This window comes from Rhodococcus sp. RCBS9, from assembly GCF_029457415.1.
Lineage (GTDB): Bacteria > Actinomycetota > Actinomycetes > Mycobacteriales > Mycobacteriaceae > Rhodococcus_F > Rhodococcus_F qingshengii.
This window is the reverse complement of sequence record NZ_CP120422.1, coordinates 1,601,532-1,657,932: the sequence shown is the minus strand read 5'-3', so window position 1 is coordinate 1,657,932 and position 56,401 is coordinate 1,601,532. Positions and strand designations below refer to the sequence as shown.

Here is a 56,401-nt window from a genome sequence, read left to right as displayed (position 1 = left end):
AGGTGACGGCTGCCCTTGTCGAATTGTCTGTAGACGAGCGCGTGCGGGTCGTGATCGTGCGCGCCGAAGGCCCGGTGTTCTCCGCCGGACACGATCTGACGGAGATGATCGGGAGAACCCTCGAGGACGAGCGGGCGATCTTCGACGGCTGTACCGAGATGATGGAGACCGTACAGCGGATTCCGCAGCCGGTGATTGCCGCAGTACAGGGCCCGGCTATCGCGGCGGGCTGCCAACTGGCCGCGTCGTGTGATCTGGTTGTTGCTGCGTCGAATGCTGTCTTCGGCACGCCGGGCGTCAAGATCGGACTGTTCTGCTCGACGCCCATGGTGGCGCTGAGCAGGGCAGTAGGGCGCAAGCGCTCGATGCAGATGTTGCTCACCGGGCAGACGATCGACGCCGACACCGCTGCGGACTGGGGTCTGGTGAACTTCGTCGTCGCGCCCGAAGACCTGGACCGAGAGGTGCGCGAACTGGCCGCCAAGATCACGACGGCCAGCCCCTTGACGGTGAAGATCGGTAAGCAGGCGTTCTATCGCCAGATCGATCTGCCGCAAGCGCAGGCGTACGAGGCGATGGCGGAAACGATGGCAACCAACGCCGTGACCTGCGACGCTCAGGAAGGTATGCAGGCCTTTGTGGACAAGCGAAAGCCCGAATGGCGCAATAAGTAACGATCGCTCTTCCGGTTTAGTTGGACGTCCTATAACCTGAGGCGCATGAGCCTGGATCCACGCACCAACACTGTCGACGGAGTGCTTCGGCGCTCGGCAGCCAAGTACCCCGACCGTGTAGCCGTCGTATTCGAAGATCGCACTCGCACCTACCGCGAACTCGACGACGCGGTGACGCGGGTCGCCGCATACTTGCTCGGTCTGGGGCTCGAACACGGCGACCGCGTCGCGGCATACGGAACCAACTCCGACGCCTATGCAATCGGATTTCTTGCCTGTGCACGAGCAGGTTTGGTGCATGTTCCGGTCAATTACGCACTGAAGGGGGAGGAACTCCGGTACCTCGTGGCGCAGTCAGGCGCCCGCGCGGTGTTGGTGGATCCGGCATTGGCGCCGACGCTCGACTCGGTACGCTCCGACCTCGATCTCGATCACGTGATCGCACTGCGGGACGCGGAACTGTCCGTGGTCACGATCGGTGAGGCGGGCGAGGTGCCGGTCTTCGAACCGCGTGCGACGTCGACCGATCTGGCGCAACTCCTGTACACCTCTGGCACCACCTCGAAGCCCAAGGGCGCCATGATGTCTCACGGTGCACTGGTTCACGAGTACGTGTCCTCGGTGATCGCGCTCGGCCTCGACAAGAACGACAACCCGCTGATCTGCATGCCGATGTACCACTCCGCGGGCATGCACGTCTTCATGCTGCCGTACCTGTCCGTCGGCGCGACGGTCAGTCTGATGCAGGCGCCGGACATCCCGGAAATCCTGCGCCGCGTCGAAGCCGAAAAGATCGGATCGCTGTTCCTGGCGCCGACCGTGTGGGTACCGCTGGCCAACCATCCGGACCTCGAGACCCGCGATCTGTCTTCGCTGAAGAAGGCGCAGTACGGCGCCTCGATCATGCCGGTCACCGTGCTCAATCGTCTGCGCGAGCGCTACCCGGACATCGGTTTCTACAACTGCTTCGGTCAGTCCGAAATCGGCCCACTGGCAACAGTTCTCCAGCCCAGCGAGCATGCTGATCGCCCGTCTTCCTGTGGTCGCGCGGTGTTCTTCGTCGAAACCCGCGTCGTCGACGCCGACGGAAACGATGTTGCCGACGGTGAGTCCGGCGAGGTTCTCTACCGCTCACCGCAGCTGTGCAACGGCTACTGGGAGAATCCGGAAGCCACCGCCGAGGCCTTCCGTGACGGCTGGTTCCATTCGGGCGATCTGGTCGTGCGGGACGAAGAAGGGTTCATCACGGTCGTCGACCGGATCAAGGACGTCATCAACACCGGCGGCATCCTGGTGGCGTCACGCGAGGTCGAAGATGCGGTCTACACGCACCCCGCCGTGGCAGAAGTTGCCGTGATCGGTACGCCCGACGAGAAGTGGATCGAGGCCGTCACCGCGATCGTCGTGCTCAAGGACGGCAACGACGCGTTGACGCCCGAGGCGTTGATTGCCCACGTCAAGGAGCGAATCGCTCCGTTCAAGGTGCCCAAGCATGTCCGTTTCGTGGCCGAGCTTCCGCGCAACCAGAGCGGCAAGCTACTGAAGCGGGAACTGCGCACCGTCTGAAGCTTGCTATAGGTTCTGCCTTACCTTCGGTTCGTTTTCAGGTCTTTGACTCCGATTGCCTCACGGTATTGACTTCGGGGGACGGCATGGACTTCGGAAACAGCAAGGTGAGTGGTGGGAATGCAGGTCGACGCAGATGACTTCGCAGATATCTTGGCGACTGCGCGGGAGTTCATCCGTAAGGAAGTAGTTCCGCGTGAGCAGGAGATAGCCGACACCGACGCCATTCCTGAGGACATACGCAAGAAGGCCGCAGCTATCGGGCTCTTCGGTTACGCGATCCCTCAGGAATGGGGTGGGCTCGGACTCGATCTCACCCAAGACGTCGAACTGGCAATGGAATTCGGCTACACGTCTCTGGCGCTGCGTTCGATGTTCGGTACCAACAACGGAATTGCCGGACAGGTGCTGGTCGGCTTCGGTACCGACGAGCAGAAGGCTCAGTGGCTCGAGCGCATCGCCTCCGGTGATGTCGTGGCTTCCTTTGCTCTCACCGAACCGGGCGCGGGCTCCAACCCGGCCGGCCTTCGGACCAAGGCAGTGCTGGACGGATCCGACTGGGTGATCGACGGCAACAAGCGGTTCATCACCAATGCTCCACTGGCGCAGCTGTTCGTGGTGTTCGCGCGCACTCGCCCGGCGGATTCCGATGGTCCGGGAATTGCAGTGTTCCTGGTTCCGGCTGACACGCCAGGTGTCACGGTCGGTCCCAAGGACAAGAAGATGGGTCAGGAAGGTGCTTGGACCTCCGAGGTCACCTTCGACAACGTCCGAGTTCCCGAGTCGGCCCTCGTCGGTGGCGACCAGGACACCGGATACCGCGCAGCGATGACGTCTCTCGCGCGCGGACGAGTCCATATCGCGGCGCTCTCGGTGGGAGCAGCACAGCGAGCGCTCGACGAATCTGTCGCGTTCTCCGTGGTCACGGAACAGGGCGGCACCGCGATCGGCGACTTCCAGCTGGTTCAAGCGATGCTGGCAGACCAGCAAGCCGGTGTGATGGCAGGGCGCGCGATGGTGCGCGAGGTGGCCGCGCGGTACGTCAGCGGTGAGGATCGCCGTCTCGGGCCTTCGGCGGCAAAGCTTTTCTGCACCGAGATGGTGGGCAAGGTCGCAGATCTCGCCGTGCAGATCCACGGGGGCAACGGGTACATGCGCGGTGTTCCGGTCGAACGCATCTACCGTGAAGTTCGCCTGTTGCGCCTGTACGAGGGAACCAGCGAGATCCAGCGTCTGATTCTCGGTGGTGGGCTCGTGGCGCAAGCGAAAAAGCAAAACCAGCGCTGACACATTTTCCAGACGAGCTTAACCTCACGAACGGAGTGGACATGGGATTGTTGGACGGCAAGGTTGCGGTAGTGACCGGCGGAGCCCAGGGCATCGGGCTCGAAATTGCGCGCACCTTCATCAAGGAAGGCGCGACCGTCGTTCTCGGCGACATCAACGAAACCGTGGGAACGGCTGCGGTCGCCGAACTCGGTGGAGAGTCGGTCGCCCGTTTCGCTTCCTGCGACGTGCGTGACTCCGGACAGGTCGAGGCCATGCTCGATCTGGCCGAAAGCGCTTTCGGTCCAGTCGATGTCATGGTCAACAACGCCGGCATGACGCGCGACGCCACGATGCGGAAGATGACCGAGCAGGACTTCGACGACGTGATCGCCGTTCACCTCAAGGGCGCCTGGAACGGAACACGCGCTGCCGCCGCCCGCATGCGCGAGCGTGAGACGGGCGCGATCGTGAACATCTCGTCCATCTCCGGCAAGGTGGGCATGCTCGGGCAGACCAACTACTCGGCCGCGAAGGCCGGGATCGTCGGTCTGACGAAGGCCGCGGCAAAAGAGGTCGCGTTCAAGAACGTTCGCGTCAACGCCGTTCAGCCCGGACTGGTCCGCACGGCGATGACCGAGGCGATGCCCGAACGGATCTGGAACGAGAAGCTTGCCGAGATTCCGATGGGGCGCGCAGCCGAGCCTTCGGAAGTTGCTTCGGTTGTGCTGTTCCTCGCGAGCGACCTCTCGAGCTACATGACCGGCACGGTTCTCGAGATCACCGGCGGCCGCCACATCTGATCCGTCCTGTTCGAGTGCAAGAATTCAGAGTGTGAGAATTCTGGGTGTAAAACTTCTGGGGTGACTACTGACATGGGACAGCCGAACTCGGATCTTCCGCTCGACGGAATCACCGTAGTTGCACTCGAACAGGCGGTGGCGGCACCGCTCGCCACCAGACATCTCGCGGACATGGGTGCGCGGGTGATCAAGATAGAACGCGTCGGCGAGGGTGACTTCGCGCGTCACTACGACCATGCGGTTCACGGTCAGGCATCACACTTCGTGTGGCTCAACCGTTCCAAGGAATCGATCGCCGTCGATGTGAAGTCGGAAGCCGGCCGGCAGATCCTTCTCGATCTGGTCGCGCGAGCCGATGTGTTCCTGCAGAACCTGGCTCCCGACGCAGCCGCGAGACTGGGGTTCGGCGCGGAGGAACTGCGCGATAAATACCCACGGCTCATCGTGATCGACATGTCCGGCTACGGCAGTGCCGGCCCGCGGCGCGAGCGCAAGGCCTACGACATGTTGGTCCAAGCCGAGACCGGAATGATCTCCGTGACAGGCACACCGGAGACGGCCACCAAGACCGGCATCCCGGTCTCCGACATCGCAGCAGGAATGTACGCGCTGACTTCGATTCTGAGCGCCCTGTTCCGTAGAGAGCGAACGGGCAAGGGAGCGCTCGTCGAGGTCTCGATGTTCGATTCCACCGTCGAGTGGCTGGGCCATCCGATGTACATGAAAATGTATGCGGACAAGCAGCTTCCACGTGTCGGTCTCGGCCATGCCGCGATCGTTCCCTACGATTCGTATCCCACGGCCGACGGCGAAATCCTGATCGGCGTCCAGAACGATCGTGGATGGCGAGCGCTGATGGTGGACGTGTTCGAGCGAGAGGATCTGGTCGATCATCCGCGTTACCGCACCAACATCGTGCGCGTCGAAAACCGTGGCGAGGTAGACGAATTGGTGGGCTCTCTGACGCGTCTGTACTCGACGACAGATCTGGATCAGCGTCTGGCCGCCGCTGGTGTTCCGGCCGCGGCACTCAACGACATGGCCGGTCTGCTGGAACATCCGCAGCTGGAGAAGCGTGCCAGGTGGCGGTCCGTGGGCACCGAGAACGGTCCGATCGATGCCGTGCTGCCTCCGATGACGTATTCGGATGTCGAAATGCGCATGGGTGACGTTCCAGCACTCGGCCAGCAGACGGATTCTCTGCTGGCCGAGTTGGGACTTACGGGCGACCGGATCGCGGAACTTCGCCGCGACGGATCGATCGGTTAACGCTTCTAGCGTCGCAGGTTCTCGAACACCGCGGCAATCCCTTGTCCGCCACCAATACACATGGTCTCGATCCCGTACCGTGCCTGGCGCCGGTCGAGTTCGCGCAGCAGATTGGCGAGGATCCGCCCACCGGTAGCGCCGACAGGATGTCCGAGCGAGATCCCGGAACCGTTGACGTTGAAGCGCTCCTCGATGTCCTGCGCGCTCAATCCCCAAGCCTTGGCGCACGCGAGAACCTGGGCGGCGAAGGCCTCGTTGACTTCGATGAGGTCGATGTCGTCCAGCGACAGATCGACACGGGAGAGAGCCTTCGCCACGGCAGGCACCGGTCCGATGCCCATCCGGTTCGGCTCCACACCGGCCACACCCCAGCTGACCAGTTTCGCGAACGGCCGCAGGCCCAGCCGTTCGGCGTTGGCCGCAGTGGTGACGATGGCCGCGGCTCCGGCGTCGTTCTGGCCGCAGGCGTTTCCGGCGGTGACTGTTGCTTCAGGGTCGACGCGACCTCGAATGGGGCGCAGTGCAGCAAGATCGGACAGTTGTATCCCTCGGCGCGGATGCTCGTCTTGGGTGACGACTGTCTGCTCACCACGGCGTCCGGGCACCGAAACGGGAATGGTCTCGTCGTCGAAATACCCGCTGTCCTGGGCGTGAACGGCCCGTTCGTGCGATCGCACCGCGTATCGGTCCTGCTCGTCGCGGGTGATCGAGTACTCCCGGCGCAAGTTCTCGGCGGTCTCGATCATGCCGCCTTCCACCGGAAAGTTGACTCCGCCGGAGTTCGTGCGCGGTTTGGCCAATCGGTCGTGGAACTCGACGGAAGGGCGCTTTGTGCCCCAACGCATGTCGGTGGAGTAGAACTCGGTTCCGCTCATGCTCTCGGCGCCGCCGGCGATGACCAGATCACTCATCCCGGTCTGTACCTGCATCGCGGCGTAGATGATCGCCTGCAATCCCGAACCGCAACGGCGATCGAGTTGTATTCCGGGAACGGACACGTCCAGACCGGCGTCGAGTGCCGCGATTCGCCCGATGGCCGCGGCCTCTCCGTTGGCGTAACCCTGACCGAAGATGACGTCGTCGACATCGGCGGACGCAATGCCGGTTCGTTCGACGAGGCCACGCACAACAGTGCCGGCGAGAGTGGTGACGGGAACGTCCTTGAAGACTCCGCCGAATCCGCCCACCGGGGTGCGAACGGGTTCACAGATGACTGCGTCGTGCATGGAATGCGCCTGTCTCGAGGAGAGGTGGGGAATGCGTCGCGTGAACGGGCCGATCGAAGGGCCCGTCGCGACCTGGCCACTCGAATATCCAGCACGCGTGGCGCGGTTGTCAACAGCAGGAACGACCTGTTCGGACATAGTTTCCGCCATACGGTTCGTATGCGAAATCGACTTTGACACATATACCCTTCGGGGATTGAATGGATACAGCGTCTCTGCCGCACACACGTCGCGGCGGGATGAAAGTTCCTGGAGTCGAATCAATTTCGTCGACCGGGAGGGCGCGAAGTACCGACTGACAGGTGGAACAGTGACTCGTTTGGCGCAGACGGCGGGATTGACCGAAACTCAGACCGATATCGTCGGGGCGGTACGCGAGTTCGTCGATCGTGTGGTCATCCCCGCGGCGCAGGAACTCGAACACTCGGATACGTACCCGACCGACATCGTCAAGCAGATGAAGGACATGGGTCTGTTCGGACTGACCATCGACCCCGAGTACGGGGGTATCGGCGAATCATTGCTCACCTACGCGCTGTGCGTCGAAGAATTGGCCCGTGGATGGATGAGCGTGTCCGGTGTCATCAACACGCATTTCATCGTGGCTCACATGATTTCGGCGCACGGGACGCCGGAACAGAAGGCGAAGTACCTGCCGCGTTTGGCTTCCGGGGAACTCACCGGTGCATTTTCCATGTCGGAGCCTGCCCTCGGTTCCGATGTTGCTGCCATATCGACCAGGGCGAAGCGGACGGACTCCGGCGATTACGTGATCACCGGCCAGAAGATGTGGCTGACCAACGGGGGTTCCTCGACCTTGGTGGCAGTCCTGGTCAAGACGGACGAGGGCGCGGAGAAGCCGCACAACAATCTGACGACGATATTGATCGAGAAACCCGCAGGTTTCGGCGAGGTACTCCCGGGCCTGACCATTCCGGGCAAGCTCGAGAAGATGGGGTACAAGGGAATCGACACCACGGAGATGATCTTCGACGGTTTCGAGATCGGAGCCGAGGAGGTTCTCGGTGGCACCCCTGGCTCGGGATTCCGGCACATGATGGACGGCGTCGAGGTCGGCCGGGTCAACGTCGCCGCGCGTGCCTGCGGAATTGCCCAGCGCGCTTTCGAACTGGCTGTCACCTACGCCAAGCAACGCGAGACTTTCGGCAAGCCGATCGCCGAGCATCAGGCCATCGCGTTCCGGATCGCCGAGATGGGCACCAAAGTCGAAGCGGCACATCTGATGATGGTCAACGCTGCCAGGCTCAAGGACTCGGGTGAGCGCAACGATGTCGCCGCGGGTATGGCGAAGTATCTGGCGAGTGAATTCTGCTCGGAGGTCACCCAGGACAGCTTCCGTATCCACGGCGGATACGGCTATTCCAAGGAATACGAGATCGAGCGGTTGATGCGTGAGGCGCCGTTCCTTCTGATCGGTGAAGGCACCAGCGACATCCAGAAGCAGATCATCAGCAAGGGCCTGCTTCGCACGTACAACTGAGCCGAGAAGCGGCACCGCGAATATGCGCGGTGCCGCTTTGTCGTGTCGGGTCAGCGGGTGAAGGCCAGGGTTGTCACCGGTGACCGGTTGCCGTATGCGTCAACGGCTTCGACGCGGGCTTCGTATGCGGTGCCCGCTGCGGCGTCGGGAATCGGAATGTCGAGGCTGTTCGGCCGCGGCATGAAGTAGAAGTCCGAGAGCACCTTCGACGAGACCACCTTCGCTCCGGTGGCTGTGTCCGTGACCTCGACGGCGTAGTGGTGCACCATCTGATCGTCCTTGGCCTGCGCGATCCTCAGTGCGGTCGCACCGTTTTCGCCGGTCGTCACCGAGAGCGGAGTGCTCGAGGTGAACTCCGGCGCGTGCGTGTTCCGTGCGCCCGAGGTGTAGCGGAAGTTGTCCTTGATCTGCTGGTTGGTCGACCCGTCGAGTTCGACCGTCCACCCCGAACCGCTCAGCGTGCCCGCGCTCGAGTACGGCGGCTGCCAGTTGGCTGACCACGCGCCACCGGCGTAGATGTCGTGCTTGTCTGCTGCCATGTTGATTCGGTTGATTTCCGTGCGGTCCTGGTAGACCTCGACGAAGAGCGCTTGGGCAGTGGGTGATTCGAAACGGTTCGCGAGACCGGACTCGGTCACCATCTGGTAGCCGTGATCGATTTCGATGTACGACATCGAGCCGTCGTTGACCGACGTGAAGTCACGCTGATGGATCGACCGGTCGTCGTTGTTGTTCAGATGTGAGTGCCCGGAGAAGAAGATTGCCTGAGGGAAGGCACTCAGGTCTTCGGTCAATCGAGGGTTCGACGCCTGCTGCCCGTCCATGGCTGTGTTGCTTGCCGGCCGGTGTCCCTGGACCAGGATCGGCTTGGTCAGGTTCCCGGACTCCGCGGTGATTTCGGTCAGGCGGGACTTCAGCCAATCGCGTTGCGCTGAATCATTGTTGTAGGTTTCGGTGTTGACCGTGAAGAGATGGACACCATTGACGTCGGATTCGTAGTATCCGCCACCGGAATCCGGGAACCACTCCGCCGGGTAACCGGCTCTGATCGCCGCGAGACTTGCATCGTGATTGCCGTTGGAGATCAGGAGTTGTGTGTCGTTCATGCCCTTCCGGGCGAGGTTTGCCTGGAAGATTTCTGCGACGATCTTGTGGTCGGGCCCCTTGCCGTCTCCGTTGTCGTTGATCATGTCCCCGTTGGAGAGGATAGCGTCGGGTTTCGGGAAGATGGAACCGATTGTGTCGAAGAAGCTTTCGTACTTCTTGTCGTTGTTCGCGTGATCGCCGACGTGGACGTCGGACATCACGACGACCTGAGCCAGCGGCTTTTCCGACGTCTTGATCAGGTAGCCGAACGAGACGGCCGCGCTCGCGTGATCGCCTCGGAAAGCTGCGACAGTGACGTTGGTGTCCTGCGCGATGTGCAGCGGACGTCCCGGCGTGGCAGCTTGGCTGTCGGTGGTGGGTGTCGTTCCGTCCACGGTGTAGCGGACGGTGGCGCCGCGCTCGGCGGTGAAGGTCAGGTCGACGGGGTGCTCGTACCGTCCGCCGGGGACGCTGACGCCGGGCGCTGCGGGCGGCGTGTTGTTCTCGCCCGAAGAGCTGCCCCATTCGAAGGACGAACTGCCCCAGCCGGGTTCGGCGTGGGATTCGGCGGGGGCGATGCCGGGAACGGCGAGAGCCGCTGTCACGGCTGCTATCGCGATGGTCGTACGTCTCACGAGGATTCCTTGTCTTCGACGCGGTGGTTCAGACCTATCCGTAATTGGTCTGGACCAATTACGGTAGGTGGCGCCGGGTAGAAGAAGGTGTGTCCTGAATGTCCGATTAATGAAGCGTGTGTGAACACCCTGCAGTGCTTGGTACCGGTATACCCGGCTGCGTTTATGGCAAAGTCGATGGAGTGGACCTACGTCAGATCGAGTACTTCCTTGCCGTTGCCGGTGGTGAGTCCTTGTCGACGGCTGCGCAGAATCTGTCGGTCACCAAGCCGTCGCTGTCGCAGGGTATTCGTGGCCTCGAGCGTGAACTCGGAGTCGAACTGTTTCACCGCGTCGGTCGCGGTTTGGTGCTGACGGCAGCAGGTCGGGCGTTGGTAGGGCCGGCGAGGCAGATGACTCGCAGCAGCGCGGCCGCGTTCGACGTCGCGATCGGTACGGCCGACGAGCCTCGTGGCCGGCTCGACATCTGCTCCGCGGCACATGGTCTCGAAGGTCCGATCGCACGCATCGTGGCAGACTTTCGTGAGCGGTGGCCTGCTGTGACCGTTCGGGTCGGTGAGTTGCCGCAGGGTGCAACGTCTGAGCAGGTGTTGGCAGACGGCGCGTGCGAGGTGGTCTTCAGTTACTGGCCACCCGACATGTCGGCGCTGTCCACGAAAGTGTTGGGGGTGAACGAGTACTGGCTGGCAGTGCCGTCGGGGGTTCATCCTGACGTCTGGCCGAATGGTGTGAAACCCGCTGCGGGAGAGCCGGTGTCATTGACGGCATTGCCCGATCTCCCCGTGGTGGGTGTGCTCAAACACTCGCGGGCTCGCCTTGCCATCGAGTCGTCTCTGCAGGCCGCCGGGGCCCGGACTCGGATGTCGACGGAGTTGGCGCAGCGGGAGACCGTCGGCGCGTTCGTCTTTGCTGGTTTGGGCATGGCATTCATGGAGCGTTCGTTGGCCGAGAGGTCGGTCGCGTCCGGCGCGGAGATATTTCCGGTGGAGCCGGCGATCTCACTGAATTACGGCGTCGAGTTCGATCCGGAGACGCTCTCGCCGTTGGGCAGGCTGTTCGTGGAGGGCTTGTGACGTGGGGAGATGTTCTCGATGTACGCAGACCCGGCCGGTGAGAGCGGGCCGTCGCGGTAGACCAAGATCGTCTGCCGGGTGATCGGTGGGAAAAGCGAGCGAACCTCAGATGCCGGGGAGTCTTGTTCGGCGATCGATCTGGGCAGCAGCGCGGCGCCTACACCTTGCCCGACCATTTCCCGGACAGCAAGGCGATCAGGTACTTCCACGACGACGTCGGTGAGTTCCAGATCGTCGTCGATCGAGTGCCCGCGCCGAACTGCGGATGCCTCGACCACCATCGGCAGGCGCGCGACCACGGTGCGCGGAACCGGATCGGGGAGGTCTGTGGCCAGGCGAATGGGGATCGACAAGACCGTTTCCTGGGTGCTCACGGCAATTTCTCGAAGCCCGTCGGAGACTTCGGCACCCGGGTGGGTCTCGAGAAACCCGAGTTCACACGTACCTGCTCTCACGAGCGCGCGCACGTCCTGTGCGTTGGCGGAGGCGTTCGTGGAGAACCGAATTCCGGGTGCCGTCAGATGGAGGCGTCCGGCGACCTCTGCAACAGGGTCGATGGCGAGATCGGACTGAACCGCTATGGCGAGTTCCCCGGCGCGCAAAGCGGTTACCGCAGCCACCGCGGCCTCGGCCCGAGCAACGTCGGCGAGCAACGTACGGGCAGAATCGGCAACTGCCAGTCCGACCGTGGTGGGAGCCAGACCGCGAGTGGTGCGCTCGAAGAGTGTGGCTCCGAGAGCTCGTTCGAGGTTGCGCACGGCCTGCGAGAGGGACGGTTGCGAGATACGCAGGACGTCCGCGGCGGCAGTGACGCTGCCGTGATCGACGACCGCGACGAGATACTGCGCGCTGCGTATGTCCATGCCGGGTGCCTGCATCTGACGAATTCTCCCAGATGACGGAGCCTTGGCGGCGGTGACTTGCTGCGACCTGCGGACATAGGTCTGAGCTATGGCTCTGTGCGCCTTCTCGTCTTTGTGGCGCAGGCCATAGCGATGGTCGACTGTTCCAGTACCACCGACCGCGGTTCGTGCTCGGTGAGTACCTGGAACACAGGAGCGTGATGTGAGCGAGCTTCACCTACCCAACCGGATACGCCACTCGGCGTCGACACGGCCGTCCGATCCGGCAATCACGTGCGGCGACCGAACGTTGACTTGGGCTGAGCTGGATGGCGAGACCAGCACCTTGGCGAGTGCGCTGGCAGAAGTGACCACAACGGGTGCTCGTGTCGGTGCGCTACTGCGTATGGGGCTCGAAGGTGCGGAAACCTTCATCGCATGTGCGAAGGCAGGCGCTGTGTTCATACCGTTGAACTGGCGGCTCAACCCACTCGAACTCGTCGACATCGCCGAGGACGCGGAGCTCGACGTCTTGATCGTCGATGACGAGTTCGCCGCGGGGGCGGCGGCGATGTCCGCAGCGTTGCCGGACATCGAGGTCATAACCGTGGGAGCTGCAGGGGGCCTGTCGGATTCGCGAACCTGGGCGGAGTTCGTGGCATCAGGGACCGGTGTCGACCCCGGACACGGGCACGATCCGGACGCAGCAGTTCTGCAGCTGTACACGTCCGGGACAACCGGCCGGCCCAAGGGCGTCGTGGCCACGCACCGGAATCTGTACAACGAGCCCGAGGGGTTCGATGTCTACGAATTCGGTTCGAATGCAGTCGCACTCGATGCACTTCCCCTCTTTCACATCGCCGGTGCCGGCTGGATGAGTACATGCTTGTCGGCCGGAGTGCCTTTGGTGCTGCTCGGAGACATGGCGCCTGCTCGGGTCGCTGATGCCATCGCGACCCACCGCGTCACCCACGCATTTCTGGTGCCTGCAGTCATTCAGACGCTGGTAGATCTGCCGACTCTCGACAGTTTCGATCTGACCAGCCTGGAGGTGGTCGCCTATGGGGCGTCACCGATCACTCCGGCGCTCCTCGCCCACGCGATGACTGTCTTGAACTGCAAATTCGTTCAGCGATACGGGATGACCGAGACGACGGGTTCGGTATCCGTCCTTCGTGCTTACGACCATCATGTGAGCGGGCCGCGTTCGGAGTTGCTTCGCTCTGCGGGCAAGCCGATGATCGGCGTCGAGATCTCGATTCGAGACGTCACCACTGGTGAGGAATTGCCGCCCAATAATTCCGGTGAGATCGTCGCGCGCAGTAGAAACAACACTCGCGGATACTGGCGACGTGACCGTGAGACCGCCGAATTGTTCACCCTCGACGGTTTCCTCCGAACGGGGGACGCCGGCCATCTGGACGACGAGGGGTATCTGTTCGTCACCGATCGACTCAAGGACATGATCATCACCGGCGGAGAGAACGTCTATCCGATCGAGGTGGAATCCATTCTGGCCGAGCACCCCTCGGTCGCCGAGGTCGCGGTGGTCGGGGTTCCCGACAAGCGCTGGGGTGAATCCGTGACCGCAGTGGTCAAACTGGTCGACGGTGCCGACGTGCCGAGCGTCGACGAGTTGATCGCTTTCAGCACAGCGAAGTTGGCGTCGTACAAGAAACCTCGCCAGATCCATTTCGTGGACTCCCTACCTCGCAACGCGAGCGGAAAACTGCTCAAGTCGAGCCTGCGGACCATGCTGAACGCGAGCGGAGAAGCATCATGATCGTGACCGAAGACGTCGGTGTCGCACAACGTGAGGCATGGGCGAACAAAGTCCTTCCACCGGTCGAACAGGTGCGGGACGGATTGTGGTCGATCCCTGTTCCTATGCCGGACAACCCTTTGCGCTACGTACTCGTCTACGCACTCGCGCTCGACGACGGACTTGCCCTCATCGACGTCGGTTGGGATCACGAACAGTCCTGGCAGGCTCTCGTCGACGGCATAGCATCGATCGGATACCACGTTTCCGAAGTGCGCTATGCGGCAATCACGCACCTGCATCCCGATCACTTCGGCCTGGCGCCGCGTCTTCGGCAGGTCAGCGGCGCGACACTTGCGATGCACGTGGCCGACGCGACGCTCCTCGGGTACCACGGGCCCGAACAGACCCGCGACGACATCAGTGGCTGGAACCTGCAGTTGTCCGAACTCGGCGCACCGGCCGAAGTGCTCGACGCGTCTCGGGTCGACCTGGTGCGGTTCGCTGAGCACGAAACCATCGACATTGTTCTGGGAGAAGGGGATTCACTCGACCTACCCGGTTGGAATCTCCGCGCCCAATGGACACCGGGGCACACTCCCGGACATCTCTGTTTCGTGGAAGAGGACAGAGGCTTGTTGTTCAGCGGCGATCACATGCTGCCGAGGATCAGCCCGAACATCTCCACGATTCCCGGTGAACTCGAGAACCCACTTCATCGTTATCTTCTCTCGCTCGAGGCGACGACAACACTGGGCGAGTGCGAAGTGCTTCCGGCACATGAATATCGATTCCGTGGGATCGCCGATCGTGCACGTCAATTGATGGGGCATCACGAGGAGCGATTGGCGGAGATCGTGGCTGCGGTGCAGGATGAGCCTGAATCCACGGCCTGGGAACTCTCACGCACGATCTCCTGGTCTCGCCCGTTCGAACAGATGTCGCCGCGACTACTTCGCTTGGCAGTCCGCGAAACCCATGCTCATCTTGTTGTTTTGGCCAAGCGGGAGATCGTGACACCGTCCGGCGGCACACCCGTGCGCTGGAGCATTCGCGCGCAGTGACCTTTCAAGAATCTCATCACGGAAGTAGGAACCGAACATGAGCGTCGTGCTCACCGACTTCGCCGACGGCGTTGCCGTCATCACCCTCAATCGTCCCGAGGCCAAGAACGCGGTCAATCTCGAACTTGCCGAAGCCTTGGCTGCGGCCATCGACGAGTTCGAGGAACGGGCCGATCTCACCATCGGCATTCTGACCGGATCTGGTGGAACCTTCTGCGCCGGTATGGATCTGAAGGGATTTGCGCGCGGAGAGCGGCCATCGCTACCGGGTCGTGGTTTTGCCGGTCTGACCGAGGCACCGCCGTCGAAGCCGCTGATCGCAGCCGTCGAAGGTTGGGCACTCGCCGGCGGTTGCGAACTGGCCTTGGCGGCCGACTTGATCGTGGCGTCCACGGACGCGAAATTCGGCCTGCCCGAAGTGAAGCGGGGACTTGCCGCGGCCGCCGGCGGACTCCTACGTCTGCCGAAAATTCTTCCGTATCAGTTGGCCATGGAAATCGCGATCACGGGGGATCCACTCAGTGCCACCGTGGCGCATCATCACGGCTTGGTCAATCGGCTCGCCGAACCGGGACACGCGCTGACCGTCGCACGCGAGCTTGCGGCCCGAGTAGCGGCTAACGGTCCACTGGCTGTTCGCGCGACCAAGCAGGTACTGGCAATGTCCGCCAAGTACACCGATCCGGATGCCTTTGTCGCGCAACGCGAATTCATCGATCCGGTCTTCACCTCTCGTGATGCCAAGGAGGGCGCCACGGCATTTGCCGAGAAGCGCTCTCCCGTGTGGAGTGGTTCATGAGTGCCGAGACGATCGAGCGTGCGGCCGTAAGCATCGAACGAGACGGTGCTGTCGCGACGATTGTTCTCTGTCGGCCGCACCGCCGCAACGCTCTCGATCTCGACGCCTGGATCGCTCTACGTGAAGCAGTCCTCGAACTTCAAGAGGACGCGCAGATTCGCTCGGTGATCCTGACCGGCGCGGATGGGACCTTCTGCGCGGGCTCCGATCTGGACAAGCGTGGCTCGTCGCACCCGCTCGATCGCATGCGTGTCATCAACGCAACGGCAATCGCACTGAGTGAGTTTCCCAAACCTCTGGTGGCGAAGGTCGACGGGTTTGCCGTCGGAGCCGGATGGAACATGGCGTTGCTCTGCGACTTCGTCGTGGCGGCCAAGGGTGCGAAGTTCAGCCAGATCTTTGCCAAACGGGGGCTGTCTGTCGACTTCGGTGGTTCGTGGATCCTGCCGAGACTGGTCGGCCTCCAACAAGCCAAGCGACTGGTGATGCTTGCCGAGACGATCGACGCACAGGAAGCCTACGAGCTCGGGTTGGTGACTTATCTGGTCGAACCGGCCGAGCTGGACGAACACACGTCAACACTGGCGCAGCGGCTCGCCGCCGGCCCGCCGGCCGCACTGAGTCAGTCTGCCGCCATGCTCGAACGTCACACCTCCCTCTCGTTGCGGGAGGCCTTGGACAACGAGGCGAGGGCGCAAGCGGTCAATTTTGCGACGGATGCCACCGACGCGGTTCGTGCCTTCGTGGAAAAGCGGGAGCCGATCTTCACCGGAGAGTGGGCCGTACCAGGGGCAACTCGGGTGGAGTGAGCGACGGATCGCTGGTCGTATGATGGATGAGTGGATCTGCACTTCGTCACCTACTTCGTCGCTGTTGTCGACCACGGTGGGATAACGAAGGCCGCTCAGGCTCTCTACATTTCGCAGCCCTCGCTGTCACAGGCAATTCGTACGCTCGAGCGTCGACTCGGCGCCACGCTGTTCGACCGGACGGGCAGGCGGTTGGTTCTTACCGACGCGGGCCGCACGTTCGATCTCGCGGCCAGGAGAATCCTTGCCGACGTCGAGCGCGCGAAGGCGAAAGTGACCGCCGTTCGCGAACTCGAGTTCGGTCGTGTCGACGTCGTCTCGTACTCGGCGTTCTCGATCGATCCGATGGTCGAGTTGGTCCGGCGATTCCGGGCCAACTTCCCGAAGATCGTCGTGCGTGTTCTCGACACGTACGGCCCGGCCGGGGTCGACAATGCGTTGCGGCGAGGGTCGGCCGAGGTCGGCGTCACCGATCTGAGTATCGGGTACGAAGGTTTGGTCACGGCTCCGATTGCCACTCAGGAGTTGGTGCTCGCCACCCATGCGTCGTTGTCCGGCCGACTTGCAACGCCGTTGGCGGATCCGGTTCCGCGAGCGCTCTTGCACAGTTTGCCGCTTGTGGTCGATCTCGGTGATCAATCGAATCAGTTCCGGGGCTTGCTCAGCGAAGGCGCCGAGAACGTAGTCGTGGACTGTGTCCACCCTGTGACCACGTGGGAACTCGTGCGTCGAGGAATCGGCGCCACTGTAGTGCCGAGAAGGGTTGCACAACAGCAGATGACAGACGTCTGCGCCTTCTCCTTCGATCCGCCGCTGACACGCGACGTCGGTATCGTCTATCGCTCGGGCGAGCAATCCCCGGCGGCCGCTGCATTCATCGCGACGGCTGCGGAAATGGCCACCTCCGCCGTTCCGTCCACGGAAGAGGAGTGAACTGTGGAGTTCCGGCAGATGGAGTACTTCCTCGCAGTGGTCGAGAACAAGGGGATCAACGGCGCCGCAGCGGCTCTCGGCGTTGCTCAGCCGACCGTGTCACAAGCGTTGCGCGGGCTCGAACGTGAACTGGGAGTGAGGCTGTTCCACCGCATCGGGCGCGGCATGGTGCTCAGTGCTGCCGGTCGCAGTCTGGTCGGCCCGAGTCGACAGGTTTTGCGAGACGTAGCTGCGGCGGCTGAACAGTTGACGGCATCCGATGGCGCCATCGTCGGTCGCCTCGACATCATGGCTTTCCCTGCACTGACCTCGGGGACGATCGTCGATCTGATTGCGGAGTTCTGTCGACGGTATCCGCAAGCGCGAGTCAGATTCTCGGAACTCGAGCGTGAGGACAATCTGGAAAGTCTCATCCGGGACGGCCACTGCGAATTCGCGGTGGCTCATCTGCCGCTCGAGGCGGGCGAAGGGCTCGAAATCGTCGAATTGGGGGAGCAGGAATACCGCCTGGTCTACCCGGCTGGAACGGAACTACCCGAGGGGCCGGTACGCCTTTCGGAAATGCCGGACATTCCCATGGTATTCGTTCCTCGCGGGGCAGCGATGGGTGACGCGATCGAAGATTCGATCCGAAAGGCCGGTACCAGAACGGAACTCGCGGTGGTGACCGAGCAACGGGAGTCGCGGCTCCCGATGGTCATCGCCGGACTCGGCGGCTCGTTGGTCGAGCGCTCGGTGGCGAAATCGATGCCTGGTCAGGTGGTGGAACGGGCCTGCGAGCCGAGATTCCTGCGTGCGTACGGTCTCGCCTTCGACCCCTCGACGTTGTCGCCGGTGGGACAGGTATTCGTGAACCTGATCCACGAGTACCTGTCCGACGAACGCCGGTCACAGCACTAGAGTCGGCAGATACGTTCTCGCGCGGCAGAGTACTCGGCGGCGAGACGCTCTACTACTGCATGCGTCGGAAGGACTGCATCGATCGCTCCGATGCCCTGTCCGGCGCCCCAGATGTCACGCCAGGCCTTGGTATCGGTGTCGTTGGTCGCGAAACTCATTGCGGATGGATCGGATTCGGCCAGGTTGTCGGGGTCCAAGCCGGCGGCAACGATGCTGCCCCGCAGGTAGTTTCCGTGTACTCCGGTGAACAGGTTGGAATAGACGATGTCGGAGGCCCCTGAACCCACGATCATCTCCTTGTACGCAGGATCCGCGTTAGCCTCTTCGGTTGCGATGAAAGCTGATCCGACGTATGCCAAATCGGCCCCGGCCGCGAGCGCAGCGAGAATCGAATCACCATGAGCGATGGCACCTGACAACAGCAGTGGACCGGCGAACCACTCACGAATCTCCCGAATCAGGGCAAACGGCGACTGCCTACCGGCATGACCACCGGCCCCGGCAGCTACCGCGATCAGTCCGTCGGCGCCCTTCTCGATCGCCTTGCGTGCAAAGCGATTGTCGATGACGTCATGGAGAACGATTCCGCCGTATGCGTGGACTGCGTCGTTGATGTCGGTGCGAGCGCCGAGGGACGTGATGACGATCGGAACCTCGAACTCGGCGATGGTCGCCAGATCCTCTTCCAGGCGGTTGTTGGACCGGTGGACGATGAGGTTGACGGCAAATGGCGCCGACGGATTCTCCGGGTGCTCACGATCATGTTCCTCACGAGCCACGGTGATCAGTTTGAGCCAATCCCGAAGTGCTGACTGCGGACGAGCATTCAGTGCCGGGAAGGACCCGATGATGCCAGAGGTGCACTGCGCGATGACGAGGTCAGGGGTCGAGATGATGAACATCGGTGAAGCGAGAACCGGGACACGCAGTTGCGACGTCAGGTCTGCGAAGGTTGTCACCTGGAACCGCCTTTCTGATCGACGGATTCGAGAAGTCTCGAGCGGAGGTCGGTCTTGAGGACCTTACCGGCAGCCGATGTCGGAAGGAGTTCTACCTCGACGACTTCGCGAATCTTCTTGTACGGCAGCACCTGCTCGGCGACGAACGCCTTGATCTGCTCGGCGTCGAACTCGGCGCCCGGAATCATCACGACGAAGGCTACGGGCTCCTGGCCGTTGCTCCCCACTTCGCGGCCGACAACCGCGGCAGTCGAGATCGCCGGGTGCGAGACCAGAATCTCTTCGAGTTCACGCGGATAGACGTTGTACCCCTTGTAGATGAGCATGTCCTTGGCCCGGTCACAGATGAAGAGGTATCCGTCCGAGTCCAGGTACGCGATGTCTCCCGTATCCAACCAGCCGTCGACGAACTGTTCTGCGGTGGTTTCCGGGTGTCCGAGATAGCCGTCGGTGACCTGAGGTCCACGCACCCAGAGTTCGCCGCGTTCGTTCTCGCCTAGAACGGTCTTCCGGTCGAGCTGATCGCGAATCTGGATTTCGGTGTCGAAGATCGGGAGGCCGACGCTGCTCTGCCGATATTCCGAGCCGTTGATCAGCGGAGCGGCCGTGACCACACAGGTGGCCTCGGTCAGCCCGTACCCTTCGACGACGAGCGCTTTGGGAAATGCCCGGCGGAGTGCGGCGAGCGTGACACTGTCGATCGGGGCGGCACCCGAAGACACGACGCACACGCTGTCGGTGTTGCGCACCGTAGCGTCGGGATGAACCGACAGTGCGTGCCACATGGCGGGAGACCCGGTGAGATAGGTGGCCTCGTGCTTTTCGATCAGCTCGAGCATCCGGCCGGGTTCGAACCGACCGGCGAACACCTGGGTGAGACCGGAAATCAACAGGAACGACGTGTTGAGCAACGAATGTGCGTGGAAGAGAGGGGAGACCACGATGGTCGCCCCGGTCCCGGGCGTCGGACCGAGCACGTCGAGGCCGTCGATGCGTCGAGGCGTGACGAGACCGTCAGGACCTGCTTCCAACTCGTGACCGGTTCTCCACCCACACATCTGCGTGATGTTGCCGACGACGTTGCGGTGAAGAACACGAACACCTTTGGAGACTCCGGTGGTTCCGCCGGTGAACGCGATGTGTGCGATGTCGTCGCTACGAACCGAGGCAGGGGTGAATTCGGTGGGTAGATCGGCGATGAAGGAGTCGAATGCGACGACCGACTCCGGTGTGTCGAGCGCGCCCTCGGTGTCCTGGACCATCACGATCGTACGCACGGAGGTTCCTGAAGCGGCCGCGAGCAGTACGTGCAGCTGCGAACTCTGAGTCACTGCAGCAACGGCGGACGTCTCTTCGATCTGCTTGCGCAGGCCGAGCTCTGGCTGCAGTGGGTTGACCAATGTGACTGTCGCCCCGGCCTGTAGGCATCCGTAGTAAGCCTGGAGGAACTCGACGCAGTTCCCGAGGTGCATCAACACCACGTCGCCGACGCCCACCCCGGCTTGCCGCAGTGCGCCGGCGAATTGCGCACTGCGCTGACCGAGTTCGCGGAAGGTGCACGTACGCTCGCCGTCCACGACGGCGAGGCGGTCACCGTAGAGCGCCGCCATGCTGGGCGCCCAGTACGCCATGGTGGTATCCGGGTAGTGCATGTTGTGCCGCAGTTGTGGATTGGCGATCACGCTGGTGCCCGTCACCGGGGAGCCATTCGGATAGCGCCGTCGAGTCTGATGGTCTCGCCGTTGAGGTAGCCGTTCTCGAGCATCGAGACGGCGAGCTGGCCGAACTCGTCCGGACGACCCAGTCGTGAGGGATTGGGAACAGAGGCTTCGAGGGCCGTGCGCACGTCTTCGCGTAGGCGCGCCAGGAGGGGAGTGTCCATGATGCCGGGAGCAATGGTGTTGACGCGAATTCCGCGGCTGGCGAGATCGCGGGCAGCGGTGACCGTCATACCGACGATGCCGGCTTTGGACGCTGTGTAGTTGATCTGACCGATCTGACCTTCGAATGCTGCGACCGACGCCGTCATGATGATGGCACCTCGCTCACCGTCCACGGCGTCGAGTTCCGCCATCCGCTCGGCGCCGAGACGGAGTGCGTTGAACGAACCGACAAGATTCAGCTTGACGACGAACTCGAAATCTTCGACCGATCCGGCTTTTCCGTCCTTGTCGAGAATGCGCATACGACGCCCGGCACCCGCGCAGTGGACGACGCCGCGGAGGCCGCCGCGCTCGTGCGCCGCGTCGAGTGCTTCGGCGAATTGTTCGCTGTCGGTGACGTCGGCCGGGGCGAATTGTGCGGCAGCACCGAGATCGGCCGCCACCTGCTTACCGTCGGACGAAGGCAGATCGATCAACGTGACCTGCGCTCCGGCGTCGAGCAGCCGTCGAGCGGTTGCCAGGCCGAGGCCTGAAGCGCCGCCGGTGATCGCGGTGGAAAGTCCCTCGAGTTTCATGGATCAATTCTTCTTTCCTGCTGGATGACGTGTCGGCCCGAAAGCGTTGTCGGGTCAGATCAATTCGAGAATGGTCGCATTGGCCATGCCGCCGGCCTCGCACATCGACTGGAGACCGTAGCGAATTCCGTTGTCGCGCATGTGATGTGCCAGGCGAGTCATCAAGATCGCACCTGATCCGCCGAGTGGGTGGCCGACCGCGATAGCGCCGCCGAGCGGATTCACACGATCGATGGCTGCGCCGGTTTCAGCCTGCCAGGCAAGCGGGACGGGGGCGAATGCCTCGTTGATCTCGAAGGCGCCGATGTCGTCGATGGACAATCCGGAGCGGTCCAATGCCTTTGCGGTGGCGGCAATCGGACCGGTGAGCATGATGACCGGGTCGTCGGCTGCGACCACTGCGGTGTGAATACGAACGAGCGGCTTCCACCCGCGTGCCCGGGCGTACTCGCTGGTCGTGACGAGTGTGGCGCCCGCCCCGTCGGAGATCTGAGAAGAGTTGCCGGCGTGGATGGCACCGTCGGTGTCGAAGGCCGGGGGCAACTTCGCGAGCGACTCCACACTTCCGCCTCGCCGAATCCCTTCGTCCTGGGACAAGCCCGCGATCGGAGTGATCTGCCCGGTGAATGCCCCTTCATCGGTGGCACGGGCCGCGAGTTCGTGTGAGCGGAGGGAGTATTCGTCCAGAGCTGTTCGTGTGAGTGCCCATTTGCGGGCCATCATCTCGGCGCCGGTCCCCTGGCTGAAACCGTCCACCCCGTAGCGTTCGAGTACCGAAGCCGGAAAATGCTCACCGTTCTTGCTGGCGGTACCCATCGGTACTCGTGACATCGATTCGACGCCTCCGGCTACGACCACGTCGTTCTGACCGGAGATGACGGTGGCCGCAGCAAAGGAAACTGCCTGCTGGCTCGATCCGCAGGCCCGGGTCAGCGTGACGCCGGGAACGCTGTCGGGCCAGCCGGCGGCGAGTGCCGCTGTGCGGGCGATGCTTCCGGCCTGCTCGCCGACCTGACTGACGCAACCCCAGATCACGTCGTCGACCGTCGCCGCGTCGAGTCCGGTCCGTTCAGCGAGCGCACGCAGTACATGGGCGGACAACTCGGCCGGATGGATCTCCGAGAGGGCGCGGCCGCGACGGCCGATCGGTGTACGTACTGCGTCGACGATGACGGCATCTCGCATGTATCTCTCCTGCTGTTCGTGCCCGGTTCTGCGACTGTGCGGTCGGGGCGTGTCTCGAGTCGATCACGAGCGGGTCGACCCGGCAATGTCTTTCGGTGAATGGCTTTGTTAGCGAATGGCTATACGTGGAGTACTCAGCCTCGGATGAGCTTGCGATCGCGCTCGGGATTGGCGAAGACGAGGACCAGAACCGCGGCGATCACTCCGATGACGCCGATTGCCTGGAAGGACTGGGCGTAACCGTCGGCCGGGGTTGCAGCGTTGTCCACGATGACTCCCGTTGCGTAAGGAGCAATCAGGCCACCGATCGACATGATGGCGAGGAAGAATCCCATCGTTCCGGCAGTCTGCTGCGGCGGGCACAGCTCCGAGATCGCAGCGTTGATGAGCGGGAAGGTGATTGCCGAGAACCCGTAGCCGATCGAGACCATGGCGACAGCGACGATGGGAGTGGAGATCTGTGGCAGGAACAGGAGAATCGATCCGCAGATCAGAACGCCGACACAGGGAACGATGACGCGAACCGTACGAGAGGTGAAGCCGCGGCCGATCAACTTGTCCGTGACGGAACCGGAGGTGATCATGAGGACGAGACCGACGATCGAGGGCAGCGCGAACATCGAACCGGCCTGCATCGCACTGTATCCGAGGCCGACCTCGAAGTACGACGGCAACCAGGTGAGGACGACGGTGGTCAGCGCGTAGATGGTCGCGATGAGGAAGCAGCAGCTGACGAAGGTGCGGGAGAGCAGGATCTTGCGCCACGGCACGTTGGGCTCGGTGACCGCCTTCGTGGCTGTCCCGGCTGCCTCGGTTGCTTCTGTATCTGCAGTCTTGGTCGCCTTGACGGCCTTGCTCGTGTACGGGCCCTCGGACCAACCGGCCAGCCAGCAACCCATCCACACGAGACCGAGAACGGAGAGCGAGAGAACTGCTGCGCGCCAGCCGTAATGAACGGCGATGAAGGTCAGTACCGGCGCGAGGGCGATCTTTGCGACAGAGGCGGATCCGGCGAGCATTGCGCCGGGAAGGCCGCGCTTGGCCGGCGGGTGCCACGAGTACGCCGCGGTGTGCATCAGCGCCGAACTGGGGCCTTCGGCAAATCCGAGGAGCATGCGCGAGACGATCAACATCGCGAGGCTGGCGCCGAGAACGAGGGGGAGCATGACCACGGACCAGATTGCGGCCAGGATCAACAGCGCCCAACGCAGGGTCAGGTACTTGTTGAGCGGTCCGGCGAGGAATCCACCGATGCAGAACATCAGGAAGAAGAGCGAGCCGACCATGCCGATTTGCGAAGACTTCAGTCCGAGCTCACGAGCGAGGGGCTGAGCGATGATTCCGAGGACTGCCTTGTCCGCGTAGTTGACGATGTAGAGGAAAACGACGAGCCCGGTCATCGTCCACGCACGCTTGCGGGTACCGAAGACGGGAACTGCTGACGAATCTGGCGTTGCTGTTGCTTCGGGCTGGACGTCGTTACGCTGTGGCGCGATGGGGGTCACGTGGCGTCCCTTCGAGACTGGTGGGCGGATGCGATCGTGCTCGAAGCGCGGCCTCGAAGCGATCGATGGTGGTGTGTTTGCCGGCTGACTCATTCAACGTGTTCTGGATCACTTTGAGCAATGTCGCGTCGATGATCGGAACGATAGCGGTTGCCTATGTATCGCAGGTCAGGCCATATTGGTACGCCCTATCGGACGCATAGCCGATGAGTGTTGGATCGAATGCGGAACATTGAGGCAAGGTGAGATCAGGATCACCCTGTCCCCTTGACCGACTGGAGTTCATACATGCAGCGCACCGTGTTCAACGAGGATCACGAGGCATTCCGGGCAACCGTTCGCGATTTCATCGCGAAGGAAGTAACCCCGGTCCACGAGAAGTGGGAAGAGGACGGTCACCCGCCCCGTGACTTCTACCGACGACTCGGAGAGCTGGGCGTACTCGGAATTCAGGTGCCGGAGGAATACGGCGGAGGCGGCGAGAAGTCGCTCAAGTTCAACGTCGTCGTCGCCGAGGAAGTTGCTGCCGCCGGGGCGTCGTTCGGCTCGCAGTCGGTGCATACGAACCTGATCCTGCCCTACCTGCTCGAGTACGCGAACGAAGAACAGAAGAGCCGCTGGTTGCCGGGCTTCGCTTCCGGAGATCTGATGTTCGCGATTGCGATGACCGAACCGGGAACAGGATCGGATCTGGCGAACATCGCGACCACGGCCAAGCTGTCGGAGGACGGTACGCACTACGTGGTCAATGGTTCCAAGACGTTCATCACCGGTGGAGTACTTGCCGACCGCGTCCTGGTGGTGTGCCGTACCGCGCCCAGCACAGCGGAGAACCGGCGCACGGGGTTGTCGATTCTGGTGATCGATACGTCGTCGCCCGGATACTCGGTGGGGCGCAAGATCAACAAGATCGGGCTCAAGACCTCCGACACTGCGGAGCTTTCGTTTGTCGACGTCAAGGTGCCCGTCGAGGACCGACTCGGAGAAGAGGGCGACGGCTTCAGCTATCTGACCCACAACCTGGCTCAGGAGCGGTTGACCATCGCGTTCGGAGCGGCCGCCACTGCCAGTGCAGCGCTTCGCTTTGCCATCGACTACGTCAAGGACCGCAAGGTGTTCGGCAAGCCGGTCGCGGCCTTCCAGAACACCAAATTCGTTCTGGCCGAATGCGCTACCGAGGTTGATGCCATCCAGCTGGTGTCCGACAACGCACTCGAATGTCATGACCGCGGCACTCTGACGATTCCCGACGCAGCGAAGGCGAAACTGTTCTGCACCGAGGCGGCAGGTCGAGTGATCGACAAGTGCCTCCAATTGCACGGCGGGTACGGCTACATCACCGAGTATCCCATCGCGCGTCTTTACGCAGACACGCGTGTCACACGAATCTACGGTGGCACAAGTGAAGTCATGAAGACCATCATCGCGAAGGATCTTGGTCTCTGACGCACTCTCGACATGTTCTCGGCCTCGGAACAAATGTTCCGAGGCCGAAAACATCTTCCGGGTAGGTCAGTTCGCCGGAACCCCGACCACGCCGTCCGCGATCAGCGTCGAGGCGTGATCGGCGTTGGTTCCGAGGATGTCGGCGAGCACCGCGATCGAATCGCCGCCGACCTCGGAGGCGGGTCCGGTACCCAGGTGTGCGCCGTCGAACGAGGCAGGATTGGCGGCAGCCAGGTAGCTTCCGATTCGAGGTTGATCGAGTGCGGAGAACATCGGGTTGTTCTCCAGTTCGCCAGATTTCACCACTTCCTCGAAACTGCGGTACCTCTCGAACAGAACCGACGATGTGTCCAGCGCTGCAGCGATCTCGGCGCCGCTGTGTTCCCGGAACCAATGTGAGAACAGAGCAGTGAGTACCTCTCGATGACGGTAGCGATCCGCTTCGGCGGAGAAGTCGGCTCCGAGTGCAGCTTCGACAGCGTCGACAGCCGCCGTGGTGCCGGTGACCGACGCGAGGTCGCGGAAATGGCGGGTAGTGAGTGCAACGATCATGAACCGTTCGTTGTCGCTGGAGACGAAATCGATTCCGTACGTGCCGTAGACGGCGTTTCCGCCGGACTCGCGACTGCGACCGTTCACTTGTACCTCGGTGAGATAACCGAGGGTTCCCGCGGTGGCCAATGCGACGTCTTCGAGTGGGAGCGTGATCCGAGATCCATGTCCGGTCGAGTCACGTTGGCGCACTGCGGCAGTGATCGACAGGGCGGCGTAGAGCCCGCATGCGACGTCCCAGGCGGGCAGTGCGTGGTTGACAACTCCGGCGTAGTCGGCGGGGCCGGTGATCTGTGGAAATCCCAAGGCGGCGTTGACCGTGTAGTCGACTCCGGGGCTGCCGTCGCGGCGTCCGAGGATCTCGAGGGTGATGACGTCGCTACGCAACTGGGCCAGCGAGTCGTGGCTCATCCACTTACGGCCGCCGGCGTTGGTGACCAGGATTCCGCCGCCAGGTCCCGGCGCCGTGACCAGTCGGCGAATCAGTTCTTGGCCGCGTTCGGCGCGCATGTCCACTGACAGTGACCGTTTGCCTTTGTTGAGTCCGGTCCAGTAGAGGCTCTCGCCCTTGTCTGTGACGGGCCAGCGATTGTAATCGGAGGCACCTCCGATCGGGTCGATCCGGATCACCTCGGCGCCGAGTTGGGAGAGCGTCAGTCCGCACAGCGGCGCGGCGACAAAGCTCGAGACCTCGACGATGCGAAGCCCGGACAGCGGGCCTGGGCTCTGAGTCATATGTGGTCCTCCGTGATAGAAGAGTGTGTGCTCATGCCATCAACACGGTGAAACGCCAGTCGAGAACCGGAGTTTGTGTTGCAGAAGCATTGTGGGAGAACACGAGCGAACGCAGTTGCACTGCGGTTCCGTGTTCGAGGGGCGACGAGTTTTCGACGTGCAGTTCGCTCGTGAGGGTATCGCCCTCGTGAACGGGTCCGGTGTGATCGCACGAGTGCCACCCGAGAACCGTCACCACGTTGGGCAGAGCGCGAGTCGCCTGGGCGAGTGCGATCCCGATGGTGTGGCCGCCGTAGACGAGGCGACCGTGGGCGCCGACGCGATCGTCGTGGTGCGTCGCTGCGATGTTCAAGCTCAGCCGGGCAAGTTCGGGTGCGCTGGAGACGACGTCGCCGCTGCTGTGGAAGACGGAGCCCACCAAATCGGAATCGAAGTGCCTGCCGGGTACCCGCTCTCGATACGTGTCGAGGTCCCAACCGTCAGGTGATACGTACGGAGCCGGTTCGGACGGACCGATCGCCCCGAGGTCGTCGGCGTGGCGAGTTCTCGCCTCGATCGGGTCGGGGCTCAGGGGGAGCATGGCGCAGCGGTAGAAGTCGAGGACCGTGTTGCCGTTCTGATCAGCAGACGTCATCCGTAGCGCGGCAAGTCCGGTGGCGCCGCGTCCCGGCTTGGCCGAGTTCTCGCGTAGACCGACAACCTCGGTGCGCGTGTACAGGGTGTCACCGAGTACCGGGAAACGGTGGAATCGCAGTCCACGGTAGAAGAGGTTCGCCTTGACGTGGTGTGTGACCACGGTTGACTGACCGATGGCGATGTCGGTGACCAGTCCTGGATTCGCCACTGGTGCAGCGGAACCCGTGACGCTCGACGACAGATGTGCGTCGAGAGGCAGGCGCATGCGGTCACCGATGATCGCCTGATGGGAGGCGGCGAGTCCACTGGTCAACGTCACCGCGGGGGCTTCGTCGAAGATCTGACCATGGGTGAGCTCGTCGAAGTACGGGCCTCCCACGTAGTGCTCGCTCATACGGTGACTCCTTCGGCTCGGGCAAGCGTACGACGCGCTGCCACGGCCACAGCTTCGTCGAGCATCTGGCCGTCGAGTTGGGCGGCACCCGAACCCAGGGTTTCGGCTTCTTCGAGTGCGGTCAGTACCCGTCGGGCGTCATTGACGGCGTCGTCCGAAGGAGTGAATGCGGTAGTGGCCGAGTCGATCTGCGCCGGGTGGATGACCCATTTGCCGTCGAACCCGAGAGCGCTGGTCCAGCGCGCGGCGCGGCGGAAAGCGTCGTCGTCGGTGATGCCGAGAAAGGGCCCGTCGATGGCTGCGACGCCGGCTGCGCGGCAGGCGATCAGGATTCTGTCCTGGACGGCAAGCCATTGTTCAGGCAGTGCCGAGCGTGAACGGCCGAGCGCTGCACCGAGATCGGCGTATCCGATGATCGCGGCTTGGAGACGAGGAGTCGCGCGGGCGATGGAGTCGGCATTCTGGACGCCGAGCGGAGTTTCGATCAGGGCTTGCAGGGTGGTGTGGTGCCCACCGGCAGTGAAGAGGATGTGCTCGGCCTCGAGTAGTTCGTCGGCGGACTCGACCTTCGGGACGATCACGCTCGTCAGCGATTCTCCGAGGGCGCCGCAGGCGATCAGGTCGTCGCGGGCCCATGGTGTGGTCAGGCCGTTGATTCGGACCGAGATGGTGCGCGCCCTACCGAACTCGTGCACCAAGGTGCTCACGAGGGTTCGCGCCAGGTCCTTGTTCGCCGAAGTGACGGCATCTTCGAGGTCGAGAATCACCTCGTCTGCGTTCGAGAAGAGTGCTTTGCGTGCCTTGCGCTCGTCTGAACCCGGCGCGACCAGGGACGCGCGACGTCTGGTGGCGCGGTAGTGGTTCTCGTCCATAGTGTGTCGATTACCTCGATCTGGAAATCAAATGTACGGCCAGTTGTGAAGTGGATGAGCTGCCGTGAACGGCGTTGATGTGCAACGAACTGCCTCGATGCTGGCAGTTGCTACGTATCGATGTCAAGGCGCGGTATTGACATTGCGCGAACAATATCGAAATATGGCCGTACAAACTTATTTCAAGTCGAGGCGGATTCATGCTCAAGCTCAACGACGAAGAGACATTCCTGATCGAAACCGTGCGCCGGTTCGTCGACCGAGAGGTCAAGCCCACGGTCCAGGAGGTGGAACACGCGAACGAGTATCCCGAGAAGTGGATCGATCAGATGAAGCAGATCGGGATCTACGGGCTCGCGATTCCCGAGGAGTACGGCGGATCGCCGGTGTCCATGCCCTGTTATGCGCAGGTGACGCAGGAACTGTCACGCGGATGGATGTCCCTGGCGGGGGCGATGGGCGGTCACACGGTGGTCGCGAAACTCATCTCGCTGTTCGGTACCGAAGAGCAGAAGGTGAAGTACCTGCCGCGAATGGCAACCGGCGAGATCCGGGCAACGATGGCCCTCACCGAGCCCGGCGGAGGTTCCGATCTGCAGGCCATGACAACCAACGCCAAGAGCGACGGCACAGATCTGGTCGTCAACGGAGCCAAGACATGGATCACCAATGCCCGCCGATCCGGCGTGATCGCCTTGCTGTGCAAGACCGATCCAAGCGCAAGCCCTCGTCATGCGGGCATCTCGATCGTTCTCGTCGAGCACGGCGAAGGGCTGACCGTCTCCCGCGACCTCCCGAAGCTCGGATACAAGGGCGTCGAGAGTTGTGAACTGTCCTTCGACAATTACCGCATCTCCGAGTCGGCCATTCTGGGCGGTACTCCCGGAAAGGGTTTCGGGCAGATGATGAAGGGGCTCGAGACCGGCCGTATCCAGGTGGCTTGCCGCGCACTGGGCGTCGCCACGGCCGCACTCGAGGATTCACTTGCCTACGCGCAGCAGCGCGAGAGCTTCGGCCAGCCGATCTGGAAGCACCAGTCGATCGGCAATTACCTCGCCGACATGGCAACGAAGCTGACGGCCGCACGGCAGCTGACGTGGCACGCGGCGCAGATGTACGACAGTGGGGAGCGGTGCGACATGGAGGCGGGCATGGCCAAGCTGTACGCCTCCGAGGTGGCGATGGAAATCGCGTTGTCCGCCGTCCGCATCCACGGCGGTTACGGCTACTCGACGGAGTACGACGTCGAGCGGTATTTCCGTGATGCACCACTGATGATCGTCGGGGAGGGAACCAACGAAATTCAGCGCAACGTGATCGTTTCGCAGCTGGTTGCCCGCGGCGGTCTGTGACGGATCGGTGAGCAAGTAGGATCATGTCGCTATGAGCGGTAAGGAAAGAGAGACGGAGCCGGCGTACCAACGCCTCTCTCGTGAGCTTCGTCAGCAGATCTCTGCCGGTACCTACCGCGACGGCATTCAACTGCCCACCGAATCCGAACTGGCGCAGCATCACGGCGTGAGTCGGCAGACGGTCCGCCGAGCCTTTCACGATCTGGTTGCCGAGGGCATCGTGTACCGAGTACCCGGGCGCGGAACGTTCGTGACCGAGAACAGCGGCCGCTATCTCCGTCATCTCGGATCCATCGAAGATCTCATGAACCTTTCGCGGGACACGACGATGGAAGTTGTGTCACCGCTGCAACGGCGCGTGGACATCGAGGCGGCCAGTCGGCTTCGGCTCGACACCGACGTCGTGTACACCGTGGTCTTCCGGCGGATACACGAGGGAGTTCCGTTCGTGCAGACGACGGCGCATCTGCCGGAGGCGATCGCGCGGCAGATCATCGACCTGCCCGCCATGGCGGCCGGTGCGGTGAGCGCCAATACGGTGATCGGCTTGCTGGAACCGCTGATCGACAGTCCGATTGTCGAAGCAGCACAATCGATCACGGTGTCCCCGGCCACGGCGGACGTTGCCAGGGACGTCGATTGCGAAATCGGCCACGCCATGTTGCGGGTGGACCGTTTGTACTCCAACGCGCAGGGCGTTGCCAACGAGTTGTCGGTGAGCTATTTCTTGCCGGAGCAGTACACGTATCGGGTCACGCTGCGCCGCGGCGCACATTGACGCTGCGCCGCGGCGCACATTAGCGCTGCACTTTTCTTTGCTGTTCAACACCTTTCAGGAGAGAACTATGCGAATTTTCAACGGAATCGACGAAGTAGAGACGGCTGTCGGTGAGCACTTGGGCTACAGCGCGTGGTTCCCGGTCACACAGGATCGGATCGACAAGTTCGCCGACGCCACCGAGGATCACCAGTGGATTCACGTGGATCCCGAGCGCGCAGCGCAGGGTCCGTACGGCGGCACCATCGCCCACGGCTATCTGACTCTTTCGTTGTTGCCGGTGCTCGGCGCTGAGGTGATGCGTGTCGACGGAATCTCCATGACCGTGAACTACGGAAGCAACAAGGTGCGATTCCCCGAACCGGTCAAGGTCGGTTCTTCGGTGCGGGCAGGTGCGGAGATTCTTTCCTTCGAGCGCACCGCGAAGGGCGCGACGATAGTCGTGCGGTACACGATCGAAATCGAAGGAGCGGGTAAACCTGCGCTGGTAGCGGATACCGTGCGCCTGTTGGTCTCCTGAATCCTTTTCCATTCTTCCAGAACGAGATTCGAGGTCAGTTGTGAAACGAGCAGCATTGGTCGCGCCGGTCAGAACCGCGGTGGGCCGTTTCGGAGGGGCACTTCGGGACGTGCCTGCGGAAAGTTTGGCTGCCACCGTCGTCAAGGAGACCGTGCGTCGTAGCGGAATCGATCCGTCCCGCATCGACGACGTCGCGATGGGGCAGTCGTATGCCAATTCGGAGGCACCGTGCATCGGAAGGTGGGCGGCGCTCGAGGCCGGGTTGCCGATTTCGGTAGCCGGCTTCCAGACGGATCGCCGATGTGGAACGGGTCTGCAGGCCATCGTTACCGCAGCCATGATGGTCCAGACGGGTGCGGCCGACGTGGTTCTCGCGGGCGGCGTCGAATCGATGAGCGGGATCGAGCACTACACCACCGGGGCGCGGTGGGGCACCAGATCCGGTGGGCTGCAACTGTTCGACCGCCTCGATCGTGGCCGCGAGCGCTCGCAACCCGAGTGGCGATTCGGTCGGATCAGCGGAATGATCGAAACGGCCGAGAACGTCGCGACACGCTGCGGGATCACGCGGGAAGAGTCGGACGCCTTCGCCGTCGACAGTCACCGAAAGGCAACACTGGCAAGAGAATCCGGCCGATTCGATGCCGAAATCGTCGCCGTCGAACAGACGGATAGAAAAGGGAACGTCACACAGTTTCGTGCTGACGAGGGGATCCGTCCGGATACCTCACTCGAAACCCTGGCACGGCTGCGTGCGGTGACCGAGGGAGGCGTCGTGACCGCCGGTAACGCCAGCCAACAGAATGACGCTGCGGCAGCGATGTTGGTGGTCGCCGAGGATCGTCTGGACGAGCTGGGGCTGGAACCCATCGGGTTCCTCGACAGCTGGGCCGCGGCCGGTTGTGAACCGGCGCTGATGGGCCTCGGGCCGGTTGCCGCCGTCTCGAAACTGTTTGCTCGCACCGGGGCAGGCTTTGCCGATTTCGATCTGGTCGAGCTGAACGAGGCGTTTGCGTGCCAGGTTCTCGGCGTCGTGAAGGAATGGGGATTCGAGGACCTCGATCGCCTGAACGTCAACGGTTCCGGCATCTCGCTCGGGCATCCTGTGGGAGCGACGGGCGCGCGTATGGCAACAACCGCGCTTCACGAACTCGGCCGACGCGGCGGCGGAAAAGCGCTGTTGACCATGTGTATCGGCGGTGGCCAGGGTATGGCGGCCGTGGTGGAGTCTGCCTGACGAGGTTCGCTTCTGGGTACACTTGCGGCGGGGGATCGGAAGTTCTACGGAGGCAGTCGGTTGACGAATGCAGGCGCAGCAGACACCAGTGGCGCGCTGAGCGTCGAGGATGTTCGTCGCGCCAGGGCCGCACTCGAGGGGCTCGATGTCACCAGTTGGTCCGGTCGCTTCGAGCTTCTCTCCGACACCAACCGTCTGCGTCTGTTGCTCTGCCTTCATCACGCACCGGGTATCTGCGTCACGGATCTGTCCGTGGCACTGGGGATGAGCGGCACAGCCGTCTCACATGCGCTGCGGCTACTGCGTAGCCAGGGGTGGGTGAGCGCGACCCGCGACGGCCGATCGATGCGATACCAACTGGCGGACGACACCGTTCACCAGCTGCTGCATTCGATCGGCGCCACACATTTTCACGACGAGACACCCACCCCCGGGCACACGCACAGCTGAGCGCTACTCAAGGAGTCGCGAAGAACTTCTCGACGGCCGGCGCAGCGTTCGGGTTTCCGTTGGTGATTCCTGCGCCGACTCCGGCAACCGTGCCGATGACTCCACCGACGATGCAGCCGGCGATGAAGTTCGGGAAGATCGACAGGCAGCCGATTCCGACGCCGAGGTTGGCTCCGATCAGGGTCGACTGCAGACCACCGTTGTTCCAGCCGATATTGACCTCGTTGGCCATCGTGTCGAACGCGGCCTGCTTCGGATCGTTACCGGGGAAGAGCATCAACGCCGCCTGGCTGTTCGACTCTGCGGTCGGTGTCAGTAGGGGTTGGGACGGATCGAAGCCCGCATTCGGGGGCGCTGCGACCGCGGTGCCGGCTCCGGTGCCGACTGCGGCGACGACGAGTACGGACATGGTGAGAGTTCGGGACAGTTTCATGGGGACGGCCAATCTGTCTGTGTGGAACCAGTCGTGAATGGTGGCGGTGCAGTTCGTTAACCAGAACTCCACCGTCTGGATCGATCGTGCGGACCTCCTCGGGCACAACGGGACCCGTCGTCTCCGCGCGACGGGCCGTGTTTGGTGGCTACCCGACTCCGAGTGCCCTGAAACCGCCTAGTCTCATTCGTTTTTCGACAACCGCGCACGCAATTCTTCGACCTCGGCAGTAAGCCGATCTACCTCGGCTTGCAGGGGTTGGCGTGCCAGAGCGAGGGATTCGTCCATGCGCTCCTTGTCGAAGCGTGGCGTGATGTTTCGACTGCAGTTCCAGTCGAACGCTTCGACGTCGATGACGATGGAACGCTGGGCTTTTGCCGTCATGGTGCCGCCGGGGACTTGCAAGAGCTGTTGCAGTAGTGCAGGGTCCTCGTCCGCTTCGATCACCTGCGCGCGCCCGTAGATCTTCAATCTCGTTCGCGTCGGGTAATCGATGACGAACAGCGAGATGCGATTGTTCTCTTCCAGATTGCCGAGCGTCACGAATTGCTGATTGCCGGGGAGATCGGCGAATCCGATTCGATTCGGGCCCAACACATGCAGGAATCCGCGCGGGCCGCCGCGATGTTGGACGTACGGCCAACCGTCGGGCGTCACCGTGGACATGAAGAAGGAATCCACGGATTTCACGAATCCCTGCGCGCGGAAATCGAATTCCATCGGGCCTTCGTCGGGCTGATCGAGTTTCGAACCGTACACGGTGAAACTTCCGGTCGACCGCTGACGCTCCACCGCAGCGGGGGAGAAGGCGATGTGTGCGTATCGGGTCGACATTTTCCAACTCCTGATGCTCAGTGCCAACGGTGGTCGGCAACGGCAGTTCGCGGACCGAACTTGGGTTTGACGGCTTGCCCGCTGACCTGCAGGAGCCTCACGGCGCGGTATCGATGCGGTTGAAGGGGAGCGAGGTACTGCACCATCTCGGCGTCGTCGATCGGTTCACCCAGCAGTGACCACCCGACGACGGCAGCGAGGTGGTAGTCGCCGACCGAGAGTGCATCTGAATCGCCGAATGCACGCTGAGCCACTTCGGCGGCAGTCCAGATCCCGACGCCGGGTACCGCTCGCAACCGTTTGGTCGCCTCGGTTCTGGGGAACGTGGATGCCTGCTCGAGGCGGTCGGCGACGCGAGCGCACTGAACGATCGTCTTGGACCTCGCTGGATCGACGTTCGCGCGATGGAATTCCCATGACGGCATTCGACGCCATTGGTCCGCGGTGAGTGGAACTCGCATTCCGTCGGGCGCAGGGCCGGGTGGGCGCTCCCCGAACTTGGTCAGCAGGCGGCGCCACGCGGCGAATGCGTCGATGCCGTGGACTCGTTGCTCGAGGATCGCGGGAACGAGAGCTTCCATGACGCGGCCGGTGCGGCCGATGCGCAGATGAGGGAAGCGTCGATGAGCTTCGGCGAGCTTGGGATGTTCGGGGGCAAAATCTTCGGCTTCGTCGTCGAGACCGAGCAGCGCTTCGGCGCCGTTCAGGAATTCCGTGGCGCCGGGACCCCAGGCCTGTACCCGGACCGTATGGCGATCCGACTGGGTGATGCGGTAGGTCACAGGACCCGAAAGTTGGCGGGAAACTCGCCAGATCGCTCCGTCGGCTGACCGTCGATGTGCGGGGTCGCCGGGTCCGCGCTGATGCGGGCTGAGCGTCAGCGCGGCATCGAGTGGTCGCTGAGAAGTCACCGTGACTTCGTCGACCGGAGATAGCGGCGTCATCGAGGTCAGCGTATCGCCACCGTCCATCCTCCGTTAAGGCGTGTGTCGGTGGCGCAACGTATTGTCCGAGCCATGATCATCGTGAGCACCGACGGATCCTGTCTGCGAAACCCCGGTGGGGCTATCGGCTGGGCGTGGGTCAATCACGAGGGTCCGAGCATGTCCGGCGGAGAAGCGTCCGGCACCAACCAGATTGCAGAGTTGCGTGCTCTGTTCGAGGCCGTCGTCGCCCATCCCGGTGCTGATCCTCTACTCATCGAATCCGACTCGCAGTACGCCATCAAGTGCGCTTCCGAATGGTTGCCCAGTTGGAAGCGCAAGGGCTGGAAGACCGCGAGCGGCGGGGCGGTCAAGAACCTCGAACTGGTGCAGAGTATCGATCGAGCCATCACCGATCGAGTCGGTCCGGTGCGCTTTCGCTGGGTGCGCGGGCACGTCGGCAACCACTACAACGAAATGGCAGACAAGCTGGCCGGCGAAGCCGCACGCGCCATCGTCTCGGGGGACATCGCATCGGTCCCGCTTGCTGCCCCGGTGAAGAAGGAACCGACCGCCGTGAACTCTCCTTACAAGGAGAAGTCCACGACGGTCGAAGAACCGGCAGATCTGTTCACACTTTTCTGAGCGGTTCAGAATCCGTCGGCAACCTGAACCAGCGCCCGGCCGGTGTACTTGCCTTCGCGTACCTGATCGATCACCGAGACGACGTCGCGGACGGCAACGAGGTTCGTGATCTCCTTCAGATGACGTGGGGCCAAGTCGGAGCCCAGCCGGGTCCACAGCGCGCGACGGGGTTCGATCGGCATCAATACCGAGTCCATGCCCAGCAGTGAGACTCCGCGGAGAATGAACGGCAGCACGGTCGTAGGCAGCGCGGCGCCGCCGGTCAATCCGCTGGCAGCGACAACACCGCCGTAGTTGATCGTGCTCAGAACGTGAGCGAGGGTCTTTCCACCGACGCAGTCGACGGCCGCCGCCCACTGAGATTTTCCGAGCGGGCGAGGCTTGGCGTCGGGATCCTCGGGGAGCCGGCCGATCACCGAAGACGCACCGAGTGACGTCAGAAGGTCTGCCGCGCCGGGCTTACCGCTGGAGGCGACCACGTCGAAGCCTGCGCTTGCCAGAAGGTCGACGCTGACGGTGCCGACGCCGCCGCTCGCGCCAGTCACCAGGACGGGACCGTCGGCTGGCTTCACTCCGCTGGCCAGAATGGCTTGGACGCTCATGGCTGCGGTGAATCCTGCCGTGCCGATCGCGGCAGCGTCGGCGGTGGAAATGCCGTCGAGCTTCACGACCCACTCGGCAGGCAAACGGGCGATCTCGGCGTAGCCGCCGTTGCGGGCGGTCCCGATCTCGTAGCCATGTGCGACGACCTTGTCTCCCGGGGCGAATGCGTCGGACTCGGAGGCAATGACCTCGCCGGCGACGTCGATGCCGGGGACGATCGGGTACTCGCGAACCACCCCGCCTTTCGGCGTGACCGCGAGCGCGTCCTTGTAGTTGACGCTCGAGTACTCGACGCGAATGGTGACCTCACCTGCCGGGAGGAAGGATTCGTCGACGGTTTCGGGGGCGAAGTCGATGGTGCCGTCGCTGTCGCGGGCGACCCAGGCGTTGAAAGTAGTCATGGGTCGAACATAAAGGCCTTCGGCCCTGTGCGCCTTTTTGGTAGTGCGAACTACCCGAAAGGCGCACAGGGGCGGAGCCCCTAGATCAAGCTGCCCTCATGCACCGCTCGATCGAACGCCGGTAGCGGGCCACCGGCGCGCAGGGTAGTTGCCAATGCAGGATCGGCGAGATGGAGACGGCCGATCGCGATCAGATCGAACTCTCCGCTGCCGATGCGCTCCTCGAGCTGTGGGATGTTGTCGACTACAGGTGCGACGCCTTCGATGCGGCTGTCCCGCAGCGACTTTCCGATACCGACGCTGCCGACGGCCATCGTGACGGCGCCGGTCAGCTTCTTCGCCCAACCCGCCAACGAGAGATCGCTGCCTTCGAAGGCCGGCACGTCGAAACGCCTGATGCTGGCGTCGAGAACGTCGACTCCGGCGTCGACCAGCGCGCCCAGGATGACGCCCAACTCTTCGGGGGTTTCCGCGATCTTCGCGGTGAAATCCTGCTGCTTGTGCTGTGAGAAACGGTAGATGATCGGCAGATCCGGTCCGATGGCCGCGCGGATCGCGGCGACGACGGCGGCCGGGAACCTGGTACGACGCTCCAGGTCGCCTCCCCACGCGTCGTCGCGCTGGTTGGTGCCCTCCCAGAAGAAGGAATCGAGGAGGTAGCCGTGACCGCCGTGGATCGCGATGCCGTCGAAGCCGAGTTCGACGGCGTGCTTCGCGCTACGGACGTACGCGTCGATGACGTCCTGGATGTCCTGCTCGGTCATCGCTTCGGTGCTGGCCTGTGCGCGTTCGACGTAGGCAGCGGAGTACGAGGTGACGCCGAGCGGGCCCCACTCGCCTGAGGGGCGCATCGGCTTGAGTGAGGGGTCCATCTGCGTCATCGCGCCCCACAAAGGTCCGACGTGCCAGAGCTGAGGCACGATCTTGCCGCCCGCAGCGTGCACGTCGTCGACTACCTTCCGCCATCCGGCCTGAGCAGCGGGAGTGTGGAGGTTGGGGACGTTGGCGTGGTCGACAGCAGTCTCGTGATCGATCGCGACGCCTTCGGTGACGATCAGTCCGGTGCCGCCCTCAGCTCGTCGGCGGTAGTACTCGGCGACGTCCCGGCCGGGCACGCCCTCGATGGAGTACGTGCGCGTCATCGGCGACATGACTATGCGGTTGGACAATTCGAGCGAACGGATACGGAGCGGTTGGAACAGCGGGTTGGTCACTTCGTCACAGCGCTTTCATGAATCGGAAGAATCCGGGGTCCTGGTCGACACGGAGCCGGGTGAGGGTTCGGTAGCTGATCAGCCACTTGCCGTCTTCTTTGCGGTATTTCTCGTGGTAGTGGCCGTAGCCGTGCAGGTGTAGTTCTTTCTCGCCGTCGTTCCACCACAGCATGTCTTCCATCGCCCAGATACCGGTTGCGGTGGTGGGTGACGTCAGCACGATTTCGGGAGTGTGTGCGTGGTGCGCCGTGGTGAGGGGGATGTCGCCGTCGAGCATGTTCCGAATTGCCGCGGTGAGTTTGTCGATGCCCACTACCTGGTTCGAGGTGTCACCGGTCTTGGGTTGCTTGTCTGTCGGGAGTCCGCCCCACGTCTCGCTGACGACGTCTGCGGTGTGCAGGGTTGGGTAGACGTGCCACTGCTTGGTGTCCATGCAGCGTAGGCGCGCGGCGAACACACGCTTGATTTCCTCGATTGCGAGCAGTTCCTCGACTGCACTGATCGATCCCACTTCGGACTCGGCCTGAGACATTCAACCTCCAACGGTGATCGGCAAGATGGGTTCACATTCGGGTGCTCAGTGCGGGCCGTCAACGACCTGTCCCGGTGAGCGCGACGGCACTCGGTATGGTCGAGCGAACGAAAGGGGTGTCAGACGTGTGTACCGAAGAGGTCCCATCGACCGGACCGGAGGAGATCGCCGAGGTTCGGGCTTTTTGGCGCGAGTTGGGTGTTCCTGGCGTGATCGACGTCCACACCCATTTCATGCCGAAGAGCGTTATGGACAAGGTGTGGGGCTACTTCGATTCGGCGGGACCGATGATCGGTCGACCATGGCCCATCGCCTACCGACTTGCCGAGGAGGAGCGGGTACACCGTCTCCGCGAGTTCGGTGTCCGGGCTTTCACGTCGATGATCTACCCGCACAAGCACGCGATGGCCGAGTGGCTCAATCAGTGGGCCGTCGAATTTGCCGCGCAAACGCCCGATTGCCTGCACACGGCCACGTTCTATCCCGAGGAGTCGGCGGCGTCGTACGTCGGAAAGGCCCTGGATTCGGGCGCGCGAATCTTCAAGTCCCACATCCAGGTCGGAAACTACGACCCGAACGACCCTCTGCTCGACAAGGTCTGGGGTCAGCTCGAGGACTCCGAGACGCCCATCGTGATCCATTGTGGATCGGGACCGGCGCCGGGGGAGTACACGGGACCTGATCGCATTGCTTCGCTGCTCGCACGGTACCCGCGCCTGTCGTTGATCGTCGCCCACATGGGGATGCCCGAGTACAGCGAATTCCTCGATCTGGCAGAGGCTTACGGCAATGTCCGCCTGGATACGACCATGGCGTTCACCGACTTCACGGAAGAGCAGTGTGCCTTCCCGAAGGCGGACGTATCACGGCTCGTCGACATGCAGGACCGGATTCTGTTCGGTAGCGACTTCCCGAACATTCCGTACCCGTATCTCACAGCCTTGCAAGCGGTTACGCGCTTCGATCTCGGAGACGAATGGCTGCGAGCCGTCGTGCACGACAACGCTGCCAAGCTCTTCTCGGTGAGCTGAGCCCACCGAGAAGTATTTCGCTCATCGCAATTTGATGCTGCCGCCGTCGGCCATCAACGTCTGTCCGGTCATGTACTTGGAATCCTCGCTCGCCAGGAACACCACGACGGGAGCGATGTCGGTTTCGGGATCACCGATGCGTCCGAGGGGCACCTTGGCAACCGATGCGGCTGCGCGCTCAGGGAAGGCTTCCTGCCACTTGACGACGCCTTCGGTGGCGGCGAACGGGCAGACCACGTTGACCCGAATGCCTTCCGGCGCCCACTCGTTGGCGACGACGCGCGTCAGGCCTCGCACAGCTTCCTTGGCCGCAGCGTAGGACGTCTGGGTGGGCATTCCGTCCAAACCTGAACCCGATGCGAAGTTGACGACCGAACCCTTGGTCTTCGCGAGTTCGTCGTGGCACGCCTGCATGAGGTGGACAACGGGGTAGAAACCGGTGTTGAAGGACAGGTCGAACATGTCCTGCGTGGTTTCGAGCAACGGAGCCTGACGGGACGCGTGAGCGTTGTTCACCAGGATGTCGAGCTTGCCGAAAGCCTCGAGCGCGGCGTCACGGATCTGCTCGGCCGAACCGGCGGCAGCAAGGTCGACGTTCAGGAACTTGCCGGAGCCGGCCAGTTCTTGTTCGAGGGCCTGGCCCTGCTCGTCGTTGATGTCGACGAACAGGACCTTCGCGCCTTCACGGGCGAAGACTCGGGTGACAGCACGACCGATTCCACCGGCGCCGCCGGTGACGATCGCTACCTTGCCGTTCAACCTCATGAAACGCTCCTCTTCGTAAGTGCTGCTCAAACTGTTGCGGTCTCGTCGACTGCAAGTGCGATCTTTTCGAGGCCGGCGATGCTGTAGGCGGCGTAGGTCTCGTACGGCCCACGGCCGGAGAAGTAAGACGAGAGCTGGCCACCGAGTTCTTCGACGGTGAACGCGGATCCGGCTGCGTCGAAACGGTTCTCGACTTTGGGTGCTTCCATCAACGCCACCATCTTGCCGTAGACGACGAAGACCTGTCCGTTGATCTCGTCGGAATCGGGGGATGCGAGGTAGCTGACGAGGGTCGCGACGCGCTCGGGTGCAAGCGGATCGAGGCCGACGACGCCGGTGTTGTTCTCGCCGAAGGCTTCTGCCGTCATGGCGGTGCGGGCACGGGGGCAGATCGCGTTGGTGCGGACGCCGTAGCGGGAGAGACCTGCTGCGCTCGAGAGCGTCAGCGCGGTGATACCGGCCTTGGCTGCCGAGTAGTTGGGCTGCCCGGCGCTGCCGAAGAGGAAAGCCTCGGAAGAGGTGTTGATGATGCGGCCATAGACCGGTGCGTCGGCTGCCTTGCTGGCTGCGCGCCAGTGGACTGCGGCTGCGTGCGAGGTGGCCGCGTGGCCCTTGAGGTGCACGCGGATGACGTCGTCCCAATCGGATTCGGTCAGGTTGAAGATCATCTTGTCGCGCAGGATGCCTGCATTGTTGACGAGGATGTCGAATGATCCGAAGTTCTTGACGGCCTCTTCGATGATGCGCCCGCCGAGTGACCAGTCGGAGACGTCGCCGGTGATGGCGAGTGCCTGTCCACCTGCGGCCTTGATCTCGTCGACCACGTCGTTGGCCGCTGTACCCATGTCGTTGACGATGACGGCTGCACCGGCAGCCGCGAGTCCGAGTGCTTCGGCGCGACCCAGGCCGGCGCCGGCGCCGGTGACGGCGGCAACTTTGCCTTCCAAGCTCAGTGATTGCGTCATGTCGTGCTCCTTCGATCCGGTCTGGCGGGTAGGTATAGCAAAATTAGTATTCATTCTAATTTGAAGTCGAGAGTTCGGTAGTCGTTCCGAAAAAATCATTCGAGCGAAATCAGAATTAGTTCTAGTTTTGAACAGAAGTTTGGCCGACTGAGGAGGAGTCTCACTCAGCGGGAGCGGTGATCTGGGTCACGAGCGCTGCATGCCACCTTGGGGCGACGCGGCGATCCCACCGCGTACGCGTTTGCGTCACCACCGATCCGCTCAGTTCTCGGCCGCATTCGTCGGCTCCAGGGTCGGATAGTTCCCACCGAAAACGCAGTACGGTCGGCCCCGAATTCACCGGGCCGGACATCAAGGAAGGCACCAGCAGTGTCACTGAATTTGGCAGATCTGTACGAGGGCATCTCGGATCTGATTCCGGACCGCACGGCGCTCGTGTGCGATGGTCGTCGTCGCACCTACGTCGAGCTGGACGAGGGCTCGAATCGCATCGCCCGCCACCTGGCGAGCGTCGGTGTCGGGCCCGGCGATCACGTTGCTCTGCACATGCGCAACAGCATCGAGTTCGTCGAGAGTTTGCTCGGCTGCCTCAAGATTCGTGCGGTCCCGATCAACGTCAACTATCGCTACGTCGACGCCGAACTGACCTATCTGTACAACGATTCGCAGTCGGTGGCACTGATCGTGGACGAGGAGTTCGTTTCCGTCGTGGAGACGGTTCTCCCGGCCGCGCCCGGCATCAAGCACGTCGTTGTCGTCGGCGAGTCAGCCGTCCGCGATATCGAAGGCGTCGACGTCGTTCGATTTGCCGACGCTGCCGCGGAGCAGGCCGCCACTCGTGACTTCGCGCCCCGCAGCAACGACGACCTCTTCGTCATCTACACCGGCGGCACGACAGGGATGCCCAAGGGCGTCATGTGGCGTCATGAAGACTTCTACTTCGCGGCGCTCACCGGCGGAAATCCGTTCGGTCCGCCGCACACGACCGCTGAGGCTCTGTTCGCCGCGGTGCCGAACGTCCCCGCGATGAACATGCTCAGTACCGCACCCCTGATGCACGGTGCGGCGTCGTACTCGCTGTTCACCGGATTCTTCATGGGCGCCAACGCAATTCTCATGGCGCGGTTCGACGCGAAGACGACGCTCCAGCTCGCCGGAAGTGAGAAGGCCGTCTCCATCACCGTCGTCGGAGACGCGATGGCACGTCCGCTCGCAGACGAATTGGCAGCAAACGCAGCAGATTACGACCTCAGCACGGTCGGAATGGTCTCGTCCGGCGGAGCCTTGTTCTCGCTCTCACTGCGGGAGCAGCTCAAGTCGATGCTTCCGAACCTGGTGATCCGCGACGGATTCGGCTCCTCGGAGTCGGGCGTCGACGGCAATCTGGAGATCGGTCAAGACGGCCTGATGCGCATCGCCGCTCGCGACGAGACCCGCGTCGTGGACGAAAGGATGCGGCCGCTGGAGCCGGGATCGCCCGAGACCGGTTACATCGCTCGCAGTGGTCACGTGCCGGTCGGCTACTTCAATGATCCGGTCAAGACCGCGGCTACGTTCCCGGTGATCGACGGGGTGCGGATGTCGGTGCTCGGCGACGTCGGACGCGTGGAAGCCGACGGCTCGATCGTCCTGCTGGGGCGTGGTTCTCAGTGCATCAACACCGGCGGGGAGAAGGTGTATCCGGAAGAGGTCGAGCAGGCGCTCAAGAGTCACCCGGCGGTGCTCGACGCTTTGGTCGCGGGAATTCCGGATGCAAAGTTCGGTGAGCGCGTCGCTGCGGTCATCACGACCCGCGAAGGCTTCGACGTCCCGGACGCTGCCGAGATCGGTGAGCATTGCGCGTCGCAGGTCGCTCGGTACAAAGTGCCGCGCACCGTCATGAATGTTCCGTCGATCAGGCGTTCTCCCAGCGGAAAGGCCGACTATCGCTGGGCCAAGGCCACTCTCGCCGAGCAAGTCTCCTAGTCCGGCCGGAGCCGTCCAGCGCGTTTGTGAGGGACGCGTTGGGTGGCTCCGGTGCTCTAGCCTGTCACCGTCAGAACCAGCAGAGCGACGTTGAGTGCAACGATCAAGCCCGCCGCAATCCACGCCGCGACGGTCGTGAGCGGGGCATTGCGCGCGTCGCCCATGAGTTCGGGGTCCGAGGTCATTCGCACCAGCGGGATGATCGCGAAGGGGATGCACAGGCTCAAGACCACTTGGCTGAGCACGAGCGCCAGCGTCGGGTCAACGCCGAGTCCGAGCACGATCAGTGCCGGGATGAGCGTGACGATCCGGCGTGTGATCACCGGAATCCGAATGGCCAGAAGACCATGCATGATCTCGGCGCCGGCCGCGCATCCCACGGAGGTCGACGCGAGTCCGGAGGCGAGGAGGCCGATCGCGAACACCACGGCTACGCCCGGGCCGAGCGAATTCTCGATCGCGGCATGCGCACCGTCGATGGTGTCGGTGCCGGGTACTCCGCGCAGCGCCGAAGCGGCCAGCAGCAGCATGCCGATGTTCACGCCACCGGCGATGATCAACGCGACAACGACATCCCAACGGGTGACTTTGAGTAATCGCTGCAACCGTGGGCCGGGTTTGATGTGGCCGTGGCGATCACGTGCCAATGCGGAGTGAAGGTAGATCGCGTGCGGCATGACCGTTGCTCCGAGCATGCTGGCGGCGAGCAGTACGGTCTCGGTTCCTTCGAAGCGGGGGACCAGTCCGGCGACGGCCTCGCTGCCGGAGACGTCGGTGAAGGCGAGCCCGGTCAGGAAGCCGATGGTGATGATGGCCAGCAATCCCATGACCACGAACTCGAAAGTGCGCTGTCCGCGCCGACTTTGGATCGTCAGGATGACCATCGACACGCATCCGGTGATCAGTCCGCCGAGGAAGAGCGGGATGTTGAAGAGCAGGTTGAGTGCGATGGCGCCGCCGATGACTTCGGCGACGTCGGTCGCGATCGCCATCATCTCGGCCTGGAGCCAGAACGCGCGGCGGTTGTTCTTACGCAGGCGCTGACCCAGCATTTCGGGCAGGGATCTGCCGGAGACGAGACCGAGTTTCGCGGACAGATACTGCACGAGGACGGCCATCGCGTTGGCGAGTACGAGTACCCAGATGAGGAGGTAGCCGTACTTGGCGCCGGCGGTGAGGTTGGCGGCGACGTTGCCCGGATCGACGTACGCGATTGCCGCGACGAACGCCGGACCGAGCAGGGCGATGGATCTCCCCGTGGGTCGTCGGCGCGGAGTCGTCGGCTCTTGCGTACTGGTGCTCATCGGTCTCCTGGTCACACGTACTCGGACCTGTTGGTTCGAATAAGTGAACTATAGAGTTCGGGGAGCCGAACTTTCAACAGCTGTGCGCGGTTACCGACCGCAGAGGGTCCCTAACCGCGCACAGGCCGGTTAGGCCGTCACGCCGGCAGCCAGGAGAGCGCGAGCCTCGGGTCGGCCGTCGAGGAGGGCGTTGGTACGCAGTTCGACCTTCCACTCGCCGTCCGTCTTGATCAGTTCCCAACGGTTTGCGGTGATGCGGAGGACCTTGAATCCCGTCGGGTTCTCGGGATCTTTGATGACCAACTGCGAATGGCAGGTCGCGACGGCCTTGTTGCCGTCGATGCGGATGTGGGCGGGTGTCATCATGTGGGCCGCGCCGTTCATGATCCAGTTCTGGTGTGAGGCGCTGTGAACCATCGCGCGCAGTTCGCCGCGGCCGTGCATCGCACCGGTATCGACGTCGTAGACGCCGTCCTCGAGCCACAGGTTCGCGACCTCGTCGGCTGATCCGCTGTCGACGGCAGGGCTGTATGTGGTCAGCAGTTCGGTGATCGCGAGCTTGTCCTCGAGCAATTCCACTCGGGCGAGCAGGGATTCGATCAGGGCGGTCGAGTCGGTCATCGGTACGTCCTTTGCATTGAATTGTCGGGGAATCAGGAAGTGGTGAAAGAAAAGCCCTCGGCGAGGGCGATTCGGTGAAGTTCTTCGAGTTGTTCGCAGTAGTGCTCGACGCTTCGAGCGCCGACCGAGCAGCTGGCGATGGTCGCCCCGGCGTCACGGACGCGAGTCAAGGCGCGAAGGGTGGATTCGCGATTGCCGAGAGGATCGAGCGGCGCACCGGCGGGAAGCACCACGTCGAATCCGTCGGGGAGCGTCGTGGCATCGAGCATTTCCTTCAGTTCGGAGAATCGCAGCCCGAACGGCACCCACCCGTCGCCGTGTGTGGTGGCCCGGCGCAGCGATCTCTTGGTCCGGCCGCCGATCCACAGCGGCACCCGTTTCTGGACGGCGTGGGGTTCGACGACAAATCCGGAGTAGTCGTAGAACTCGCCGTGATACTCCGGAGTCGGCGTCGACAGTGATGCCCGAAGTGCGGCCAAGGCATCGTCAGCGCGCGCTCCTCGGTCGGCAAATGGAGCATTTATGAGATCGAATTCTTGTTTCAGAGTCCCCACCCCGAGGCCGAGTATCAGGCGTCCATTGCTGACGCGATCAAGCGTTCCGTAACGCTTGGCGATCTCGAGGGGGTGGTGGTAGCCCAACACCAGCACCTGGGTCGCCAGCAGGATTCGTGATGTACGCGCGGCGAGAAAACCAAGGGTGGCGAGCGGATCCCAGTAGGTTCCGCCGCGCTCGGCGGCAATCTCCTCGGGGACCGCCACGTGTTCACTGCAGGTCAGATGATGGAAACCGAGTCGATCCGCCGTGGCGGCCACTGTGGCGATCTCGCCGATGTCAGCACTTGCCTCCCACTCCGAGCGCGTGCTCGGGTGCTGAATCAGGACCGGTGTGACGATTCCCAGGTGCATCGGGCGTTTATAGCGTCCCCACTCGCCCGGTGGCAGGTGAATTACCGCTGATCGGGATCGAAAAGATCGATTCACTTTCCAGAAACTGTGACCTGGGTTATAGTCGGTAGAATCAATTCCAGTTTTCGGGAGGCGTCCATGACCATTGTTGACATGAACGACACACTGTCCACCGTCCAGACTGCCGGTGGGCAACCCAAGAAGGATCTGCCGCCGTCGATGGTCGAGCGGATGACACTGATTCTCGACGCCTTCGACGGCCGCGCCGCGCGGCTGACGCTGGAAGAGGTCGCGTGCCGTACTCAGTTGCCGCGCTCCACGGTCCACCGCATTCTCGATCAGCTGGTCAAGCTGGACTGGGTCGATCACGCATCGTTCGGCTACTGCCTCGGGCGTCGCGCGCTCGGCCTCGGTGGTGGCGACGGCGGCCACAGCCAGATCCGCGAAGCCGCTGCACCGCTTCTGCACGAACTGCACCTGCAGACCGGCATGGTCGTTCACCTGTCGGTGCTCGACGGACGCGAGAGCGTCTATCTCGACAAGGTCGGCGGACGATTCGCCGCGGCGCTCCCGTCCCGCGTCGGCGGCAGAGTGCTCGCTCATTCGACGGCTGGTGGCAAGGCGATGCTGGCGTGGATCGACCCTGAGCGCGTCGACGCTCTGTTCGGGGCTTCTCTTCCCCGCTGTACCGAGAACACGATCACCGACGTCGCTGTGCTCCACCAGGAACTGAACCGCATCCGTCAGCGTCGGGGACTGGCCTTCGAACGCGGGGAGTCGGCGCGTGGAGTCGCTTGTGTGGCTTCGGCAATTCGCGGACACGAGGGTCCCGTCGGCAGCATCGCGTTGTGTGGTGACATGCGGACCGCTCAGCTCGAGCGAGTTGCTCCGCTGGTCGTCGACGCGGCTCGCGAGGTCTCGCGGACGCTGTACCCCGAACTGGGTGCTCCTCGCCGCGGCCGCAAAACGCCTCCCGTTCCGACCAATACGTTCTCGGCGGAGACGATGGATCGCCTGCTGGCAGCGTCGTCCGACCACTGGATCTGACGTATTTTGATCGACTTGTCTCGCTGATCGGGACGAGTCATAGCAGCTCAGCGGTACTGATGGCACCGTTCGGACCATGACGACTGAACTGAGCTACGAGGGAACTCTGAAGGAACTGCAGACCGATCTCGGTGTGCTCCGGTACCACGAAGCCGGCGACGGCCCGCCGCTCCTGCTGCTGCACGGATCGGGCCCCGGCGTCACCGGTTGGCGTAACTACCGCGGCGTTCTCGCGGACTTCGCGAAGCACTTCCACTGCTACGTTCTCGAGTTTCCCGGATTCGGCGTCAGCGATCCCGGCCCCGACCATCCGATGATGATGGCGCAGGCGTCGGTCGGGATGTTCCTCGACGGCCTCGGCCTCGGCCCGGTCCACATGATCGGTAACTCCATGGGCGGCATCGTCGCCACCAAGGTCGCGATCGACGAGCCGCACCGGGTGAGCAAGCTCGTCACCATCGGCGGCATGGGAAAGAACACCTTCTCGCCAGGCCCCGGTGAAGGCATCAAACTCCTCATGGAGTTCACCGACAACCCCACCCGCGAAGCTCTGGTCCGCTGGTTGCATTCGATGGTCTTCGACCGCGCCGTCGTCACCGAGCAGCTCATCGAAGAGCGTTGGGCCCTGGCCACCGAGCCGACGACGCTCGAGATCGCCCGTCGTATGTACAGCAGCAAGGCCATGGCCGCCATGGGCGCGGCTGCCGCTGCGTCGACCGCCGTGCCGTACTGGGCACAGCTGAACAAGATCAAGGCGCCGACGCTGTTGACCTGGGGACGCGATGACCGCGTCAGCCCCGTGGACATGGCGATTCTGCCGATGCGCGACATCCCCAACGGCGAAGTTCACATCTTCCCCAACTGCGGACACTGGACGATGATCGAAGCTCGCGACGCCTGGGTCGCGTCCGTTCTGGCATTTCTGACGCGTCCAGAAGGCAAGTAAGGCCCGTGCGCCTTTTTGGTAGCCCCCACTACCAAAAAGGCGCACAGGGGTGCTCCCACTCACCGGGAAGCGTTTCTGCACTTCGGTGGGCTACCTGCCACCGTTTCACCAACAGATTTTCATTCTGCCCAGGCACTCGCCGGGTAGCGAAACCAGAAAGCCGGAAAAATCATGGGTCAGGTTCTGGACAACATCTCACAGTTCGCCGACGAGATCCGCGCCGACGGAGTCGAGGGCGACAAGCTGATGCGCTTGACGGACGGCAGCGCGAAGCGCTTGCGCGACTCCGGCGTCATCCGGATGTTCCAGCCGAAGGAGTTCGGTGGCCTCGAGGCGCATCCGCGTGAATTCGCCGAGACGGCAATGGCTATCGGCGCGATGGACGGTGCCACGGGCTGGGTCAGCGGCATCGTCGGTGTTCATCCGTGGGAGCTTGCGTTCTTCGACCGCAAGGCTCAGGAAGAGGTGTGGGGAACCGATCCCGATACGTGGATGGCGTCGCCGTATGCGCCGATGGGCGTGGCGAGGCCGGTCGAGGGTGGGTACATCCTCAACGGTCGTTGGTCGTTCTCCTCCGGTACCGATCATTGTGACTGGATCATGATCGGCGCGATGGTCGGTGACGAGTCCGGCAAGCCGTTGATGCCGCCGAAGCACCTGCACGTACTGCTGCCGCGCTCCGATTACGACATCGACCAGGACAGCTGGAATGTCGTGGGCCTGCGCGGAACCGGGTCGAAGGATCTGATCGTCAAGGACGCATTCCTGCCGACTTACCGCACGATCGACGCCGGAAAGGTGTACGACGGGACGGCGTGGAAGGAAGCGGGCCGTACGGAGACGTTGTACAAGTTCCCGTTCTCGTGCATTTTCCCGTTGGGGATCACCTCGTCGTTGATCGGTATCGCCGAGGGTGCGTTGGCGTGCAACATGGCGGCGCAGCGTGAGCGTGTGACGGTCAGTGGTGTTCCGATCAAGGAAGATCCGTACGTGCTGTTCGCGATCGGTGAGGCGGCGGCCGAGATCGCTGCTTCTCGGGCTGCGATCTTGGAGACGGTGGATCGTTTCTGGGACATGACGGAGAAGGGGCAGGAAGTTTCGTTCGAGCTTCGTGCGATCGGTCGCCGTACGCAGACTGCTGCTGCGTGGCGGGCGGTGCGTGCGGTGGACGAGATCTTTGCTCGTTCCGGTGGTGGGGCTTTGCAGTTGAACACGCCGATGCAGCGGTTCTGGCGTGACGCTCATGCCGGTCTCGCGCACGCGATCCACGTACCTGGCTCCATCTTCCATGCGTCGACGCTCTCGCAGCTCGGTGGCGAACCGCAGGGTATCCACCGCTCGATGATCTAGTCCCACAAATACTTTCGAAGCAAGGACGGTTAGGCATGACTGAAATTCGGGGCCTGGGGTATCTCAGGATCCAAACGCAGGACGTGGCTCGCTGGCGCGAGCTCGTGGTCGACGGACTCGGCCTCGCGGTCGGTAGTGGCCCGGAAGCCGACGGCCTCTACTTGCGCCTGGACGAGCGTCGTGCGCGACTGATCGTCCTGCCCGGTGAGACGGACAAGGCTCTCGCAGTGGGCTGGGAAGTGCGAGATCAGTTCGCGCTCCAGCGTGTTCGTGAAGCAGTGGAGAAGGCCGGAGTCGAGGTCGAGGTTCTTTCCGAGGTCGACGCCAGCTACCGCGATGCCGAGCAGGTCATCGCATTCGGCGATCCCAACGGCAACCGAGTCGAGGTCTTCTTCGGACCGGTACTCGACCACAGCCCGTTGGTCACCCCGCACGGCGGCCGTTTCGTCACCGGCGATCAGGGCCTCGGCCATGTGGTGCTTCCGGTTACGCGTTTCGACGAGGCATACACCTTCTACACCGAGGTGCTCGGATTCCTCCCGCGCGGTTCCATCCGTCTCGGCGGTATCGATGCGCCGCCGCCGGCTCGCCGCGTTCGCTTCATGGGTGTCAACCAGCGCCACCACAGCCTGGCGTTGTGCCCGGCGCCGCCGGTTGACGAGCCCGGTCTCGTGCACCTGATGATGGAAGCCGAGACTCTCGACGCCGTCGGTCAGGCTCTCGATCGTGTTGCCAAGCTCGGCTTCTCGATCTCCTCGACGTTGGGTCGCCACACGAACGACAAGATGGTGTCGTTCTACGTGCGCGCACCGGGTGGATGGGATCTGGAGTTCGGTTGCGAAGGCATGCTTGTTGACGAAGCCTTCTACACCGCTGAGGAAATCACGGCCGACAGCTACTGGGGCCATGACTGGTCCGAGAGTGAACCGCTGGCCGCGTTCACTCCCAAGAGCTAGCTCTTACGCAACGAAAAAGCTCGGTCCCAATGCATATCGGGGCCGAGCTTTTTCGTGCGATAGATCAGGAAGCTGCTGCGGCCAAACCGGTTTCGAGGTCGGCGAGAATGTCGTCGATCCCTTCGATGCCGACCGCAAGGCGGACGAGCCCCGGGGTGACGCCCGAAGCGAACTGCTCCTCGGGGGTGAGCTGCGAGTGCGTCGTCGACGCGGGGTGGATGACGAGTGAGCGAACGTCACCGATGTTGGCGACGTGGCTGTGCAACGTCAGTGCGTTGACGAACTTCTTGCCTGCGTCGACTCCACCGGCGAGCTCGAACGCGACGATGGCGCCGGTTCCCTTGGGCGCCAGCTGCTTTCCGCGCTCGTGCCAGGGCGAGGATTCCAGTCCGGCGTACGCGACCGACGTGACTTCGGCGCGGCCCTCGAGGAATTTCGCGACCTTCTGGGCGTTGGACACGTGGCGCTCGATGCGCAGGCTCAGTGTCTCGATACCCTGCGAGATGAGGAAGGCGTTGAACGGTGCGATGGCCGAGCCGAGGTCGCGCAGAAGCTGAACGCGTGCCTTGAGGGCGTAGGCGGGTGCGCCGAGATCGGCGAAGGTGACGCCGTGGTAGCTGGGGTCGGGGGTCGTGAAGTTGGTGTGGCGTCCCTGGGTCCAGTCGAAGGTGCCACCGTCGACGATGACGCCGGCGATCGCGGTGCCGTGTCCGCCAAGGTATTTGGTGGCGGAGTGGACGACGATGTCGGCGCCGTGCTTCAGCGGCTGAATGAGGTACGGAGTTGCGACCGTGTTGTCCACGATCAGCGGGATGCCGTGCTCATGGGCGACTGCGCTGATGCCGGGGATGTCGAACACGTCGTTCTTGGGGTTGGAGATGGTTTCGCCGTAGAACGCCTTGGTGTTCGGACGGATTGCCTCACGCCAGTGATCGAGGTTGTCCGGGTCCTCGACGAAGTCGACGGTGATACCGAGCTTGGGCAGCGTGTAGTGGAAGAGGTTGTACGTGCCGCCGTACAGGCGAGGGCTTGAGACGATGTGGTCCCCGGCCTCGGCGAGGTTGAGGATCGCGAAGGATTCGGCGGCCTGACCGGACGCAACCAGCAGAGCCGCGACTCCGCCTTCGAGGGCGGCGATGCGCTGCTCGACGGCGTCTTGCGTCGGGTTCATGATGCGGGTGTAGATGTTGCCCGGCTCGGCGAGGCCGAAGAGCGCCGCCGCATGGTCGGTGTTGTCGAAGACGTAGCTGGTGGTCTGGTAGATCGGAAGCGCCCGAGCGTTGGTAGCGCTGTCCGGGCCCTGTCCGGCGTGGACCTGCTTGGTTTCGAACGACCAATCGGCGGTCGGATCGGTATCGACGGGGGTGTTCTCGCTCATGAATTCATACTCCGTGGTGAAGGTGGGTTGGTGCGGGTCAGGCGGTTTCGACGACTGTATGCACTGGGACGGGATTGCGGGTGAGATCGAGTACGGGGCAGTGGGCGTCGACCGTTTCCTGCAGTTCCAGGTAGCGCTCGCGGGGTTCGGGGCCGGTCAGGGTGACGACCACGCGGACCTCGGAGAATCCCGGGCGGACGGCGTCGTCGAAGCCGAAGAATCCACGAACGTCGAGGTCACCTTCTGCCCTGGCCGAGATGTCGTCGAGAGCGATACCGAGTTTGTCCGCCCAGACGCGGTAGGTGACCACCTGGCAGGAGAGCAGGGAAGCAAGGTAGTACTCGACAGGATTGGCTGCGGTGTTCTCGCCGCCGAGGGCCGGTGGCTCGTCGACCTCGACGCTGTACTTACCGAGAGAAATGGTGCTGGCAACGGCGTCGTGCGCCTGGGCGGAAGCCTTGAAGACGACGTGTGCTTTGCTCGCGTCTTTGTCGATGGCGTCGGCGTTGGCTGCTACGACGGAACTCAGGTGTGAGATGGAGGCGGTGGTCATGACAGAAATGTCCCCTGATCTGGGTGTACATACGAGTATCGACGTGAGCGGCGCTCACGTCGTAGGTCCGATCAGTAGATCGGACACCCGGATGTACAGACATGCGCAAAGTCGACATGGCGCCGCCGCGTCAGCAGCGTGCCCGTCTCGTATGCGCCGATTCCCGTCACAGGAGAGACTGTAACCGGTTCATACCCTTTCCGACCAGACGTATAGGAAATCTGTCTCGGATTGTGGTCTGTCATGCGGGCGGCAGTCCGCTCCATCGGGGTGTCCGACGAGTGGCGAAAGCGTCGAGTCCTTCGGCGATGTCCGGAGAGCGCAACACTGCGTCCTTGGCGTCGTCGGTGACCTTCCATCCGTCGGCGTCGGCGTCGGCGTAGAGAGCCTCGATGGCCTTCAGGCTCAGACTCACGGAGGTGGGGGAGGACTCGCAGATCTCCGCTGCCATCACCAGTGCCTCGTCGAGTGCCTTACCAGGGGCAGTGACTGCATTGACGACGCCGAGGTCCTTTGCCCGTTCGGGATTGAGTGTGCGGCCGGTGATCAAGAGTTCACGGGCGACGTTGATCGGAAGCGCGCGAGGAGCCCGAAAGAGTGCGCCGGACGTCGCAACCAGACCGCGTTTGGTTTCGGGAAGGCCGAATTGCGCTGTGGCAGAGGCGACGATCAGATCGCAGGCCAGTGCGATTTCGAAACCGCCACCAAGCGCGTAGCCCTCGACTGCAGCGATCAGGGGCTTGTTCCGCCGGCGCCGAATGACGCCGTACTCACCGCCGCGAGGCATGCGAAGGTCGGCCCGCTCTCGGATATCGGTTCCGGCGCAAAAGATGTTGGGGGTTCCGGTGATGATGCCGACCCACAGATCAGGGTCGTCGTCGAGAAGATTCAGCGCGGCTTCGATTCCCTCGGCAGTCTCACGGTTGATCGCGTTACGGCGTTCTTCGCGTTCGATCCTGACGATGAGAACGCGGTCATGGCGTTCGGTGGAAACAGTCGACATAATTGGACTGTAGTCCACCTATCGGAGGCGGAGGTGCGTCACCTGACGGGACGGACATTGGACACATTCCGGACTGTGGCGAAGACTGTGTTCTGAGGCGGAGAAGGGCAGGTCGACGTGATTTCCAAACGAGAACAGAACAAGCGCGACACCAACGACAGGTTGCTCTCGGCTGCTCGAATTCTGTTCTCGGCGCAGGGTTTCGCCAGCACGACCGTCGACGACATCGCCGAGCGAGCCGAGGTGTCGCGAGCCACCTTCTTCAATTACTTCCAGGGCAAGGACTCGGTTCTCGAGGCGTTGCACAGTGATCATCTCGATCAGCTTGCGGCACTGGTGGATCAGCTCATGGAATCGCCGATGCCGACTTCTGATCGGATCTCCCGGATTTTTCAGGACTTTGCGCAGCAAGCGATCATGCACCCGCGCTATCTGCGCATGGTGACTGCAGAACTCGAGCGCGACTTCGCCTCCTCCGGAGCGGGGGCGGCCCACGATCATCGGTTCCACGTGGAACTTCTCCGGATCGTCACTGCCGGTATCGAAGCCGGCGAAGTGAGATCGGACTACCCGCCGCTCTTTCTCGCACAGATGATCGGTGGTACGTACGGAGCGTTGGTCCGCTTCTGGCGGCAAGACGCCGATTACGACGTGGTCGGAGAATTCGATCGCGGAGCCAGGTACGTCGCGGAAGGCATCGCTGCTCGCTGATCAGGGAGTGGGCACTACCAGAGGCAGCATCTGCTGGACGCTCTCCGAAAGATAGTTTGCGGCAGTCTGATCGCCGGACAGATGGCGCAGCAGGCTCTGCTGGAACAGGCCGTCGAAGATTGCGTACATCGCCGCCGAGGTGACCGATGCCTCTACGTCGAGAAGCTCGGCGTAGCGAGAAACAATGCGCCAGATCATGTTTTGGAGACTCTCGTCGATCGCGGCGACGTCGGCTCGGAACGACTCCTCGAACATCGACTGCGCGCGCAGGTCGTACCAGAGGCGGTGCATCGTGGGTTCTTCGATCATGGTCTCGGCGAGCAGTGCGCCGAAACCGGTTTTCAGTTCCTCCGGTGTCTTCGCGGTGGCGACGATGCCGTCGTAGCGGGTGACGCAGCGTGCCTTGTAGTGGCGCACGCAGTGGGTGATGAGATCGACCTTGTCGCTGAAGTAATAGTGCAGGACGCCGTGGGAGAACTCCGAATTCTGGGCGATTTCGCGCAGGCTCGTGCGTGCGTAGCCCAATTCGGCCAGGGTTTGCAGTGCGGCCTCGGCGAGTTGATCACGTCGCTCGGAGAATTTGTCGACCTGGCGACGCGACACCTTGTCTGCGTTGGACCGCTTGGCGGAGTCGGACCGCTTCGCGGAGTCGGACTGCTGGCCCGGTGAGCTAGGTGCAGCCTTTTTCCCTGCCTCACTAGGCTTCTCGACTGTCGTGGTCACGATGGCACGTCCTGTTCCCTGCGGTTTCCACAGCGGCACGATCACCGCGTCCGAATCAGTGTAACCCCTGGTCTTTGACGAGCGTGTAACAAAATCTTGACAGTCGTCAAGATTTCTCTTGACACTCGTCCAAAGTTGAATACTCTGTGACTCACACCACTTGGCAGCGTCGCTGTGAACGGTGGCATCGCGAGAGTCGTTTCAGTCATGGAGGCAGTCGAAAATGAGCGTGTTTGATCTCGAGGGACGAAAAGCACTGGTCACAGGTGGTGCCAAGGGGCTCGGAGCCGGAATGGCTGAGGCGTTGGCGAAGGCGGGGGCGTCAGTGATGATCGGCGACGTTCTCGAAGACGAGGGTCGTGCCACCGCAGAGGCTGTTGGTTCGGGCGGAGTCAAAACCGGCTTCGTAAAGCTGGACGTCACCGACGATGCCAACTGGGAAGAGGCAGTCGCCGCCACCGCGGAGACCCTCGGCGGCTTCGACATCCTCGTCAACAACGCAGGCATCGAGATTTCCTCGCTGGTGGTCGACCTCGATCCGAACGACATCCGCCGTATGTGTGAGGTCAACATCCTCGGAACAGCGCTCGGAACCAAACACGGACTGCGCAGCATGCGTCCGGGTGGCGTAGCCGGAACCGGCGGTTCCGTCATCAACATCTCTTCAGTGGCCGCAACCATTCCGTTTCCCGGGATCAGTGGATACTCCGCGACCAAGTCCGCGGTCGATCGCTTCACCAGAGTTGCCGCCGCCGAGTCGGGCAAGCTCGGCTACGGAGTCCGCGTCAACTGCATCTACCCGGGTCTTGTCGCCACGGAGATGGGTCTCGGACTCGCGGCGGACATGGAGAAGCTCGGTCTCTGGCCCAGCGCCGAAGCAGCAGTCGGAGACGTCATCGGCCTCACCCCGCTCGGCCGCCTCGGTGAAGTGAACGACATGGCTGACGCCGTTGTGTTCTTGTCCTCCGACGCCGCGCGATTCATCACCGGAATCGGCCTACCGGTCGACGGTGGCATGGGCATGTAACTCGCCCTTCATTCGTACGTACACCCTTCTCACGTCTTCGAAAGGTTCCACGAACATGTCCGAAAAGAAGCCCGTCATCGTTTACGGCGTCTCCGGGTACACCGGCCGTCTGGTGTGTGAATACCTGCGCGAGTTCAACATCCCGTTCATCGCAGCCGGCCGCGACGCCGCTCGCATCCAAGAGGTCCTCGACAAGATCCCTGGTTTGGACACCGTCGATCACGAGGTCGTCGAGGTCGAGCACACGGTCGAGGCTCTCACCGAATTGTTCACCGG

The 56,401-nt window shown here is 62.8% G+C and carries 55 protein-coding genes (2 of these 55 only partly in view); 29 read left to right on the top strand and 26 right to left on the bottom strand.

Annotation, left to right across the window (positions count from 1 at the left end; genetic code table 11):
- The 5 genes from P0M12_RS07875 to P0M12_RS07855 form a co-directional block, all read left to right on the top strand.
- Positions 1 to 674, top strand: the 3' portion of a protein-coding gene (locus tag P0M12_RS07875; protein ID WP_003939812.1) for an enoyl-CoA hydratase. Its footprint begins 124 nt before the window's first position; 674 of the gene's 798 nt are visible here — the last part of the coding sequence; the start codon falls outside the window, past its left edge; its stop codon occupies positions 672 to 674.
- Between the two features lie 45 nt (positions 675 to 719).
- Positions 720 to 2,240, top strand: a complete 1,521-nt coding sequence (locus P0M12_RS07870) for an acyl-CoA synthetase (RefSeq protein ID WP_007729540.1) — start codon at positions 720 to 722, stop codon at positions 2,238 to 2,240.
- Between the two features lie 120 nt (positions 2,241 to 2,360).
- Positions 2,361 to 3,527 carry an acyl-CoA dehydrogenase family protein gene (locus P0M12_RS07865; RefSeq protein ID WP_007729538.1) on the top strand — a complete coding sequence of 389 codons (1,167 nt, stop codon included), beginning with the start codon at positions 2,361 to 2,363 and terminating at the stop codon, positions 3,525 to 3,527.
- A gap of 41 nt (positions 3,528 to 3,568) precedes the next feature.
- Positions 3,569 to 4,309: a 3-oxoacyl-ACP reductase FabG gene (fabG, locus tag P0M12_RS07860; RefSeq protein WP_003940214.1), complete on the top strand. Its 741-nt coding sequence runs from the start codon at positions 3,569 to 3,571 to the stop codon at positions 4,307 to 4,309.
- 72 nt (positions 4,310 to 4,381) lie between these two features.
- Positions 4,382 to 5,578, top strand: a complete 1,197-nt coding sequence (locus P0M12_RS07855) for a CaiB/BaiF CoA-transferase family protein (protein WP_277377914.1) — start codon at positions 4,382 to 4,384, stop codon at positions 5,576 to 5,578.
- Between the two features lie 5 nt (positions 5,579 to 5,583).
- Here the strand turns inward: P0M12_RS07855 and P0M12_RS07850 are convergent, their stop codons facing one another.
- Positions 5,584 to 6,804 (bottom strand): acetyl-CoA C-acetyltransferase, encoded by a 1,221-nt coding sequence (locus P0M12_RS07850; RefSeq protein ID WP_277377913.1) that lies wholly within the window; start codon positions 6,802 to 6,804, stop codon positions 5,584 to 5,586.
- Positions 6,805 to 7,114: 310 nt separating this feature from the next.
- Between P0M12_RS07850 and P0M12_RS07845 the strand changes: the two genes are divergently transcribed.
- Positions 7,115 to 8,305 carry an acyl-CoA dehydrogenase family protein gene (locus tag P0M12_RS07845; RefSeq protein ID WP_030537200.1) on the top strand — a complete coding sequence of 397 codons (1,191 nt, stop codon included), beginning with the start codon at positions 7,115 to 7,117 and terminating at the stop codon, positions 8,303 to 8,305.
- A 50-nt stretch (positions 8,306 to 8,355) separates the two neighbouring features.
- Here P0M12_RS07845 and P0M12_RS07840 read toward each other — a convergent pair whose 3' ends face one another.
- Positions 8,356 to 10,026: a chitobiase/beta-hexosaminidase C-terminal domain-containing protein gene (locus P0M12_RS07840; RefSeq protein WP_064443699.1), complete on the bottom strand. Its 1,671-nt coding sequence runs from the start codon at positions 10,024 to 10,026 to the stop codon at positions 8,356 to 8,358.
- Between the two features lie 182 nt (positions 10,027 to 10,208).
- Between P0M12_RS07840 and P0M12_RS07835 the strand changes: the two genes are divergently transcribed.
- On the top strand, positions 10,209 to 11,099 hold the full coding sequence (locus tag P0M12_RS07835; protein WP_030537198.1) for a LysR family transcriptional regulator: 891 nt from the start codon (positions 10,209 to 10,211) through the stop codon (positions 11,097 to 11,099).
- Here P0M12_RS07835 and P0M12_RS07830 read toward each other — a convergent pair.
- On the bottom strand, positions 11,033 to 11,977 hold the full coding sequence (locus tag P0M12_RS07830) for a LysR family transcriptional regulator (RefSeq protein ID WP_042923979.1): 945 nt from the start codon (positions 11,975 to 11,977) through the stop codon (positions 11,033 to 11,035). The genes P0M12_RS07835 and P0M12_RS07830 overlap by 67 nt on opposite strands.
- Before the next feature lie 187 nt (positions 11,978 to 12,164).
- Here P0M12_RS07830 and P0M12_RS07825 point away from each other — a divergent pair, with 187 nt between their 5' ends.
- From P0M12_RS07825 to P0M12_RS07800, 6 genes are read left to right on the top strand one after another with little or no spacing between them, the layout of a single operon-like run.
- Entirely contained in the window at positions 12,165 to 13,724 is a 1,560-nt protein-coding gene (locus tag P0M12_RS07825) for a long-chain-fatty-acid--CoA ligase (protein WP_209447982.1), read from the top strand.
- A complete protein-coding gene (locus P0M12_RS07820) occupies positions 13,721 to 14,767 on the top strand; it encodes an MBL fold metallo-hydrolase (protein ID WP_030537195.1) in 1,047 nt (348 codons plus the stop codon). The genes P0M12_RS07825 and P0M12_RS07820 overlap by 4 nt, the downstream gene beginning before the upstream one ends.
- 37 nt (positions 14,768 to 14,804) lie before the next feature.
- Positions 14,805 to 15,566: a crotonase/enoyl-CoA hydratase family protein gene (locus P0M12_RS07815; RefSeq protein ID WP_065351440.1), complete on the top strand. Its 762-nt coding sequence runs from the start codon at positions 14,805 to 14,807 to the stop codon at positions 15,564 to 15,566.
- Positions 15,563 to 16,375, top strand: coding sequence for an enoyl-CoA hydratase-related protein (locus P0M12_RS07810; protein WP_030537193.1), 813 nt, complete (start codon positions 15,563 to 15,565; stop codon positions 16,373 to 16,375). Before P0M12_RS07815 ends, P0M12_RS07810 begins: the two co-directional genes overlap by 4 nt.
- Before the next feature lie 30 nt (positions 16,376 to 16,405).
- On the top strand, positions 16,406 to 17,308 hold the full coding sequence (locus P0M12_RS07805; RefSeq protein ID WP_007729501.1) for a LysR family transcriptional regulator: 903 nt from the start codon (positions 16,406 to 16,408) through the stop codon (positions 17,306 to 17,308).
- 3 nt (positions 17,309 to 17,311) lie between these two features.
- Entirely contained in the window at positions 17,312 to 18,208 is an 897-nt protein-coding gene (locus P0M12_RS07800; protein WP_003939949.1) for a LysR family transcriptional regulator, read from the top strand.
- Here P0M12_RS07800 and P0M12_RS07795 read toward each other — a convergent pair.
- The 5 genes from P0M12_RS07795 to P0M12_RS07775 form a co-directional block, all read right to left on the bottom strand.
- Entirely contained in the window at positions 18,205 to 19,167 is a 963-nt protein-coding gene (locus P0M12_RS07795; protein WP_042448540.1) for a nitronate monooxygenase family protein, read from the bottom strand. The genes P0M12_RS07800 and P0M12_RS07795 overlap by 4 nt on opposite strands.
- Positions 19,164 to 20,819 carry an AMP-binding protein gene (locus P0M12_RS07790; RefSeq protein WP_172827034.1) on the bottom strand — a complete coding sequence of 552 codons (1,656 nt, stop codon included), beginning with the start codon at positions 20,817 to 20,819 and terminating at the stop codon, positions 19,164 to 19,166. The genes P0M12_RS07795 and P0M12_RS07790 overlap by 4 nt, the downstream gene beginning before the upstream one ends.
- A gap of 41 nt (positions 20,820 to 20,860) precedes the next feature.
- A complete protein-coding gene (locus P0M12_RS07785) occupies positions 20,861 to 21,625 on the bottom strand; it encodes an SDR family NAD(P)-dependent oxidoreductase (RefSeq protein ID WP_007729494.1) in 765 nt (254 codons plus the stop codon).
- Between the two features lie 54 nt (positions 21,626 to 21,679).
- Positions 21,680 to 22,810: a thiolase family protein gene (locus P0M12_RS07780; protein WP_030537190.1), complete on the bottom strand. Its 1,131-nt coding sequence runs from the start codon at positions 22,808 to 22,810 to the stop codon at positions 21,680 to 21,682.
- A 134-nt stretch (positions 22,811 to 22,944) separates the two neighbouring features.
- Positions 22,945 to 24,408 (bottom strand): MFS transporter, encoded by a 1,464-nt coding sequence (locus tag P0M12_RS07775; RefSeq protein ID WP_174519483.1) that lies wholly within the window; start codon positions 24,406 to 24,408, stop codon positions 22,945 to 22,947.
- A 195-nt stretch (positions 24,409 to 24,603) separates the two neighbouring features.
- Here P0M12_RS07775 and P0M12_RS07770 point away from each other — a divergent pair, with 195 nt between their 5' ends.
- Positions 24,604 to 25,761 (top strand): acyl-CoA dehydrogenase family protein, encoded by a 1,158-nt coding sequence (locus tag P0M12_RS07770; RefSeq protein ID WP_003940617.1) that lies wholly within the window; start codon positions 24,604 to 24,606, stop codon positions 25,759 to 25,761.
- 66 nt (positions 25,762 to 25,827) lie between these two features.
- Here P0M12_RS07770 and P0M12_RS07765 read toward each other — a convergent pair whose 3' ends face one another.
- From P0M12_RS07765 to P0M12_RS07755, 3 genes are read right to left on the bottom strand one after another with little or no spacing between them, the layout of a single operon-like run.
- Positions 25,828 to 27,048, bottom strand: a complete 1,221-nt coding sequence (locus P0M12_RS07765) for a CoA transferase (RefSeq protein WP_277377570.1) — start codon at positions 27,046 to 27,048, stop codon at positions 25,828 to 25,830.
- 31 nt (positions 27,049 to 27,079) lie between these two features.
- On the bottom strand, positions 27,080 to 28,078 hold the full coding sequence (locus P0M12_RS07760) for a MaoC family dehydratase (RefSeq protein WP_277377569.1): 999 nt from the start codon (positions 28,076 to 28,078) through the stop codon (positions 27,080 to 27,082).
- Positions 28,075 to 28,950, bottom strand: a complete 876-nt coding sequence (locus P0M12_RS07755; RefSeq protein WP_277377568.1) for a CoA ester lyase — start codon at positions 28,948 to 28,950, stop codon at positions 28,075 to 28,077. The genes P0M12_RS07760 and P0M12_RS07755 overlap by 4 nt, the downstream gene beginning before the upstream one ends.
- Positions 28,951 to 29,150: 200 nt before the next feature.
- Between P0M12_RS07755 and P0M12_RS07750 the strand changes: the two genes are divergently transcribed.
- From P0M12_RS07750 to P0M12_RS07730, 5 genes are all read left to right on the top strand, one after another.
- Complete coding sequence (locus tag P0M12_RS07750; protein WP_003940468.1) at positions 29,151 to 30,302, top strand: acyl-CoA dehydrogenase family protein; 1,152 nt, start codon at positions 29,151 to 29,153, stop codon at positions 30,300 to 30,302.
- Between the two features lie 31 nt (positions 30,303 to 30,333).
- Complete coding sequence (locus tag P0M12_RS07745) at positions 30,334 to 31,080, top strand: GntR family transcriptional regulator (protein WP_003940169.1); 747 nt, start codon at positions 30,334 to 30,336, stop codon at positions 31,078 to 31,080.
- A gap of 67 nt (positions 31,081 to 31,147) precedes the next feature.
- A complete protein-coding gene (locus P0M12_RS07740) occupies positions 31,148 to 31,600 on the top strand; it encodes a MaoC family dehydratase (protein ID WP_277377567.1) in 453 nt (150 codons plus the stop codon).
- A 40-nt stretch (positions 31,601 to 31,640) separates the two neighbouring features.
- Positions 31,641 to 32,837, top strand: a complete 1,197-nt coding sequence (locus P0M12_RS07735) for an acetyl-CoA C-acetyltransferase (RefSeq protein WP_007729476.1) — start codon at positions 31,641 to 31,643, stop codon at positions 32,835 to 32,837.
- A 60-nt stretch (positions 32,838 to 32,897) separates the two neighbouring features.
- Positions 32,898 to 33,287, top strand: a complete 390-nt coding sequence (locus P0M12_RS07730; protein WP_003940184.1) for a metalloregulator ArsR/SmtB family transcription factor — start codon at positions 32,898 to 32,900, stop codon at positions 33,285 to 33,287.
- A 7-nt stretch (positions 33,288 to 33,294) separates the two neighbouring features.
- Here the strand turns inward: P0M12_RS07730 and P0M12_RS07725 are convergent, their stop codons facing one another.
- From P0M12_RS07725 to P0M12_RS07715, 3 genes are all read right to left on the bottom strand, one after another.
- Positions 33,295 to 33,792, bottom strand: coding sequence for a hypothetical protein (locus P0M12_RS07725; protein ID WP_058226585.1), 498 nt, complete (start codon positions 33,790 to 33,792; stop codon positions 33,295 to 33,297).
- Positions 33,793 to 33,903: 111 nt separating this feature from the next.
- Positions 33,904 to 34,554, bottom strand: coding sequence for a pyridoxamine 5'-phosphate oxidase family protein (locus tag P0M12_RS07720; RefSeq protein WP_003940212.1), 651 nt, complete (start codon positions 34,552 to 34,554; stop codon positions 33,904 to 33,906).
- 17 nt (positions 34,555 to 34,571) lie between these two features.
- Positions 34,572 to 35,525, bottom strand: a complete 954-nt coding sequence (locus P0M12_RS07715) for a DNA-3-methyladenine glycosylase (RefSeq protein ID WP_042923994.1) — start codon at positions 35,523 to 35,525, stop codon at positions 34,572 to 34,574.
- A 45-nt stretch (positions 35,526 to 35,570) separates the two neighbouring features.
- On the opposite strand from P0M12_RS07715, the gene P0M12_RS07710 reads away from it, so the two are divergent.
- On the top strand, positions 35,571 to 36,122 hold the full coding sequence (locus tag P0M12_RS07710; protein ID WP_054188389.1) for a ribonuclease H: 552 nt from the start codon (positions 35,571 to 35,573) through the stop codon (positions 36,120 to 36,122).
- A 5-nt stretch (positions 36,123 to 36,127) separates the two neighbouring features.
- Here P0M12_RS07710 and P0M12_RS07705 read toward each other — a convergent pair whose 3' ends face one another.
- The 3 genes from P0M12_RS07705 to P0M12_RS07695 form a co-directional block, all read right to left on the bottom strand.
- Entirely contained in the window at positions 36,128 to 37,126 is a 999-nt protein-coding gene (locus P0M12_RS07705) for an MDR family oxidoreductase (RefSeq protein WP_064074261.1), read from the bottom strand.
- A gap of 80 nt (positions 37,127 to 37,206) precedes the next feature.
- Positions 37,207 to 38,340 carry a 12-oxophytodienoate reductase gene (locus tag P0M12_RS07700; RefSeq protein ID WP_050654615.1) on the bottom strand — a complete coding sequence of 378 codons (1,134 nt, stop codon included), beginning with the start codon at positions 38,338 to 38,340 and terminating at the stop codon, positions 37,207 to 37,209.
- A gap of 4 nt (positions 38,341 to 38,344) precedes the next feature.
- Complete coding sequence (locus tag P0M12_RS07695) at positions 38,345 to 38,872, bottom strand: nuclear transport factor 2 family protein (RefSeq protein ID WP_003939692.1); 528 nt, start codon at positions 38,870 to 38,872, stop codon at positions 38,345 to 38,347.
- A 125-nt stretch (positions 38,873 to 38,997) separates the two neighbouring features.
- On the opposite strand from P0M12_RS07695, the gene P0M12_RS07690 reads away from it, so the two are divergent.
- Complete coding sequence (locus P0M12_RS07690; protein ID WP_172403435.1) at positions 38,998 to 39,903, top strand: amidohydrolase family protein; 906 nt, start codon at positions 38,998 to 39,000, stop codon at positions 39,901 to 39,903.
- A 21-nt stretch (positions 39,904 to 39,924) separates the two neighbouring features.
- On the opposite strand, the gene P0M12_RS07685 is transcribed toward P0M12_RS07690, so the two are convergent.
- Entirely contained in the window at positions 39,925 to 40,668 is a 744-nt protein-coding gene (locus P0M12_RS07685) for an SDR family oxidoreductase (RefSeq protein ID WP_007729453.1), read from the bottom strand.
- 26 nt (positions 40,669 to 40,694) lie between these two features.
- Positions 40,695 to 41,633: a 3-oxoacyl-ACP reductase gene (locus P0M12_RS07680; RefSeq protein WP_064074262.1), complete on the bottom strand. Its 939-nt coding sequence runs from the start codon at positions 41,631 to 41,633 to the stop codon at positions 40,695 to 40,697.
- 369 nt (positions 41,634 to 42,002) lie between these two features.
- Here P0M12_RS07680 and P0M12_RS07675 point away from each other — a divergent pair, with 369 nt between their 5' ends.
- Positions 42,003 to 43,598 (top strand): acyl-CoA synthetase, encoded by a 1,596-nt coding sequence (locus P0M12_RS07675; protein ID WP_064687742.1) that lies wholly within the window; start codon positions 42,003 to 42,005, stop codon positions 43,596 to 43,598.
- Between the two features lie 56 nt (positions 43,599 to 43,654).
- Here P0M12_RS07675 and P0M12_RS07670 read toward each other — a convergent pair whose 3' ends face one another.
- The 3 genes from P0M12_RS07670 to P0M12_RS07660 form a co-directional block, all read right to left on the bottom strand.
- The gene (locus P0M12_RS07670; RefSeq protein WP_020909201.1) at positions 43,655 to 44,902 is read right to left on the bottom strand and encodes an Nramp family divalent metal transporter; all 1,248 of its coding nucleotides are present in this window, start codon (positions 44,900 to 44,902) and stop codon (positions 43,655 to 43,657) included.
- 129 nt (positions 44,903 to 45,031) lie between these two features.
- A complete protein-coding gene (locus P0M12_RS07665; protein ID WP_003939809.1) occupies positions 45,032 to 45,523 on the bottom strand; it encodes a nuclear transport factor 2 family protein in 492 nt (163 codons plus the stop codon).
- Between the two features lie 32 nt (positions 45,524 to 45,555).
- On the bottom strand, positions 45,556 to 46,431 hold the full coding sequence (locus P0M12_RS07660; protein WP_003940045.1) for a TIGR03619 family F420-dependent LLM class oxidoreductase: 876 nt from the start codon (positions 46,429 to 46,431) through the stop codon (positions 45,556 to 45,558).
- Positions 46,432 to 46,569: 138 nt separating this feature from the next.
- Between P0M12_RS07660 and P0M12_RS07655 the strand changes: the two genes are divergently transcribed.
- The 4 genes from P0M12_RS07655 (at position 46,570) to bphC (ending at position 50,730) form a co-directional block, all read left to right on the top strand.
- Positions 46,570 to 47,478 carry an IclR family transcriptional regulator gene (locus tag P0M12_RS07655; protein WP_007729442.1) on the top strand — a complete coding sequence of 303 codons (909 nt, stop codon included), beginning with the start codon at positions 46,570 to 46,572 and terminating at the stop codon, positions 47,476 to 47,478.
- A 76-nt stretch (positions 47,479 to 47,554) separates the two neighbouring features.
- Entirely contained in the window at positions 47,555 to 48,424 is an 870-nt protein-coding gene (locus P0M12_RS07650; RefSeq protein ID WP_003940235.1) for an alpha/beta fold hydrolase, read from the top strand.
- A gap of 171 nt (positions 48,425 to 48,595) precedes the next feature.
- Positions 48,596 to 49,774, top strand: coding sequence for an acyl-CoA dehydrogenase family protein (locus tag P0M12_RS07645; RefSeq protein WP_003940250.1), 1,179 nt, complete (start codon positions 48,596 to 48,598; stop codon positions 49,772 to 49,774).
- A gap of 35 nt (positions 49,775 to 49,809) precedes the next feature.
- Positions 49,810 to 50,730: a biphenyl-2,3-diol 1,2-dioxygenase gene (gene bphC / locus P0M12_RS07640; RefSeq protein ID WP_042924009.1), complete on the top strand. Its 921-nt coding sequence runs from the start codon at positions 49,810 to 49,812 to the stop codon at positions 50,728 to 50,730.
- 64 nt (positions 50,731 to 50,794) lie between these two features.
- Here the strand turns inward: bphC and P0M12_RS07635 are convergent, their stop codons facing one another.
- From P0M12_RS07635 to P0M12_RS07625, 3 genes are all read right to left on the bottom strand, one after another.
- Positions 50,795 to 52,108: a bifunctional o-acetylhomoserine/o-acetylserine sulfhydrylase gene (locus P0M12_RS07635; protein WP_231782561.1), complete on the bottom strand. Its 1,314-nt coding sequence runs from the start codon at positions 52,106 to 52,108 to the stop codon at positions 50,795 to 50,797.
- Between the two features lie 37 nt (positions 52,109 to 52,145).
- Positions 52,146 to 52,661 carry an OsmC family protein gene (locus P0M12_RS07630; protein WP_050656844.1) on the bottom strand — a complete coding sequence of 172 codons (516 nt, stop codon included), beginning with the start codon at positions 52,659 to 52,661 and terminating at the stop codon, positions 52,146 to 52,148.
- A gap of 241 nt (positions 52,662 to 52,902) precedes the next feature.
- A complete protein-coding gene (locus P0M12_RS07625; RefSeq protein WP_231782560.1) occupies positions 52,903 to 53,664 on the bottom strand; it encodes an enoyl-CoA hydratase-related protein in 762 nt (253 codons plus the stop codon).
- A 117-nt stretch (positions 53,665 to 53,781) separates the two neighbouring features.
- On the opposite strand from P0M12_RS07625, the gene P0M12_RS07620 reads away from it, so the two are divergent.
- Positions 53,782 to 54,375, top strand: coding sequence for a TetR/AcrR family transcriptional regulator (locus tag P0M12_RS07620; protein WP_003940428.1), 594 nt, complete (start codon positions 53,782 to 53,784; stop codon positions 54,373 to 54,375).
- Here the strand turns inward: P0M12_RS07620 and P0M12_RS07615 are convergent, their stop codons facing one another.
- Positions 54,376 to 54,978 (bottom strand): TetR/AcrR family transcriptional regulator, encoded by a 603-nt coding sequence (locus P0M12_RS07615; protein ID WP_231783576.1) that lies wholly within the window; start codon positions 54,976 to 54,978, stop codon positions 54,376 to 54,378.
- Positions 54,979 to 55,321: 343 nt separating this feature from the next.
- Here P0M12_RS07615 and P0M12_RS07610 point away from each other — a divergent pair, with 343 nt between their 5' ends.
- The gene (locus tag P0M12_RS07610) at positions 55,322 to 56,125 is read left to right on the top strand and encodes an SDR family oxidoreductase (RefSeq protein ID WP_007732778.1); all 804 of its coding nucleotides are present in this window, start codon (positions 55,322 to 55,324) and stop codon (positions 56,123 to 56,125) included.
- 55 nt (positions 56,126 to 56,180) lie between these two features.
- Positions 56,181 to 56,401 carry the beginning of a DUF5938 domain-containing protein gene (locus tag P0M12_RS07605; protein WP_003940189.1) on the top strand. It continues 901 nt past the right edge of the window, so only the first 221 of its 1,122 coding nucleotides appear in the window; it begins with the start codon at positions 56,181 to 56,183; the stop codon falls past the right edge of the window.

Coding starts and splice junctions, on each gene's coding strand:
- P0M12_RS07870 (WP_007729540.1), top strand. CDS start 720: ATGAGCCTGGATCCACGCACCAACACTGTCGACGGAGTGCTTCGGCGC.
- P0M12_RS07865 (WP_007729538.1), top strand. CDS start 2,361: ATGCAGGTCGACGCAGATGACTTCGCAGATATCTTGGCGACTGCGCGG.
- fabG (WP_003940214.1), top strand. CDS start 3,569: ATGGGATTGTTGGACGGCAAGGTTGCGGTAGTGACCGGCGGAGCCCAG.
- P0M12_RS07855 (WP_277377914.1), top strand. CDS start 4,382: ATGGGACAGCCGAACTCGGATCTTCCGCTCGACGGAATCACCGTAGTT.
- P0M12_RS07850 (WP_277377913.1), bottom strand. CDS start 6,804: ATGCACGACGCAGTCATCTGTGAACCCGTTCGCACCCCGGTGGGCGGA.
- P0M12_RS07830 (WP_042923979.1), bottom strand. CDS start 11,977: ATGCAGGCACCCGGCATGGACATACGCAGCGCGCAGTATCTCGTCGCG.
- P0M12_RS07820 (WP_030537195.1), top strand. CDS start 13,721: ATGATCGTGACCGAAGACGTCGGTGTCGCACAACGTGAGGCATGGGCG.
- P0M12_RS07815 (WP_065351440.1), top strand. CDS start 14,805: ATGAGCGTCGTGCTCACCGACTTCGCCGACGGCGTTGCCGTCATCACC.
- P0M12_RS07810 (WP_030537193.1), top strand. CDS start 15,563: ATGAGTGCCGAGACGATCGAGCGTGCGGCCGTAAGCATCGAACGAGAC.
- P0M12_RS07790 (WP_172827034.1), bottom strand. CDS start 20,819: ATGCACTACCCGGATACCACCATGGCGTACTGGGCGCCCAGCATGGCG.
- P0M12_RS07785 (WP_007729494.1), bottom strand. CDS start 21,625: ATGAAACTCGAGGGACTTTCCACCGCGATCACCGGCGGCGCTTCAGGC.
- P0M12_RS07780 (WP_030537190.1), bottom strand. CDS start 22,810: ATGCGAGATGCCGTCATCGTCGACGCAGTACGTACACCGATCGGCCGT.
- P0M12_RS07775 (WP_174519483.1), bottom strand. CDS start 24,408: ATGAGTCAGCCGGCAAACACACCACCATCGATCGCTTCGAGGCCGCGC.
- P0M12_RS07770 (WP_003940617.1), top strand. CDS start 24,604: ATGCAGCGCACCGTGTTCAACGAGGATCACGAGGCATTCCGGGCAACC.
- P0M12_RS07765 (WP_277377570.1), bottom strand. CDS start 27,048: ATGACTCAGAGCCCAGGCCCGCTGTCCGGGCTTCGCATCGTCGAGGTC.
- P0M12_RS07760 (WP_277377569.1), bottom strand. CDS start 28,078: ATGAGCGAGCACTACGTGGGAGGCCCGTACTTCGACGAGCTCACCCAT.
- P0M12_RS07755 (WP_277377568.1), bottom strand. CDS start 28,950: ATGGACGAGAACCACTACCGCGCCACCAGACGTCGCGCGTCCCTGGTC.
- P0M12_RS07750 (WP_003940468.1), top strand. CDS start 29,151: ATGCTCAAGCTCAACGACGAAGAGACATTCCTGATCGAAACCGTGCGC.
- P0M12_RS07745 (WP_003940169.1), top strand. CDS start 30,334: ATGAGCGGTAAGGAAAGAGAGACGGAGCCGGCGTACCAACGCCTCTCT.
- P0M12_RS07740 (WP_277377567.1), top strand. CDS start 31,148: ATGCGAATTTTCAACGGAATCGACGAAGTAGAGACGGCTGTCGGTGAG.
- P0M12_RS07720 (WP_003940212.1), bottom strand. CDS start 34,554: ATGTCGACCCGATACGCACACATCGCCTTCTCCCCCGCTGCGGTGGAG.
- P0M12_RS07715 (WP_042923994.1), bottom strand. CDS start 35,525: ATGGACGGTGGCGATACGCTGACCTCGATGACGCCGCTATCTCCGGTC.
- P0M12_RS07710 (WP_054188389.1), top strand. CDS start 35,571: ATGATCATCGTGAGCACCGACGGATCCTGTCTGCGAAACCCCGGTGGG.
- P0M12_RS07705 (WP_064074261.1), bottom strand. CDS start 37,126: ATGACTACTTTCAACGCCTGGGTCGCCCGCGACAGCGACGGCACCATC.
- P0M12_RS07695 (WP_003939692.1), bottom strand. CDS start 38,872: ATGTCTCAGGCCGAGTCCGAAGTGGGATCGATCAGTGCAGTCGAGGAA.
- P0M12_RS07685 (WP_007729453.1), bottom strand. CDS start 40,668: ATGAGGTTGAACGGCAAGGTAGCGATCGTCACCGGCGGCGCCGGTGGA.
- P0M12_RS07680 (WP_064074262.1), bottom strand. CDS start 41,633: ATGACGCAATCACTGAGCTTGGAAGGCAAAGTTGCCGCCGTCACCGGC.
- P0M12_RS07670 (WP_020909201.1), bottom strand. CDS start 44,902: ATGAGCACCAGTACGCAAGAGCCGACGACTCCGCGCCGACGACCCACG.
- P0M12_RS07665 (WP_003939809.1), bottom strand. CDS start 45,523: ATGACCGACTCGACCGCCCTGATCGAATCCCTGCTCGCCCGAGTGGAA.
- P0M12_RS07660 (WP_003940045.1), bottom strand. CDS start 46,431: ATGCACCTGGGAATCGTCACACCGGTCCTGATTCAGCACCCGAGCACG.
- P0M12_RS07655 (WP_007729442.1), top strand. CDS start 46,570: ATGACCATTGTTGACATGAACGACACACTGTCCACCGTCCAGACTGCC.
- P0M12_RS07650 (WP_003940235.1), top strand. CDS start 47,555: ATGACGACTGAACTGAGCTACGAGGGAACTCTGAAGGAACTGCAGACC.
- P0M12_RS07645 (WP_003940250.1), top strand. CDS start 48,596: ATGGGTCAGGTTCTGGACAACATCTCACAGTTCGCCGACGAGATCCGC.
- bphC (WP_042924009.1), top strand. CDS start 49,810: ATGACTGAAATTCGGGGCCTGGGGTATCTCAGGATCCAAACGCAGGAC.
- P0M12_RS07635 (WP_231782561.1), bottom strand. CDS start 52,108: ATGAGCGAGAACACCCCCGTCGATACCGATCCGACCGCCGATTGGTCG.
- P0M12_RS07630 (WP_050656844.1), bottom strand. CDS start 52,661: ATGACCACCGCCTCCATCTCACACCTGAGTTCCGTCGTAGCAGCCAAC.
- P0M12_RS07625 (WP_231782560.1), bottom strand. CDS start 53,664: ATGTCGACTGTTTCCACCGAACGCCATGACCGCGTTCTCATCGTCAGG.
- P0M12_RS07610 (WP_007732778.1), top strand. CDS start 55,322: ATGAGCGTGTTTGATCTCGAGGGACGAAAAGCACTGGTCACAGGTGGT.